Source organism: Salinimonas profundi (assembly GCF_014750655.1).
Lineage (GTDB): Bacteria > Pseudomonadota > Gammaproteobacteria > Enterobacterales > Alteromonadaceae > Alteromonas > Alteromonas profundi_A.
Window position 1 is genome coordinate 1 of sequence record NZ_JABBXD010000008.1, and the last position, 55,980, is coordinate 55,980.

Below are 55,980 nucleotides of genomic sequence, written 5' to 3' on the forward strand. Positions count from 1 at the left end.
TTTACCCATGATTTACCTCTTATGGTTTAAGTTACATTTTTACCATAAAAAGTGTCGAGAAATCTCAGGCCTTACCAATCAGCAACGTTCATTACATGACGCGAGCAAAATCTAAATGCCTTTGGCCAAGCGAGCGTAATCAGGAACGAAAGAATGTTTAAAATAAAACCTCAACTACATCTGGTGACCTTAAACCGGCTTTTGCCCATCTTTGCAGGCGCGATTGCACTTGCCGGCTTTACCTATTTTATTGGTGTGAGCGACGCCTTTTTTTATGGAACGTTACTTACCCTGATACTGTTAGCAGCGCTATCTTCACTACTGGCTCTGTTTGAACCCTTCTTGTCGCAGGTAAGCATTTGTAAGGACAACATCTCTTATATCACCTCATACGGCGGAGAAATTGAAGTAAAGCTTGATCACATTGATTATGAGAGGTCGGTCTGGGATAAAAAGGGGCTACTTATTGTGGATTCTCTTGGAAATAATGTTTTCCTCAGCTATGCGTTATTCTCAAAGCCGGATGTCGAAAAGGTCTATGCGTTTATTTCTGAAAACAGTGAATAAACGCTGACGCCTTACCACAAGTCGCAAAAAAATGGCTCACCAACAGCGCCGCGAAAATAAAAACAAAAAGGACGTTTCATGAGGTTTTTAATCATATTACTTGCGCTGCTCGTTACCACTTCAGTACGAGCGGAAGATGGTCTGTTCACCCGTTTGTTTTTTGCAAAGCAAAAGGCAGACAGCAACGTAGTACAGCGCTATAACACAGGGTTTTTAGCAGCGTTTAACAGCGCGAACACCGTCGATATTGCCAAGTTGTATAACTTGCACATAATGAATAAAAAACGCGAAGACGGGACGGTAAATATATTCTTCTCATTAAAGGATATTTCCACCGGCAAACCCTATAATATTGGCGCGAATGCCGAAGATTTTATTATTGGTGAACGAAAGTCGTTCAGCTTCCAAAACAATGGCTATCACTACAGCATCAGCATCGACACGTCGTTAAACGCGCTACCTGGAAGCTGACGCGGGTTGCGATGACTGTTGTTGTAAGGTTAATGATACCGGCTGGCAAAAGCGCGGTTACTCAGCAGGCATTTACAGATTAATGAGAACGTTACCCGGACTGATATGAAGTTAATAGGTAAAATTATCGGCGCTGCGGTGCTTACCCTGGTAGCCCTTTACTATGGCACTTTTCTGATAATGCCCAGCATAACCGTGAGTAACGACAGCGGCGCAACAATTCAGTCTGTAAATGTCACCCTGCCTGATTCGACCTTGGATTTTGGAAGCCTGGAACGCCAGCAGCAAAATACCATTCACTATGCCCTGCACCAAAATAACGGCGATTATCAATACCGCATTGTAGACTCAGATGGCGCTATACGAACAGGCCGATGCGGCTCGGTAATGGACTATGAAGTTCATAAACGCGTTCAGATACAAGTTAACAAACACGATGTGATTTGCAGCGATTGAAAACCAGGCATTTATAGATAGACGAATGCCTCCCGGTTTCGTATTTTAAATGACTCGGACACTCAAAAGCTCAGCGCTAAAAAAGGATTAAAATGGACTTTAAGAATATGCCGAAGCAAAAAAGCCACTTTCTGGCAGGTGTTGCCGCTGGCATTGCGGAGTACCAGGGCATTAGCAAATTCACAGTAAGAAGCTTCTTTTTAATTACCGCTATTGTCACAGGGGGACTGGGTATTCTTTTATATTCTGTTCTTGCGCTACTCATGCCACCTCCAGAGCAATAGGGCGAATGCGGGAAACATCTTGCGACGTTCTTATCCATAGCCGGCTGAAAAAGCATTCGTGATGCATTTGTATACGTAAGTACGACAATGGCAAAGATAGGCGGAAAAGTGGCTATATCACTATTTTTTAGTCAAAAATTAAATGCTAATCACCTTGCGTCAGCACGCACGCCCTATATTTAGAGGCATAGAGCACCTGGCCCGTAAGTTGCTGATTGAGAATGCTAATTTATTAAAGGAATAAAAAAATGAAAAAATTGTTCACCGCGTCTTTGCTAATTGCTTTTCTTGTAGTCGTTTACTCGCAGTTCACTGAACTGGCTTACAAACTTGGTTTTGCTGAACTTAAAATGGTTGCTGTTCTGGAGAATTCTGAAAAGATGAAGGTTAAGTGTGACGCTTATGCCTTAGGTTACTTTGACGAAATAAAACTTCAGAACAAGTTTCAAAAATGTATCAACGACTATGAAGCTGATGGCTATGAAGTTATCAGCAGAAGCGAAACATGATCAATAGTTGATTGCGTGGGCATTTTCACGCAATCTTTCGATACCACTTATTAGTAAACTTAAAAAATAAAAAGGACTTTGAATGTTTAAATACGTTTGCGCAGCGTTAGTTGTTCTGAGCACGTTTTACTGCAGTGTCACTCACGCCAGTCAGGAAGCACAGCAATTTGGCACCTGCTTGACCGACTCAATGACCGGTAAAGAAAGAAAAAATTTGGCGAAGTGGATTTTTCTTGGGATCTCCACCCACAGCACAATCAAACCCTATGCGAATGTAACAGAAAGCGATATTGACGACGTGAACAAATATGTCGGCACCTTAATTACGCGCTTGGTCACTGAAGATTGCCCGGAGCAAGCGAAAGCGGCAGCAGGCGTAATGGGCTCAGCCGCGTTCGAGCAAGCGTTCAAGATTGTTGGTGAAGTTGCTATGCAGGAGTTGATGACAGAGCCCAGCGTTGGCAAGTCATTAGGTGCTTTTGAAAAGTATCTTGATCAGGAAAAGTTTAATGATGTTTTTCAGTAGCCCAGCTTGTAGTTGCGCTCGAAGGGCTTGCCAAATTGCTTAACCGGCTGGAAAGCGCAAATTAAAGACATCCTGTTATTGGAAAACCGATGCTTCTCAGATCTTTTACTATAGATGATGCGCCACGCCTGGCGCTGCTGCTGAACGACAGGGATATGTCGAAATGGACAGCGCATATTCCTTTTCCATACACGGTAGGAGATGCTGTGGCATGGCTAGCCTCTCACCCTACCTCACCGCGCAAGGCATTGGCTATCGAACTGGATGGTTTGCTAGCTGGTTGCATTTCCTATTGGCCAACAGATTCAGGCGAAACTGAAATCGGCTACTGGGTCGCGAAAGCCTGGTGGGGACAGGGGGTGGCTACCCAGGCCATAAGCGCACTGCTTGATGCTTACTTACCAAGCCAGACTGATGTAATCGCTACGGTGGCAGAGCAAAATATTGCGTCGCAGCGTGCGTTAATGAAGTGTGGATTCACATGTAGTGGCCAGTGCCATATTACGCGTAATGGTGATGCGCTTAACGCCTTATGTTTTGTAAAGTACAAGACCTGATTCGTATCTTCCAGAGGGCTCATTATGAAAAAGCAGTTTATCTGGGCGTGTGCCATTTCCTTCATATTACTCTTTGAACATTTGAACCATCTTCTTGTGCTAATTATCTTGACTGATTTCGCGCCTGTAGAAGCTATCTCCAAAGCGTTCGCCCATACCTCGATAACATCTGTGCTGTTTATAGGCGCGTTTCGCATTATCCCATTCGTACCGCTTGTGCTTTGCGCGGCGTTCACCAACCTTCTGAGCTCGCTCAGAGGTAGAGTCGCATTGTGGCTGAGTCTGGCGGTGACAATAGTTATTATTTTCACAGGATACTGGGAGATCATGCGCCCCTTATATACAGATGAGCATGCTTCCTCTACGGCCGCCCTTGGCTATATTTTTGTGCCGGTCGCAGCACTGAGTTGTGCCGTTGCTGCAGGTTTCGGTACGTACTTTACGCTGTATATTGCTGAGTTTATTGTGAAGCGCCATTAGTATTCAGAAGCTTTATCAGGTAAGTTTATTTATTCGCCGCGCCGGCAATTTTTATTGGGTGTCGCAGGTTTGTCTGGCAGATGACGCCGATGTGTCGTAACTGTAAAAAGGACTGTTCCTGTATCGTTCGTATCGAACTTACAAAGGAACATTAAAATGGATATGAAAATAGATTCTAAACTGATCGTTCAATACAGACATCAGCGAGCATGGAGTCAGCAGCACTTGTCCGTTGTCTCTGGTGTCAGTCTGCGAACCATTCAGCGCGTTGAAAATGAGGGTAATGCCTCGTATGAAACGCTTAAAGCTATTGCTGCGGCCTTTGATACTGATGTGACAAGCATTGCTCAAACAACCCCACACCTAAAAACGGTTTACGGCAAGCTTTCTGCCTCTGCGATACTCGTGGTCAGTATCCTGATTAGCCTGTTTATAACTTCATCGACAACCGCCGCCACCGGGGTAGAAATTCAGGCAACCTCTGTTTCCCAATCGCAGGACAGAACCGTTACTCATTTTACCGGCGAAGTCAGCATGACTATTCCGCACCAGGTGCCGTTTAACATAACAACATGTAAGCATAGTGCGCTGTCCTCCGGTACACCTTATCAGCTTACTATCACTGCGGATAACGCGACATTTTTAGTTCAGGATGCCAACATTACAATGTCTGAAGAAGGGATAAAAATTGCAGCAGTGCGCATCACAGCACGAAGCAGTGGCGTGCCAGAGTAATTAGCAACAATGCGTGCTGTTTGTATGTTTATATAGCGCGTGAAAGCAGCGCGCTAATTTTCTGCATAAGCCACAAGGACGGGTAAACACAAGATGGAAGACAAAGAATTATACAGGGGTAAGACCTGGATTGCAGGCGGAGTCTGCGCAGGACTTGCTGATCACTACAATATCAGAAAAGGCGCCATTCAGGCTGTATTTGTTTTAGGTACTGTGGTTTATCTGGTTCCGGTATTTATCTACATCGTGTTGTGGCTTTTAATCCCGAAACGCACCGGCTAACGCCCCCCTGTTAACCGGAAGGTAAAAAAGTGTGATTATAAAAATTGATGACCTGCGCGGCGAAGAGATAGCATTGCTTTTGGCAGAACATCTGGCAGATATGCATAACACCTCACCGGCAGAAAGCGTTCACGCCCTCGATGTGCAGGCATTGAAAGCCTCGGACATAACATTTTTCAGTGGGTGGATAGACGACCAATTAGCCGGGTGTATTGCGATTAAAATGTTGAGTGACACCAGCGCAGAGCTTAAATCGATGCGTACAGCACATAGATTTCGTGGACAGGGGGTTGCTGCTGGCTTGCTGCGACACTGTCTTGATGTTGCAAAAACACGGGGTGTCTCGACTGTCTACCTGGAGACCGGCACGCAGCCTTATTTTGAAGCAGCCCATCGTCTTTATAAAAAGCACGGTTTTAAAGATTGTGAGCCGTTTGGCAATTACATCATCGATGCCAATAGCCGCTTTATGCTATTTGAGTTATAGCCTGCAAGGAGGCTGGATGAAAGCGACTTTACACGTTGGCGCATTCGACGTGGATTTACTCAACGCCAGTTTACACTTGGCAAAGTACACATCGCATACGACAGCGATTAACACCTTCTTCTCCTCTGATGCATCAGCGCGTTAACCGCAATAACACCTCTTGTGAAAGAGGTACGCGCATCCAATGCAAGGCTGCTTAACCATGCTCACATTCAAATGACTGCCAAAATGCAGCGGCCGGTCATGTTTCGAGTAATGCGTTTTACTCTCGTCATTCCACTTTTCTTTGTGCTGTCTGTGCTTATTCACGAGTCCGGGCACGCCATAGCCGGCAAACTTGCGGGACTTGGCGTTCCTGTTGTTCAGATATGGCCCGGCGTAGAACTTTCCCCAATATTTACAGTGACGCCCTTTTCGGAGCATTGGCCAGCCAATCGCGTGGCATCAGTCGGCTTTGCACGCCATGAGCGCGCTGCTGTTCAATTTGAAACTGGCAGGGGATCTCAGTATGCGCTGCCTACACCGGCATTCGTCAATAAGCCTTTTTATACCGACAGTAACAGCATGTGGGCCACGTCTGTGGTGGGCGTTATGGGCAGCGGACTGACCTATCTGATATCGGTTATTTGCCTTTTGAGCCTGTGGCTTTTCAAGCCCGAAGGCACGATGCGACTATTGCTGTTTGCCGGCTCGCTGCTTTTTTACGATATATTATTTTATGCTGTTTTCCCTACTTTTTTCGGATTGCCTCATATCATAGTGTTTGGCAGCACAGAACCTGAACCTGTGGTTCACCTGGCGCAAATGGGCGTGAAGCCGTGGCTCTCTGTTACAACCATCATCATGCTCAGTGCAATGCACAGTGTTGTTCTGGTCACGCTGCTGAAAGAAACCAGAACGGGAAAAAAGGATGAAAAATCCGTGTTCAGTGTACCGGCATCAAGTGATACTATGGCTAAAGGACGACCACATCAGCAGTTAAATGGATTTTTTATGCTCAGAAAACTCAGTTACTTCGTTTTTTTCTCAATCGCGTTATTTACAGCACACGCCGCCGAATTCAGTCAGGGCGATGATTACCTTGTGCTTGATGTAAAGGCCACATCAGACAAAGAAATTACCGAGTATTTTTCTTTTTACTGTCCCGCCTGCTATCGGCAGGAACCTTTCATGAATGCGTTAAAAGACGCACTACCGGAAGGCGCTACATTTAAAAAGAATCATGTAGATGGAATGCCAGACAGAAATCCGAAGTCAGAGCATCTGCTCACAAAAGCACTTATCACGGCACAACATCTACAAGCCGAAGATGAAGTGGTCCCTGCAATATTCAGTTATATTCACGAAAATAACGCTAACATTGATAACGAAAACGATCTTCGAAACCTCTTTATCGTTAACGGCATTGATAAAGTGGCGTTTGATAAAGCCTTCTCCTCTTTCGCTGTTAATACGCAAGCGAAAAAAATGCAAAAAAACACAGCTTTTATTCGTAGTCAGGGGTTTACCGGTGTGCCCACATTAATTGTTAACGGAAAATATAAACCGCTGACTACCAATATAAAATCTATGAAGGACTATCAGGAACTGATACTTTTTCTTTTAAATAAATCAGCCTGATGACATCGCCCTCTTCGAATGTTTCCTCGTGGTAATAAAGGAAGTCTATGAACAAGCAACGCGCGCTTCTTGATCTTGCAAGAAAGCGTCAGGCCACGCGATATGATGGCTATACCGCAATAGGTGATTATGATGATGGCGTCTGGGAATGTGATTATATTTCGCCATTCAGCCTGTCATCACACAATGCTGATGCAGACATTCTTATCATATTGCAGGACTGGTGCTCTGAACAAAGCTTCGATTTTCCGGTGTGTCAGGAGACGCTATCGCTGGGCCACACGCCCTCGGTGCGCACCAATATAAATTTGAAACGTTTGCTGCAGCAGCATTTTGGTAAAGCGCTTGAGGATGTATACGCGACAAACCTGTTTCCCTTTGTTAAACCCGGCCCGATGAACGCGCCGATTCGCGCCAGGGACCTTTCGCGTGCTGCCACTGAGTTTACCCTGCCACTGATTGATATAGTGCAGCCCAAAATAGCGGTGTGTCTGGGTATTGCATCGTTCAACGCCCTTCGTAAGGCATGTCACTTATCAAGCGTAGCGAATGTTGAAGAGGCTGTTAATTCAAGCTTTATGCACAACGATACCCGAATATGTTGTCAGGCTCATACCGGCCAGTTGGGCCAGAATAACCGAAACCGCGGCGGTGTTAATCGTGTCGAGCGTGATTGGGCAGCGATGAAGCAACTATTTGAGGATAAACAGGCGCCCGCCTGATCGCCTCGCTGTTCATTGCCATCCCCGCTCAAACTTTGAACTATTTCATCATTTAAAAAGGAACTTTTATGAAACCTATATCCTTGCTATTACTGGCTATTTTTCTGACTACAATAGCGTGCAATGCGGTTGCCGCACGTCATTATGATGCACTTTTGAAACAGATTGAAAATCTGGCGCAGCAAGCCGACCGGTGTAAAGCGACCAAAGATGCAAATAGTGAAGCTTGTATGCAGTTTGCCACTGCCCTGAATCAGGGGGGCATGAGTAATATTGAATTATTTAAGAATAAAATGTCAGCGATTATTGAACAGGATGCCGATGCGGGGATAGAAGCCAGTAAGCACATGCTACGCATAGGCCAGGCCGCGGTAGTACTGACCAAAGGCCGGTAATGCGATGAAACGATTTGGTAAAATCTGGCTGACTCCGGCGCGCTTGCTGAGCGTACTGTTCATTATTGTCAGCAGCGTCAGCCTGGCGAACGAGCCTTACAAGGTTTTACGAAGTCAGGTCATAACACTGAAGGAGCCGGATACCGGGCGCGTTTACCCACTGTATATAAAACTTCCCCGCTCCTACTCAAAAGAGCCTGAGAAGCGGTATCCGGTTATTTATCTGTTGGATGCCCCCTACAGCTTTCCTATCGCCTCCGGTGCTACTCGCTATCCAATGAACAGCGGCAACATGCAAGAGGCAATTTTAGTGGGTATAGCCTACGAAAAAGGTGCCAAGGGCGCTTCTGGCAGAGTGCGGGACTTTACCCCTGTCCGGGCGCCAGACTGGAAACTACAAACCGGCAACGCCGCAGGCCATGCCGCCTTCATTCAAAATACAATATTTCCGTATATTGAAAGAACTTACCGAACTGACAATAAAACTCGCACCTTTGTTGGCAACTCGCTAGGCGGACTGTTTGGCGCGTACATTTTGTTTTCTCAGCCCGAAATGTTTACCAGCTATATTCTGGGAAGCCCGTCTGTGTGGTTTAACGATGAATATCTACTATCGCTTTCGGCCACAGCCACTGATGCGCCTGTGAAGGTATTTATTGGCGTAGGTAGTCTGGAAACCCACGCTGCTGGTGAGAAGCAGGAAATGGTTGCCGGGGCCAAACAATTAGTCAATAAAATACGAGAAATACCCGGCGCCAATATGACGGTGAAACTGCACATTATTGAAGGCGCAAGGCATTCAACTGCCTTCCCCACTACCCTGATCCAGGGACTGGACTGGATTTATAGCCAGTCCCGATAATCAGGCGTATTGCGTATCATCGTCATCTTCAGGCACAAGATTCACATTCAGATTAAAGAATTTTTTAAACGGAAAAACACAAAATGAAATCATGGAACGATTTATCACTACTGCAAAAAGCAATCATCGGCCTGGCTTTGACTGTCGGCGCTGCGTTTCTTCCTGAAATTGCGCTGCTGGTCAATTGGGGCGGCATGGAAATCGCCTTTGCGATGATTCTGGCATCACTTTCACCCTTTATCCGCTGGCTGACAACAAGGCTTAACCGTCTGCGCGAGGCGATACAACTTGCTGTAAACGCTTATAAGCAAAGCGCTTCTGCCCGCCCCGGTATATATATGTTACAGACCGTATTTTTCGGTACGGCTTTTCTCATGACCGGTTCTGCCTTTGCCATCACATTCATGCTACCTGGCATGATGTTCAATTCATTGCTGGTGTAGGTGTGGCTATGCAGCGAGTTTTCCAATTTAAGGCCAGAGGCTTCTGGTCAAGTGAAGTAGATATCAACAAGCTTAACGACAAAATCACCCGGTTTAACAATAGCGGTTGGCAGGTGGTATCAATGACGACCAATACGACACTTTTTGGTGCCGTTGTTTCGTATTCTTTACTGCTTGAAGCTGAGCCTCCGGCTAAAGAGTAGGCAATTTTTAGTTTCTGACCTACTGTTATCAGACTAACTGACTGGAGAACAATGATGTCTTATATTGATGGCTTTGTGGCTGCGGTACCTACCGCGAATAAACAGCAGTATTTTGAACATGCAGAAAAAGCCTCAGAGGTTTTTAAAGAATTCGGGGCATTGAAGGTTGTTGAAACGTGGGGTGATGAGGTGCCCGATGGCGATGTCACCTCGTTCCCGATGGCGGTTAAAGCAAAAAGCGACGAGAGTGTAGTCTTCTCCTGGGTAATCTGGCCTTCTAAAGCGGTACGCGATGAAGCATGGCAAAAAGTGATGGAAGATAGCCGCATGCAACCGGAGAATAACCCCATGCCCTTTGACGGAAAACGCTTGATTTACGGCGGTTTTAATTTACTGTTAGAACGCTGACAACGGGTATGTGTCTGTCAGGCACACTTTGCAACAACACCAAAAATCGCCGGTGACCTTACGCCGACAGATAATTTATTTTGCCTCAGGGAAGCGGCATGATACTTCGAATACTACTGATTATAGTTAGTCTGGCGCATTGGCATGCTCAGGCTGCAACACCAGTCACGTCGGTTACCGCCCACAAAAACAGCATTGTGTATTACGGTGACATTTCTGATGCTGCCAATGAAGCGGTACTTGAATTGTTAAACGCGCATCCGAAGACATTTACCACACTCGCCATCACCAGCCCGGGTGGTGAAGTTAATGCAGGGATGGACCTGGGCGACATGGTCTTTTCTCATCAGCTACGTGTGAATATTGATGACTATTGTTTGTCGTCATGCGCGAACTATGTGTTTACCGCGGCCCCACATCACCACATATCTAACCGTGCAGTGATCGGCTTTCATGGTGGCGTCACCGGCATGGAGGACTCATTTGATACCGTCGTCCTGACGATGCCTGAATCTCAACGAGCTGCGGCTAAAGCGACGTTTGCGAACTACATTCAAAACGCTATCGAACGCCAACACCGATTTTTTAAAAAAGTCGGCGTTGATCCCACCATTACCACCCTTGGCCAGGCGCCTGTCTACAATCAGCACGAAGCGTCTGAAGCCTATGTGGGCTGGTATTACTCAATAGACGATTTACATAGGTTGGGTGTTAAGCATATTGAGGTCATCAACCCGCCCTGGAAACAAAGAGACCTCTCGCAAACAGTGAAATTTTTTAAAGTCAGCGTTCCCGCCGATAGATATCATGAAGACAGCGCAGCGCTCGCTCCCAAAGAATCCCACCTGAAATAAGTTAAGCATCAATCTAGCAGGAAAATGATAATGGAAGATGTGGCAAGTGAAATCAGTAATGGCTTTTTTCGTGCGCTCGGGTTTTTGCTCGCCGAGGTGTTTTTCTGGACAATCTGTTACTGGTTGGGTTGGCCGGTGTGTAAAGTGCTCTCATTAGGGAAGTACCCTAAAGAAACGGCTTTCTTTATCCTTGGAAATCATGATGACAAAGGATTCTGGTGCGCCTTTACCGGCCTTATCGTCTTGGTATTGCTGGCTTTAGTCTTTCTGGGTGTGTTCGGTTAAAGGGCGCAGCCATTACCTGTAGTCGCTGTAAAACATTGCTAGACAGCAACCCACGGTCAGTGGCACATTATCGATTCGTTATTTAAAAACACTTACAAAGGATGGTAAGTCTCTTGCCCCTTCAATCATGGACGAAAGAATGAAATTTCAACACACGCTCTTTGCATTAATCCCTTCTGTTTTGCTTTTCGGCTGCAACTCAGACAGTAACGACTCTGAAGAAGTCTGCACAACCGAGGCTGTGCCTGCTATATCTGTTTCAGTTATTGATGAGCAAACCGGTGACTTAATGTCCTGTGGTGCGACGCTGGAGATTCAGGATACCAGTTTTGAAGAAACGGTGACCAACCAGGATAGTGACACCTGCGATGACAGTGTGCCTCTTGAAGGCGCGTTTGAGCGGCCGGGCTTTTACAACCTGACCGTTTATAAAGAGGGCTATGAATATTGGTATGAGTACAACGTTGAAGTGCCTGAGGGTGAATGTCACGTCGAAACCGTTGACCTGGAAGCACGTCTGATAAGCGCTGAGTAGCGTTTACAGGTGACAACATTTTTAAATCAGGTGAGCAGATAAGAACCGTTGTGACCTTGCTTTGCGCATCGATGTTTCAGAGCTGGGCTGTTCGCTGCGTGCCATAAAAAATACTGATCAGACAAGTTTAGCGGTGAAGTTGAGGGCGACTTGCCGGCTTGACGCCTGCGCAGATTGTGCCCTCGCTGCTCCCTTCCTCTGGCCAAACAGGACATACTGAGTGCCTCGTGCTCATGCCCGACACCCAATGGCATTCAGTATGGTCAGGTCAGCCGATAGAAGAACCGTTCATATTTGCCATGGCGCATAAGGATAAAAAAGGATTAATGCTATGATGTCGATAAATGCAACCCTGCTGGGACAGATCGTTGCGGTGCTGATGATTGTGATGGCAGTCGCCGGTTACTATCTGGGAAAAAGAAAAACCCAAACTCCTGTTCTGACAACGGTCATTGCTATTGTTTCATCACTTATACCGCCACTTGCGCTGCTTTTTCTGATGGCCCTTGTGCTTAAAAACGATGTGAACGTACAAGCTGGCAATGTATAAGAATGCGCATGAATTTTAGTAAGATGAACCAAAACTGATTACCCATCTTACAGTGTCGGTACAGGCATTATCAGGCTGGTACCGCCCCTCTTACCGGGCGCTGGCCCCCTCTTATTGAGCCCGCATTTTGCTGCGATGTACTGGCTTATTCACCATTTCTCTTTTGGCGGGTTTAGCAGCGAAGCCGTACAATCACTCAAAGCGTGTCGAATACCGCTTTCTGACTGGCCGGTTTATTCGTCATCGCCAGCTATTATTAACAGTATAAGGAGGCCCAGTGAAGTATAAGGGCAAAATTGTACAGTGGAACGATGAAAAAGGTTTTGGCTTCGTCCAGCCGATGATTGACTCACAGCGCGTATTTTTTCATATCAGCGCATTGACGCAACGCGGGCGTCGTCCGGCCAACGGTGATATTGTGATCTACACAATAGAAAGCGACAAACAAAATAAAATGCGCATTAAGCATATGAACTTCTCGGGAAAGCAAGCGCGTAAAACTGCAGGCTCACGGGTCAGACTTTTACCCGTCATGATTGCGATAGGGGTTATCGGCGGGCTGCTTGCGATGGCTGCTACCAATGATGTGCCAATCGTCGTGCCTGCCCTGTATGGCGTTGCCAGCCTGCCTGCATTTGCTTTTTATGCCAAGGACAAATCCGCCGCCAAGCGGGGAAAATGGCGCACACCTGAAAGCCATCTTCACCTGATAAATCTTGTCGGCGGCTGGCCCGGGGGCCTGATTGCGCAGACGCATCTGCGGCACAAGTCCAGTAAAACATCGTTCCTTGTGACCTTTTGGGCAACCGTACTGGTAAACATGCTTATCCTTGCCTGTTACCTGGAGCCTTCGATTCTTCAAACGGTTCTTCAGTCAGATATCAATGTTTACAGATAAGTCCATCGCAGCGGTAACAGCTTGTTACATTATACCGCGTGTTCCCCGCTGAACTTTCTTCTATTGTGCCAGCCTTATCTGGGTGATTCATTGTGCTTTAATTACGATAAAAGCATCTTTTTTCAAATATAAGGATATATTGCGATGAAAAATCTTCATCTTTTCACCATGGTTTTAGCCACTTCATTTTCCTGCACCGCGCTTGCGCAAATTCCCGCCGCCGATGAGCAGGAAACGGCTTCGCGAATCTCGGTAGGGATCGGAGGTGGCGCTATGTTCAGCGGCCTGGGAGCCAATGTTGCCTGGACCTCACCCACCGATCTTAAATATGTTTCAGCAGGCTGTACCGCGCAAAAAGAATGTGGTTTGGGTATTGGCTGGATAAAAACCGACTTATTTGACAGCACCTCCAACAAACATGGGATGGCATTTATCTGAGCAAAGTCGACGAAGAGTGGCAACGGAAGGTGAACAATCTAAATAGCCAGCCAGTGTATGATTTCGAAGAAAAAGATGTTTATGGGCTGGGCGTAAGCTACACGTATTTTATGAACGGTATAAATAAATCCGGGACCACCGCCGGTGTGTCTTTTCATGCCACGAATAGCGACTATGATAATAAAGAGATCTGGCTGCAGCTTGGCTATCAGTTCTGATTAAATAAGAATGTTATAAGCAGGCCTCACTACTGAAAGGATTATGATGATATGAAAATTGTATTTCGCATCGTACTTGGATTTGTCTTACTGGCAGCCGCGATTACTGCCTATAGCTATGGGCAGACTACCGGTATGTTCCTGTTTATTCTGGCCGGCTTTGCACTGGAAACAGTGTTCTGGTTTAACCTTTTCCCTGTCAGAAGAAAAGCGCCGCACTAGTTGAACGTTTAAAGTGTGACAGCAGCATTTGTGCGCGGCGGCATAAGCCACCAGCATCACAACAATGTATATTCTAAGGGGCCAGAATGACAGTACAACATCACTGGCCCGTTATTGTCGGTCTGATTGCCACGGGTATCGGTGTCGTGACATTTTCGGCACACTGGCACCTTTGGGCGTATTTTGAGGGACCGCTGCCGGGTTACGAAATACTGCTGCTTCCCGGCAACATGATGCTGCGCTATGTCTGGCATCCTTTGCTGACAGAAGAGTTGTCGTTAACTGTTAAACTGGTATTGCTCTTCACGAGCCAGTTTTTTGTTGTCACCCTCATGTGCTACGTACTGAGCGTAGTTAACAGATTGAAAGAGCGATGTTCGCGGCGCTAGACATTTGTCTTGATAACGGATGCAGGCGGTCTTGTAGCGTATCTAGAAATTTAACTTTTCACCGTCGGTTAGCCAATGCTACAAATAGCGTAACAAGGATTTATCCATAAACTTCATAAGGATGTGATGATGCGGTATGCCTCTTTTTTCTTTTGCGCAATTATGCTCGCCGGATGTGCGTCCGGCCCGCCGACAGCAGAGCCGGGTGAACAATTTAGGCAAAAAGGCGCCGTTGTTTCAGCGCCCTCTGACAGTGGCTGGCTAGTGCTGGAACATACTAACGAGAGCGTTGCGCTCGCTCACTCTTATCCTGACCTGGCATCCGTTGTATTAAATACCTATTACTTCTGGATTGGCGAGACGCCCAGTGACGAAGAATTTTTTGCAAGGCTTATCGAAGGCAGAAAACAGGTGGGTAACGAGCAACGTTTCCACCAGCTTGATGTCAGTTACCAGCCAACTACGTTTAAGGACCAACCCTGCCTGAGGTATGAGGGTGTTGCAGAATACCAGCAGGATACAGACGCATTGCCGTCTGGCACAGCTTATTTTAAAAATCATGGCTATATTTGCCGCTCTAAACTGGATAACGCCAGCGCAATATTAATGGAAATATCTTTGCGGTCCGCCTCTCGTGAAATGCCTGACTATGCAGTTACATTGGGCGGAACATTTTTTGCCAACGTTCGCTTAACCGATACGCCATAGCGATGTCAGGAGTCCGCCCGTGCCTTATTTTTTAAAAAGTAAACGAGTCATGCGCTATCTGATGCTGCCAGTGGCCATGTGTTGCCTGAGCGCGTCAGCATTTGCACAGCAGAACACGGCACTTTCTCAAATGCTACTTGCCATGAAATATCAGGATCAGGCAGTGCGTGAGGTTGTAAAGCAGTCTGGTGGGGACCTGACTGCTGCTCAGGTAAAACATATCCAAAAGACGGACAATAAGCACACCAGACAACTTAAAGCGATAGTCGACAAACACGGCTGGCCGTCACTTTCTTTAGTTGGTGAAGACGGCGTTCAGGCTGCCTTTTTGCTGGTGCAGCATTCGCCTGACTTTACCTTCCAGCAAGCCATGTTGCCGCATATTCATCGTGCATATCAAAATGATGAGGGAATTTCTGGTCAGGAAGTAGCTCTACTGACTGACAGAATTCTGATCAAAAAAGGGCAGCCACAAAAATATGGTACACAAGCAGATATCGCAGCCAACACGGTTACATTTTTGCCGATTGAGGATGCTGACAATGTTGATGAACGCCGCGCACAAATGGGGTTGCCACCTTTAGCTGAATACAAAAATATGCTGGAGCATTTCTATGCGAAGTAGCGCTTCAATGTGTTGTAACATCGTTTGGGCAGAATCAAATTGATGGCGAAAACACGGCCCGTTCAACATGTAACCTTGCGCCAGTATGTCAAAAGGCGAACCGGTGTAGCACTGGGGGCGAGTGGTTCAATGCGCAATATGCTTCGCCGCTCATTGGGCGCCCCTACATTTTCCGGCTTCTGGCAGCACTGGAACCCGGTGTGGGGATATTATCTTAGCCGTTATATTGCCGGCCCGGTAGGAAACATAACTGGCGCCTCGCTTGCTACCATCGTGACATTTGCTGTCAGTGGTGCATTACATGATCTTGCTGTCAGTGCAGTAAAGACAAAGATTATTGTCTTTTTTACCCCCTGGTTCGTCTTTATGGGCATGATGGTTGTCATAACCAGTCAAAAAGGTATTTCGCTCAGACGGCAGCGCTGGGGCATCCGCGCCCTTTTTAATCTGGGGTTAATTATTGCTGGTTTTGCGATGGCACAAGTCGTAGAAAATCAGCTACAACTTCATGCGTGGTATGGCTAAATAAGCGAAGCATTGAAAAGGATATTTCATGTTATTGGCACAATCCAGAACTCAGCATCTGTTTAATCTGCTTGTTACCTATTGCTTTACCATGCTAATCCTGGCGATGGTCACGCTCGTGACCCACCCGCTCAGCGAATTTATTGATGAAATGCTTTCTACTGCACTACAGTGGTTTTGCATTTTAAGTGTAATTTTTCTGTGGCTGGCAATATTTAACTCTGGCTGGTCAAAACTTACTGAGCGCGGCGTGACTCTGGACGATCATGGTATCGGTTATGTTTACTGGGGGCGGGAAGTAAAAGTATTGTGGCATGAGATAACGGGCTGGAATGTGAAAAAAGGTGTCTTTGGCCATTTTTCTGTCAATGGCAACGACAATAAACGTCTACAGTTTGGTTACTACACCTTTTCCTCCTGGCAGCGGGAGAAGATCTATCAGGCGCTGGTGACTCACTGCCCGCACAAACAGAACGCCTCAACGGATTAAGTCTGAGCTAAATTAAGGAAAAAATATGAAAGCCATTATTGTTGTTATCAGTCTGATGCTTTGCTGCTCATGTGCCACTATGCGCACCATTGATCCGCCGGGGGATCATGTAAACATCTCCTACTTTGGTTACGACAGCTACTGTAAGGATATTCCCCGGGTATACAGCGGCGTGTCACATAACTTTTGTGTCTTGTATGGCAAACCCAATGGGTACACCTCCAACTTTCAAAAAGCGCATTTCACTTACTTACTGGTAGACTCTGTTGCTTCAGCCGCTGCCGACACGCTGATGCTGCCTTACACACTGACCACTCAGGCAAGTAAAGGCAATATCAAAGTAAATTAGACAAAACGATCAGGATACATTTATGGAGTTTTTAGTCGATGTCTTGCTCAGAGTGATTGGTACAGCCCTCAAATTTTTTGAGCTTCATACACTGACACAGTTTTTCAAAGGTAACAAAACGCTCCCTGAGAAATACGCTGAAAGGTTAGCGCGAAAAAAACTGTCTACTCCGGTTGATGATAAAACGTCATCTAACCGCGCCCCCAGGGCTAACTCTATATGAAGCCAGACTATAGCACTGGTTGATAATTGTACACGGACTGTGCGATAGTAATTTTTGTACAATGAGAGACCCTACAAGGACAGTTATGAGACCTCACCACAACACACACTTTACAGCCCCCCTTTTAGCGGCACTCTTTATGCTGCTGATAACCTTTCCCGTTACCGCTGCGAAGCACTATGCTGATGTCCTGGTAACATCAATGAATAATGAACCAACGGTATGGGCTCGCGCCTCTGAGCATACGCCTAAATATCCTCTGGCACTGGCAAAAGAAGGTAAGCGCGGCTGCGCCGTCATGCGTTTTTCAGTCTCCGAACAAGGCAAAGCTACAGACATCTCCGTGGTCGAATCTGTTCCTGATGGGGCACTGGGCCGCGAAGCGATGCAGCTGATCCGTAGTTGGGAATGGACCCATGGTGATAAAACGCCGGCAGAAGAAGCGCAAACGCTGCGTCTGGATTTTTGCATGGGGGGCAGCTCTGTGGCCGAAGCGCATCAGCGCTGCATAAAACAGGCAGAATATCGTTGCAGTCAGTGACTTTTTCCAACACATGGCATGCCTACGGCGCAGTGTCGCCCGTCGTTAACATACCTGCTTACAGTTTATTGCGCCGACAAGCTCAATAATGCGATATGGTTAGCAGACGACTAACGGGTGAAATCTGTGAAACATGCGAATAAAAAACCAAGCATTCGGCTGGCTCGCCGCTGTGACAGCAACCTTATTAGTGGTACCGGTTGTAGCAACAGCTGTTTCAGATTCTGTGAACTGGAGCTGGGCTGATTTTATCGTAGCTGCAGTAATGGTGCTCCTTGCCGGTACCGCCTTTATCCTTGTAGGCCAGTATATCAAGCCCGCGCGCAAAGGCTGGCTGATGGCAATCCTGGTGCTGTTGACGCTTCTGCTATGGGCCGAGCTTGCGGTAGGTTTATTTTTTCAGCCAGGCATATAGCCGCATTCTCGTGCATGAAACAGCTATGATTTTTTATGTTTTTAGATCGTCACAGATGCACCAAATGCGCAGACGCTTCGTAAAACCAACATATTGTTTACATTTGCCGCTTTTTCGGAATATTCCGGTCATAGGTTCCGGCGCGATTAACTTATGGTGAATACATGTTAAACGTCATTGTCACTGATATCTTCGGCAAAACGCCAGCGCTAAACCGTATTATCGCGCGCTTGTCCGGCGACGTAAAAATTGTCGACCCATACCAAGGCACGTTCAACCGGTTCCGGGATGAGGCAGAGGCTTACAACGGCTTTTGCACCCAGGGAGGCCTGCAAAGTTATACACACGCTTTGTGCAATTCAGTCAAATATATCGAACAGCCTCAGTATTACATCGGCTTTGGTATAGGCGCTGCAGCATTATGGCGGGCGTCCGCGCATCCCGCGCTATCCCGTGCACGGGCCGGCATCGCATTTTACGGTGCCCAGATCCGGCACTTTGCACAAATCTCGCCACGATTTCCTATGACACTGGTGCTGCCTGACTATGACACCAGCTATTCTGTCGCCCAAATGGTTGATAAAGTCTCAAGACACAGTTTTGTTACTGTCAAACGCACCGCGATGGGTGAAGGTTTTATGAACATTCAGTCGGCGAATTACAGTAGTTTCGGTTTTGAAAAATACTGCCGGGCGCTTGCCAGACAATCGTTATATTATGCAAATACAGCAGCAACCGTGTCTGCAAAAAGCTTTCAGGAATGCATCCGACAGGGATAAAATCACCCAGTATGTCAGGGAAAAGACTGAACACATTTTTACTGATTCAGCATAGCCATATCGTTGATGATCTTGATATCGATATCAGGTATCACCGCCTGACCGGCAGAGTGGTTGTAAAGGTTAATCAGCAGAAAGTCCTTTCACGGCTGACCTGGCTGTCGCCGTTTATTAACCATACGTTCCATATAAATTCGATTCGCTACCGACTACGTATTATCTCTTTGATTACCTGGTCGGCAACGCTTTTTCGGGATGCTGAATGCTGTATCAACGAGCTGTTACCTGCCCGGCGAAAGCGTGTGCTGGTCAGATGGACCTCCGGCAGTATCCTTTTTCTTACCCGACTCCTGGCGAAAGTTTTATAGTTTTCTTTCAATAACTTAAAAAACACTACTCATCGAATCAAAAGTGTCCTATGTTAAATAAGAAAGCGGCAACAGACCGCTCACAACGACATTAACTGGAGCAAAGGAATGTCCGGCATTCATCAAGACAGTACTCACAGATCACCCCAACCCCACGATATACCGATTCGTGACTCAGCACTGACCGAAACACAACAGGAAGCTAAAACTCACGCCATCGTATCTTATGTGTTTATGGTACTGGGGTTAATTACCGGCATTTTCTGGCTTGTAGGGGCTATCTGGGCAATGGTAAAAAAATCAGATGCCCGGGGAACGCCGTTCGAGGATCATTACTCGAATATTATCAAAACATTCTGGGTGGGTCTGGTGGTAACGATAATCAGTATACCTCTTGCGGTGGCTCTGATTGGCTATCTGACCCTTCTGACTGTCTGGATTTGGTCTATCTATCGCATTGTAAAAGGGGTGGCCCGCCTTAGCGCCAATCAGCCCTATTACAGATAGCATTTAAGGCAGCTACCTAATCGCTGACGTATTGGCGAAGCCGGTTTTCGTAGACTAAGGTTAGATCAGTGGCCGATTTTTATAATCATCCTCCTTTGCCTTGAGTAGATTAAGACGCGCAGCGATATTGAGACTTTTTCCAGGGAAAAATACAAATGGAAGCCGTAACCGGAATAGGTGGGTTCTTTTTTCGTTCGAAAAACCCTAAAAAACTGGCCGAATGGTATGAGACAAACCTCGGCGTGATGCCGGTCCCCGACAGCTATGATAAAGCGGGCTGGCAACAGCAGGCAGGCACCACCGTGTTTGCGCCGTTTAAAAACAATACTGATTATTTCGGAGACGATAAAAAAGGCTGGATGATTAATTTTCGGGTGAGTAATCTCGATGCAATGGTATCGCAGCTTGAAAATGCAGGTATTACCGTTTCTGTCGATTCCACGGTTTACCCAAACGGTAGATTTGCAAGGTTATGTGATCCTGAAGGGAACCCTATCGAACTGTGGGAGCCTAACTCAGCATAATATAAATAAATCATTCCTCCAAAGGAGCCTTAGATGGAACATCCACTTTCTTGCGAATGTCACACCGTCCAGGGCCATGTTCTTCCCGGCGCCACCGCCAGCAGAGTGTTGTGCTACTGTAAGGATTGTCAGGCTTTCGCCCGTTACCTGAATGCTCAGGATACCGTGTTGAACGTTCAGGGCGGCACTCACATAGTTCAGCTTGCTGCCTCCCGGGTGGTCATTACTAAGGGAATGTCGCATATTGCGGCCGTTCGGTTGTCACCTCGCGGGTTAATACGCTGGTACGCCAGTTGCTGCAATACCCCTATCGGAAATACGCTACCTACTAATCAGCTCCCATTTATCGGGCTGGTCGACAATATTCTGAATCAGGCTGCTATTCCAAAAGATTTTCCCGGCAAAATTGCGGTTGTGCACACACAATCAGCGATTGGTCACCCTAAGCCTTCTGCACATGGCTTACCCGGCACGATGTGGCGTTTTTTGCGTATTGTCGCCAAGGCCCGGATGTCTGGCGCCTACAAGCAATCTCCTTTTTTTGATGAAAATGGTAAGCCAGTGGTGGAACCGGTTGTCCTGAGTGATGAGGAGCGTAAAAAGCTTAACTTTGCCGGCCAGACTTAACATACCCGAACTTATAATGGCTCTCTGAGGAGATACGCCGCGCTTACCGAATGCTCACCCTGGTGCTGAAGCGTCGGCTAGTACAAAAATCATTTTGATGTTTACACTAAAGTTCAGTGTTAGAATACGTATTCCTGCGCTACTTTTACTCTATCGGTAGCGCGATGCACGGGTTGTACCGCATCACCACAGGGAAAAGTTTATGTTTCACACTCGTCAGGTCTGCCTGGTTATACTAAAAACGCTGGCTCGCCCTCGCGTTGTTCAGGCTCTTTTTCTTTCTCTGTGCGCTATCCTGCTAGGGTTCTCGCTTTCGTGGCAATTTCTGTGGCTACTATTCCCGCTACTCCTAATCAGCGAAATCGTGTTACTTGTCGGAAGTAAATCGAATGCATTGCCATTTTCCAGTGAGGAAATCAGCCCGTGGAAATCCCTTCGTGTTGCCGATGGCTTTCTTTATGTTGGGCGCACGGCGCTGCCAATATCCTCAGTGCCGGTGGCAATACTTGCGCATCAGAATGATTATGTGACGCTGCAATTGCCGCAAAATACCATCAGCGGGAAAATTCCTGTGGTCAGATTCAGCCCGGTATATTTTCCCGCCGTCAAAGCGTTTATACGTCTTCGTTTGCCTGATACCACAATGCATATACTGGCAGCAGAGGGACCGTCTGCACCGGCAATTAAAAAGGCCTCTTAACACGTTAACCTTTTCACGGGCTATGGCGCAGCAGCTAACATGCCATTAAAACATGTTCATAATTTAAACTACCCTAGCCCGAGACCACGCCGGACGAGGGCTATACATAACCACTTTATGACGTTTTTACGACAATTAGATGAAACAATTCTAGGAAGACACCCTTAATTTGTATATAATTTGTAAACGCGTGTGTGTTATACGTAGTGCTGGCGCAGTTGTAGACTTACAAAGGCGCAGGTTTTCCTGATGAAAGAAGAGGACAAGCCTATGTCTATCTATCTTTGTATTAGCGGTATCGTTTTTAGTGTTTATCTTATTGCCAATCTGTGGGCAATGAGCTCAAACAGGCTAAATCAGCCAGGGTATGTACTTACTGATCTGGACGGTTTAGTTGGCGTTCGTCATAACAGCCTTTCCAGGTTATTTTCCGGTTTTACTACGCTCGTTGCTAAACAGCATATTCGCAGGATCCAGGTTTCTTCAGAATGCCTGACGTTATTTACCGATGCGGATGACTGTGTCAATATCTGGCTGTCTGACAGGTATTTGCCCATTAACGCGAATTATGCCAAAGTTCTTTTTCCTCAGGCTGAGTTTGTCGACAGCCCTTTTCTGCCATAATAGTTACGCTTTCCCGCTGAATTTACAAAGATAAAACAGCGTATTAACCGAAATTATATAACTCGTAAAGCTACCCTACCACTGTCCACTATTGCACCAATATGGACATCGCCTCAATACGTCGAGAATACCCTGTAGGCGCGTATAATCCTCACCGATTTTCATACCGCATAGCATTCATCGCTTTACAGGAAAATTAGTCACATGCAGAAAACACAACACGGTTTTATTGAAGACCTTTTTGCGCTGGTCTGCGCAGGGCTATTTGTCGCGTTCGGCGTTTATTTATTTCAGTCGCAGGATTTAATGGTTGGCGGTGCGGCCGGGCTGGCGCTGCTTGGTACTCATGCGTTGCCCATGGATTTTGGTCTGCTGTTCTTTCTTATCAACTTGCCTTTTTATGCGCTGGCGTGGACGCAAATAGGTAAACGCTTTACGGTAAACACGTTTATTTCTGTTACTACGGTGTCGGTACTATCCGAACAGATCCCGAAATTTGTCGATATCTCTAACGCTAATCCGCTGTTTGCAGCAATTTTCGGTGGCATGCTGATTGGTGTCGGCATGCTGATTATGTTCCGCCACACCTCAAGTTTGGGCGGCGTAGGTATTCTTGCCTTCTTCCTGCAAGGCAAATACGGCATTCGTGCCGGTACATTTCAGTTAAGCGTAGACACTGTGATATTACTCAGCGCGTTGATGTTTATCGAATGGCCACTGGTTGTCGTATCGGTTCTGGCTGCCTTCTGTTTGAATATGGTGCTATCACTCAACCATCGTCCAGAACGCTACGAGGCGGCCCCACAGGCACGCCAAATGGACGTTGAGCATGGTGCGCAGCCTCAGGGCAGTTAACAATTAAGAGATAATAAAAGGTCGCTGATGCGGCCTTTTTTTCGCTCAAATAAAAAAACCCGGCAGAAGCCGGGCAAGGAATATGAGGATTACTTCGCTGCTTTTTTCGAATTGGACTATTCACGAAAATATCGTTTAAGCCTTCTTTAATTGTTATGACTGCGTCCGTACAACAAAAAAGGCATCCGAAGGTTGCGCAACACCTTTACTATATCCCGATGATGAGTATATCGCCCTTATTCTTTGGACTAAATTTTACAAAGATGTATCCAGTAGCATCATCAGTATAAAGCCGCCTAGCAAAGTAAATGTCGCCAGGTTCTGGTTACCATTATTATGGGTCTCGGGTATGATCTCATCACTGATAATAAACAGCATCGCACCGGCAGCAAAAGCCAACGCCCAAGGCATCAGCGATTCCAGCGTGGCTACCGCCATCGCCCCCAGCAAGCCGCCCACTGGTTCAACCAAGCCCGATGCAATACCGATAAGTGCAGAACGAAGCGGTGTATAACCAACCGACAGCAACGCAACAGCCACCGCCAGCCCTTCTGGTATATTCTGTAATCCTATGCCTATAGCCAGGGTAAGACCATTTTTCACCTCTCCACCGGCAAAGCCAACGCCTACCGCCAGTCCTTCCGGAAAGTTATGTAAGGTAATTGCGGTAACAAACAGCCAGATACGACTCAGCTTGTATGCATCGCTGCCTTCCCGCCCCCGGGAAAAGTGTTCGTGGGGCACATATTGATGGATAAGAAATAATACAGCCGCGCCAAGAAATGTCCCCCCTGCGACTGAGAGTGGTCCGTAAAGCCTGTGGTCATAGTGTTGTGAACCATATTCAAGCGCGGGTAATAACAGTGAAAAAAAGGTTGCCGCTAACATAATACCGGCTGCCAGACTCAGCAAACCGTCTTCCATACGTCGCGACAGGCGTTTTATAGTAAAAACGCCCAGTGAGCCCAATGCAGTACCTGCGCTGGCACATAAGCTGGCAACAAAGCCCATAACAACTACACTACCGGGATCCATACTCTGCTTTTTCGTTGGTGATGCATTACCGATGTCTTGTTTTATCGGTAGCGAACAACTCGTGGTACGCGTGGCGATACGCGGGTCATGAGCTCATAAGAAATTGTGCCGGCACAGGCGGCTATTTCATCAATACGCAGGTTTTCGCCCCAAAGCTCAACAAAATCACCGATTTGCACCTTACCTGCATGGGTAACATCTACGGTCAGCATGTCCATAGACACACGTCCGGCCAGCGGTGCCCGCTGGCCATTAACCAGCACCGGTGTGCCATTCGGACAGTGGCGTGGATAACCATCAGCATAACCGATGCCAATCGTAGCGATAACACTGTCTGTTTGTGCCTGCCATGCCTGCCCGTAGCCTACATACTCACCGGCTTTAACAGTACGTAGTGCAATCACAGAAGCGCGTAATGTCATCGCGGGCTGAACACAGGACAAATAAGCATCATCACGCATTGGGTTGCTGCCAAAAACGCCCAGCCCGACCCGGTTCCAGTCGCCATGTGACGCAGGCCAGCCAAGTGTGGCCGGTGAATTGGCAATACTGACGGCAAGCCCGGTTTGCGCCACCAGCCTGGCAAATGCATCCAGTTGATGAGCCGTTGCCGGGTTATCGGTATCATCAGCGCTGGCCATGTGTGTCACCAGTACACAATCATCACCAATAATCTGACGATACTGTGTCAATGCGCGCTGTGCATCTTCAGGTGTCATCCCAAGCCGGTGCATGCCAGTATCTACTTTCAGCCAGATCCCCGGAGGATCTGTCGGGGTTTGTTTCTTCACCCACTCCAGCTGTGTCGTGTCGTGAACAACGATGGTCAGATTTTCATCGCGGGCCTGCAAGCATTCCTTTTCCTGGTGCGGCCCTTCCAGAACAACAATCGGGGCATCAATACCGGCTTCACGAAGCTTAATGGCTTCTTCGGTAATTGCCACAGCAAACGCGGGCGCCTTATTTCTTAGAATGCGTGCAACATTGATTGCGCCGTGTCCGTAAGCATCGGCTTTAATGACCACCATGGTCCGACTTTGCGGGGCAAGTCTGCACATGTAGTCAAAGTTGTGAATAATCGCATCGGCGTGAATGATGGCCTGGGTTTGTCTGCTCAACGTACTGTTACTGATTGCGTTAACGGATGGCCAGCATACTAGCATGAAAACACCTATGGATTGGAAGCCACCATCGCCGCCGCGTGCATTTTTAACGGTCGCTGACAAATTTGTTGTGCAGTCAGCTTGCAAGCCGTTTTCATCAGGCCGATACTGCCCGATATCGTCATTTTCTATACAGGTACTTTATGGCAGGCTCTCAGGAAACACTGCTGGCACAGCTTGATACGCTCATTTCCGAAGGCAGAAATCCGGCAACCTTGCATATCGATGAAGGCACTGCGCTGGATATCGTGCGTATGATTAACCGCGAGGATCATCTCGTGGCGCCGGCTATCGAAAAGATACTGCCCGACATTGCAAAGGCTGTGGATTGCATTGTAGACGGACTCAGCCGCAAGGGTCGGCTCTTCTACATTGGCGCCGGTACCAGTGGAAGGCTGGGCATTCTGGACGCGGTGGAGTGCCGCCCCACGTTTTCTGTCGAAGATACCCTGGTAAATGGCATTATTGCCGGTGGCGAGCGCGCCATCACTCATGCGGTAGAAGGGGCTGAGGATGACGATATGCAAGGTCAGAAAGATTTAGACGGTCATGCTATTACACGTCATGACGTTATCGTAGGCCTGTCAGCCAGCGGCCGGACACCTTATGTCTGCGGCGCACTGCGTAAGGCCCGCGAACGGGGTTGTATAACCATAGGCATCGCCTGTACCCCTAAGTCACCCGTTTTAACATTTTCTGATATCGCATTGTGCCCGGTGGTGGGCCCGGAGGCGCTTACCGGATCGACCCGCATGAAGTCAGGCACCGCGCAAAAGTTGATTTTGAATATGTTGTCCACCGCGTCGATGATCCGGTTGGGCAAAACCTATCAGAACCTTATGGTAGATGTGAATGCGTCTAATGAGAAGTTGCGAGCCAGGGCTATCCGCATTGTGATGCAGGCTACCGGCTGCGAGGCGCCCACTGCAAAACAGGCGTTGAGTGACGCCGGACAGAACACCAAGGTCGCCATTCTGATCATTCTGTGTGATGTCGACGCTGCAACAGCCCGCCGGATGCTTGAAAACAGTGATGGCTTTTTACGCCGCGCAGTGCAGGAGCAATCATGAAAGCACGCCAGGCGCTTATTCTGCTACTCGCAGTCATCGCGATCCCCGCACAGGCTATTCGGGTTGCTGCCGAGCAGCCTGCCAAATACTTACCTTTGCTTAAAAACAAACGTGTCGCGGCGGTAGTCAATCAAACCAGTCAGGCCACCGACGGTCACCTGGTGGACTTTCTGCTCAGTGAAAATATCAATCTGATTAAGGTGATGGCACCGGAACACGGCTTTCGTGGTAAGCAGGCTGCCGGTGAAACCGTCATTGACAATATTGATACTCAAACCGGACTACCGGTCGTATCACTTTACGGCAAGAATAAAAAGCCCTCCCCGGATATGCTCAGTGATGTCGATATTTTGGTATTTGACGTACAGGATGTCGGTACCCGCTTTTACACCTATATCAGCACGCTGCATTATGTGATGGAGGCCGCGGCAGAAAACGATGTTGCCGTGGTCGTGTTAGACCGCCCCAATCCTAACGGCGCCTTTGTCGACGGGCCGGTAAGACAGCCCGGCTTTGTGTCTTTTGTTGGCGTTGACCCGCTGCCGCTCTTACACGGTATGACGGTCGCCGAACTGGCGCTTATGATTAAAGGCGAAGAATGGATAAATCAGGCTGATAAGTTAACACTATATACCGTGGCTGTTGAGGACTACGCACGTACCATGGCAGTTACCTTGCCGGTCCCCCCCAGCCCGAACCTGCCTAACACGACGTCTGTTCGCCTTTATCCCTCCCTGTGTTTATTTGAAGGCACCACGGTAAGTGTCGGGCGCGGTACGCCCTATCCATTTCAGATTATCGGCCATGACAAGGTAAGACTGGGCGACCTGACTATCACGCCTGAAGCCAGTCGCGCGGCCCCGTCACCGAAACTGGCAGGCGCTGAGCTTATAGCATTGGATCTGCGTCAAAGTACGATAAAAGGTTTCGATATCAGTTTGCTGATAAATACCTATCAGCAATTTGTAAGCGCAGGCGAAACATTTTTCAGTCACCCAGACTTCTTTGACAAACTGGCAGGCACAGATGCGCTGAGAAAGGCCATGCTCAAAGGGCAGGATGCAGCGACGATCAGACAACAGTGGCAACCTGAACTTGAGGCGTTTAAAAAGCGACGTACACCTTATCTGCTTTACCGATAAAACAAACGGGTTGATACCAGGACGTTTATCCCCTTAAATGGGGTTTTTACTGTATGTTCAGGATGAGTCACCGGTGCCCGACAACGCGATTTATTCAGTTAAAAACCACTGGCAGGCCTTTGTCACACAGTTAGAAGGTCTACTGCGGCCTGAACAGCTTATTCGTGATGTGAGCCGGCGCACCGCTTATAGTACAGACGCCAGTTTTTACCATCTGACACCCCGCTTGGTGTTAAAACTGGACGATATTACGCAAATCCAACGTGTTCTGAAGCTCGCCTGTCGCTGGCTGGTGCCGGTGACATTTCGCGCCGCCGGGACCAGTTTATCGGGACAGGCAATCAGCGACTCCGTATTAATTCTGTTATCCACGCACTGGCGACAGGCCGATGTGCTGGACGATGGCGCGCGCATCCGTTTACAGCCTGGCGTTGTCGGCGCTTATGCCAATCAGGTACTGGCCCCTTTTAACCGTAAAATTGGTCCTGACCCGGCCTCTATCGCCACCTGCAAGATTGGTGGAATCGCTGCGAATAATGCATCAGGCATGTGCTGCGGTGTAAAACATAACAGTTACCACACCATGGAGCATATGACGTTCGTGCTGGCTGACGGCACCCGGGTGGATACCTCTGACCCGCGGTCTGTTAAGCAATTTTACCGGAAGCACGACCGGCTCATTAATGATATCAGACGGCTACGCGCCGAGGTCTGTGCTGACGAGATATTAACAGAGCGTATTCGTCATCAGTATCGATTTAAAAATACGCTGGGGTATGGCCTGAATGCTTTGCTGGATTTTGAGAACCCGGTGGACATTATATCCCACCTGATGATTGGCTCAGAAGGGACCCTGGGCTTTATCGCGGATATCACTTACCGCACCATAAAACTTCCTGCCTTTAAAGCTGCCGGCCTGTATCTGTTTGAATCTGCCGATGATGCCTGCGATATGATTGAGACCCTTGCCAGGGCTGGTGCCGATGCCGTAGAGCTGATGGATGCTCGGGCATTGCGCTCGGTAGCCGATTTGCTGGCGCCCTTTTCTACCCGGCCAGTATCTTCAGACAACGTGGCGCTGCTTATTGAGCTTACCGCTGACCAGCAGGATGCGCTGGATGACGCGCTTGACGCTGTCACAGCATGCTTTCATGCCGGGCAATCGATACACGCCCTGCAACCTTTTACCCGCGATACCGCGGTGATCACCACATTGTGGAGTATTCGCAAAGGCTTGTTTCCTGCGGTAGGGGCTATCAGACAACCTGGAACGACGGTTATCATCGAGGATGTGGCGTTTGATCAGCATAAGCTGGCGCAAGGCATTGCGTTATTGCAGCAGTTGTTTGAGAAATACGGGTATGACGAGGCTATCATTTTCGGGCATGCCCTGGATGGCAATGTGCATTTTGTTTTCACCCAGCGGTTTGACCGTGCTGAAGAAAAAGCCCGCTATCGCGATTTTATGCAGGATGTCAGTACGCTGGTTACTGACAAACTCCACGGTACACTGAAAGCTGAACATGGCACCGGCCGCAATATGGCACCTTTCATCCGACAGCAGTGGGGAGGCCGGGCACTGGATGTAATGAAACGGCTCAAACATGTTCTGGATCCGGCGGACATACTGAATCCTGGCGTGATCATAAACGATGATCCCCAGGCGCATCTAAAAGATCTTAAGCAGCTGCCTCCGATCGATGAGGAAATAGATAGCTGTATAGAGTGTGGTTTCTGTGAACCACAATGTCCCTCAGCGTCACTGACATTGTCTCCCCGACAACGCATTGCGCTGATGCGCCGGGCTGCGCTGTTACCGGCCGCAGATCAGGCAGAAATTGAACAGGACTTTGCCTATTTAGGTGACAAAACCTGCGCCGCTACCGGATTGTGCGCCACCGCCTGTCCGGTCGGCATCAATACCGGCACCTGGATTAAAAAACAACGGCATGCAAGGTCACCGGACAGCCTGCACTTCATGGCGGAACATCTGCCTCTGTCACATTCGCTGGCGCGCGGTGCGCTCAGGCTGAGTGCTGGTGCTGCCGCGGTCACGTCAAAAAAAACGCTGCAAAAAATAACCCGTACAGCACACACTCTTAGCGAGCGAATTCCGGTTTTTGCGTCAACAACACCACCGGCAGCATCTACCAAATACGCCACCGGGCAGTCATTTTCAGAGCAAGTTGTCTATATTCCGGCCTGCCCGAACCGGGTATTTGGCGGCAAAGACAAACATCAGAATCTGAATAAAACGGTGGTCGAGCTTCTCAATAAAGCTAAAATAGCGGTGCGGTATCCCGACGCGCTGACCTCCCTGTGCTGCGGCCAGCCATTTGAAAGCCATGGTAATATGCAGGCTGCTCAGCAATATCGGGAACGATTTGTCAACGCCCTTCAAACGGCAAGCGAAAATGGTCGCTATCCTATCATTACCGACAACAGTACCTGCGCGCTGAGCAGCTTGTCAGCACCGGAAATAAAGGTCACCGAGTTGACTCAGTACCTCAATGAGGTCGTGGCACCGCGATTACTAATTACTCCTGTGAAGGCCCCGGTGGCATTACATGTATCGTGCAGCAGTCAGCACCTTGATGGAGCCGCTGGCCTTCGCGCTCTGGCTGATAAACTGTGCGACGAGATCTTCCGACCCAGCCACATTTCCTGCTGCGGCTTTGCCGGCGATAAAGGTTTTACTACACCTGAGCTGAATCAGGCAGCATTGTCACCACTGCGTGAGCAATTGCCCGCAAATTGTCATCGGGGTATCAGTAACAGCCGAACCTGCGAAATCGGTTTATCCCAGGCCAGCGGCATTCCTTATGAGCACATAGCGTACCTAATGAACGAGGTAAGTGAGCCCTTACATTTTCAAGGAGTTAATGAATGAAAGCGTTCATGAATGCTGTGAGTCACTATTTTGATGAGCTGCACTGGCCCTCACTACATCAGTCGCATCTCACACTCGATGATATTCAGCCGATTTTGAAAACGTTATCCAGCGATACCGCTATCGATGTTTCTCTGGTGGGGCATTCGTATCATGGCAGACCTATCCATCGGATCTGCATGGGAAACGGAGAAAAGCGTATTATGGGCTGGACGCAGATGCACGGCGATGAGCCTACTGCTACCGCCGCTGTTCTGGACTGGTTTAACCTACTGGCCAGTGTGCCGGAGCATATCGCTGAGTCGACACTTTTTTCACAGTGCAGGCTGTGCTTTATTGTGATGTTAAACCCCGATGGCGCGCAGGCCAGAGAACGCAGAAACGCCCAGTCCATTGATATCAATCGCGATGCCCGCGTATTACAAAGCCCCGAAGGCATGTTATTAATGCAGGAGGTCAAACGCTTCGCTCCGGATATTGCATTTAATCTGCACGATCAGAATCCGTATTATCTGGCCGGTGATAACCATGTGCATAAACGTGCCTCGACAATGGCTTTTTTTGCGCCGCCCTTTGATGCTCAGCGCACGACCGATATAAAGCGGCAGCGCGCCAAACAACTCATTGCCGACATTCAACAAATGCTGACAAGCTACTTTGATGTAGCTATAGCCCGCTATGTAGATGGCTTCTCGGCACGATGTTTCGGCGACACCATCGCTGGCATGTGCAGTACGATTTTAATCGAAAGCGGAGCTCGGCATGACGATCCCTGCCGCCACACTGCCAGAAAAATGAACGTGATGGCGCTGCACTACGCGACCCTTGCCGTTGTCATGAACAAGCCGCTGGCTGCCGTCAGCGGTTATTACGATATTCCGGAAAATATTGAGGATGGAATGTGCGATGTCCTGTTAAGGCATGTCAAACTGGGTAAGCCGGAGCACCATTACTTTGCGGATATCAGTATCAATATCCTTCAGGAAGGTGCATGCATTACCGATATCGGTGATTTGGCAGCACATGCCGGCTTTACTGAGAAAGCCTGCGACGGCTGGCGCCTGTTGCCTGATAACCCTTACCGTGTGAGCCAGTCCCTGACTCTCACCACATCCCGTTACCGCGCGCTTTTACTACAGGGTTACAACAGGTTTATTGATAGTGACCACAAACTGACTATTCAGACCTCACTGCCGGTTGTAGTCGATACGTGGAGCAATACAGGCATTTATTCTCCGGCTGTGGTGGGTAGCCGCCCGGCCCTGCTACTGACGCAGGACCAGGCCCCCGGTCTGGCCATCATCGACGGCGTTTTTATCGACCTGTAAACCTTAATCGGCTGACGGTACCGGCAGCGTTACCGGCGATTTTCCCGATGGCGTATGGCGCCCCAGCAGTGTTTTTGCCAGCGTGTTAAATACCGCACCTCTGGCATCGCCGCCACGGGTCACCTCAACGTTATAACCAAAGGTTGCTAGCTGCACGTCGCTGATGTGATCAAATGCTGCAGTATTATAAGGTGCCCGCATACTGACAAACACATTCGTGGCGCCACCTTTACCGGCTGTCTCCATCAGCGTTTGCAAAAACGCATGCCGCTCAGCCAGCCCACTGCGATGTTTTATCAGTCCATCAGGGTCCAGCCCGCCCATTTCAGCCACAGTATGCGCAGGCGTTATATCCCCTACAATCAGCACGTCGCTCTTGTTCCATTGTTGCCATGGTAACGCAGAGGGTAGTTTGACCAGAGAGCGACACGCCACAACTATCTGGCTTTCCAATGCTTGTATCGCGTTGACCATCGCTTTACAGCGGGCGGCATCCGGCATGATCATTCGCCAGCGTCCTTTCTGAGTAACCGGCAGTCTCTGATTACCCTTAATCAGCGTAATCGCCGCATCAGCCAGTGACTGCTCGGTGCGTATCGCCTCTTCACCAGGCAATTGTCCGGTCGCTGTCTTTATCCTTTCATTTAACGTTTGCTGGATAAACCGGCCGACATTGAACCGTGATTTAGTATCAGCAATGCGCTGCGCAGATTCAGTTAGCTGTTGTTTGTCCAACTCACCCGCGTCCAGCTGTTCCAGCAGGTAATGACGCAGCGCGTAAAATGACTCTATGTCCTGCTCATTTCGTATTGCAACTGGCATCAGCGCAATATCTGCCCCGGCATTGAATGTTTTAACCAGCGCATCACGGGGTGAAAAATAATGCGCAATCCCCGCCATATCCATCGCGTCGGTGACAATCAGCCCTTTAAACCCTAGCTCTTTACGCAAAATATTCGTCAGAATCGGTTTTGATAAGGTCGCCGGAACTATCCGCTTTTCACCATCACGGGTTTTGACCTGGGTGGCATCCAAATGCGGATACTGAATATGGGCTGTCATCACCATTGCCGGTGACTGGTTATCGATAATGGTTTTAAATGGCAACAGGTCGACTGCATCAACCCTGTCTCTGGTGTGCGTGACTTTAGGCAATCCGGTGTGGCTGTCGACATGGGTATCTCCGTGTCCCGGAAAGTGTTTAAGGGCGCTGAGAATATCCTGCTGCTCAAAGGCACTGACTGTGATCTGCCCAAGACGTGCCACCTGCTCGGCTGATTCACCATAACTGCGCACGTTAATCACAGGGTTTTGCGGATTGACGTTTACATCAACAGACGGCGCAAAATTCACATTAAAGCCTAACAATCTCATCGATGTAGCTAATTTTTCTGCCACAGCTTGCGCATAGCGGGCATCATCATCACCGGTGGCACCTATCGCCATATTCCCGACAAACCGCGTGGCGATGCTATCCGGGATGCGGGCAACCCGGCCGCCCTCCTGGTCGATGGCAATAAACAGAGGCGGCAAGTCATGTTCAGCCATCAGGGTTTGTAACTGATAGTTCAGCCTGACCAGTTGTTCAGTGCTCTGAATATTTTCTGAAAATAAAATCACCCCGCCTATGCGCCCTTCTGTCAGCAGAGACTGCACTGAGGCAGGCACAGTGGTCATGGGTTTGCGGCAGGCAGCTGATGGCGTCTCGTCCTCGCAAAAATACCGAAAATCCAACATTAGCTTCTGTCCCAGCGCCGTTGTCAGTTCATCACGGCTTGCAGGCTCGGCCTGGCTGGCAAAAAGAGAAAAAATGGGGAGAATACAAAAAAGTACAGCGTTGCGCATAATTACCCGGGTAAAAGCGTTGGTGACCTGCATATTACTTCAGCGCCTGCTTAAATTAAATGGCTACCGGTTAAGGCATCGCATCTAACGTGTTCAACAGGTATCATGTAATCAGGCAAAGAAGAACGCGGGCTGAAGGCGATAATTCCACTGGCTTTCATCTTAGACCGGCGCAACCAAGAATCATAAGAATACAGGATTAATTACATGGACTGGCTGTCTATTGTCCCACCCCTTGTGGCCATTGTGGTCGTTTTCTGGAAAAAAGAAGTCATTATGGCGCTGCTGCTTGCCGTGCTGACGGCAGAAGCGCTTATTCTGCTGCAATCAGCTGGTCAGAGTGTGCTGCTTTCGCCTATTACATCGGTAGAGCGTGTTATTGAGGTTGCAGCCAGTCCTGGCAATACCCGCATATTGCTGTTTTCGGTGTTAGTGGGTGCCTTGCTGGCTTATATACGGGATTCCGGTGGCGTTGCCGCCATGGTCAACTGGCTGACGGGTAAAGGCGTAGCCAAAAGCCGTCGTCAGGTAGGCGGGCTTACCATGGCCACAGGCATTGCCGTATTTATTGAGTCGAACCTTAGTGTGCTGACATCGGGCATCTTTGCCCGTGGCCTGTTCGACAAGTTTAAGATGAGCCGTGCGCGCCTGGCTTACATTATTGACAGTACCAGCGCGCCCGTGTGTATTTTAATTTTGTTAAATGGCTGGGGTGCCTTTGTACTTGGTATGCTGGAAACCTACGAACTGCCCGCATCGGCAGTGAGCGTTCTGTGGGGCACCGTGCCGTTAAATTTTTATGCGTTATTTACCCTGCTCATCGTCATTTACACTATCGTGACCGACAAAGTGCACGGGCCGATGGCGCATGAAGAACAACAACAGCACCTGCAGGAAACGCCATTGGAAAGTGAGCCTGCGACCAAAGCCCGGTTTATGACCGTTCCGCTGGCAGTGATGGTATTCAGTATGGTGGGGTTTATGTTCTGGACCGGCAATGGCGTACTGGCTGAGGGTAGCGGGAGTAAATCGGTGTTATATGCCACTGTACTGGCTACCGCGGTCGCGTACTTGTTGTTGCTGACTCATAAGCGATTCACCCACCAGGAGGCGGTTAAAGTGGGCTTTAAAGGCATGGGTGAGCTGTTACCGCTGGTGACCATTGTTCTGCTCTCCCTAACGCTGGGAAGCAGCCTTAAAGTACTGGGAACCGGTGTGTTTGTATCTGGTATTGTGGGCGAGTACCTGCCACTGGTACTTATTGTTCCGATGTTGTTTCTGGCTGGCGCTATCATGAGTTTTACCACAGGAACATCGTGGGGCACGTTTGCTATCTTAATTCCTATCGGAGTGCCGCTTATTCAGACACTCGGCTTGCCTCCTTCGCTGGTTATCGCGGCCATTCTGGGCGGCGGGATCTTTGGCGACCACTGTTCACCCATCTCAGATACCTCGGCAGTCTCATCTATTGCAGCAGGCTGTGACTTACTGACCCACGTCAGAACACAATTACCCTACGCCCTGCTGGCCGGAGGAATGACACTGGTGGCCTATTTCCTTGCCAGTGTCATGCTGATTGGCTGAGATCAGGTAGCAAAAAGCTGATCCGGTGAGGCGAACGCTTTGAATTCCAGCGCGTTACCCGCCGGATCTTTAAAAAACATGGTAGCCTGCTCACCCGGCTGACCTTTGAATCGCACATACGGCGAAATAATGAAGTCTATCTGAGCGGTCTCCAGTCTGTCGGCTAATGCCTGCCACTCGGACATACTCAGTACAACGCCAAAATGGGGGACTGGCACGGCATGGTCGTCAACGGCATTCTCGCCAGCCAGACCTGGCATGGTTTGCACTTCATGTGTAACCAACTGGTGCCCGAAAAAATTCCAGTCTATCCACTGCTTATCGCTACGGCCCTGTTCACAGCCCAGCGTATGGCCATAGAATGTTTTTGCTTTGTTTAAGTCATCCACCGGAATCGCAAGATGAAACGGTTGTGGCATGCTTTTCTCCTATAACAACTTTTTTAACGCGGCCAGCTTCCAGTTCGAAAATGGCGCGTATCGCACTTTGATATCCATCCAGAACTTACGGGACATAACCGCTTTAAGATGACTCAGCTCATCAAACCCTGCCTTACCATGATAACGTCCCATGCCACTGGCACCGACACCGCCAAAAGGAAGGTCAGGATTGGTCATAAACATCATCGTGTCATTGATACAGACGCTCCCTGCACTGACCTGCCGGACGATCCGCTGCTCTACCGATTTGCTGGTGGTAAATAAATACAACGCCAGCGGCTTGGGTTGCGCCTTGATGACAGGGAGCATATCGGAAAGCTGGGTGGTGGTAATAATAGGCAGAATGGGGCCAAAAATTTCCTCGCGCATGATCGCTGAATCTGCTGCGGGGTTCTCGACTAGCGTAGGAGCCATGGTGCAGTTTTCATGATCTACCTGACCGCCACTGATAACAGTAACCCCTTCAAGATAGCTTTCCAATCGCTGAAGATGACGCGTATTGATGATTTTGCCGTAGTCCTCACTGCTTGCAGGCGACTTACCATACTGCTCACGGATCTCGGCTTTGATCGCTTGTACCAGTGCGTCTTTCACACAGGCTTCCACCACTACATAATCTGGCGCAACGCAGGTCTGCCCGCAGTTCATCCACTTACCCCAGACAATCCGGCGCGCAGTGACCGCGATATCCGCAGAGCGCTCCACCAGACAAGGGCTCTTCCCGCCGAGTTCAAGCGTAACGGAACTAAGATGTTGCGCCGCAGCCTGCATGACGATTTTCCCGACGGTTTCACCGCCGGTATAAAAAATATGATCCCAGGAAAGCGCCAGCAGATCGGTGGTGATCGCCTTCCCCCCTTCGATCACAGCGATCGCGCTGTTGTCAAGGTACCTGGGGATAAGTTTTTGGATAAGGGCTGAGGTTGCCGGTGCCAGCTCGGACGGTTTAAGCAATACACAGTTACCCGCAGCAATGGCTGCAACGCAGGGAGCAAGCACCAGTTGCAGCGGATAATTCCATGCGCCAATCACCAGAACCGTGCCTAAGGGCTCGGCGATGATGTAGCTCTTACCCGGTTGGGCAGCCAGTGGCGTCGATACTTTTCTTGGTTTAACCCAGCTTTTTAAATGTTTTACCGTGTGTTTAATGTCGTTAAGCAGAAAGCCTATTTCAGAGACCCAGCTTTCTGTTTTACACTTACCCAAGTCCTTGTATAACGCGTCTTGCAGAGATTCAGACTCATTTTCAAGTAATCGTTTGAGTGCATCCAGCTGACTTTTTCGCCAGCTTAAATCGAAGGTTTTTCCGGTATCAAAACTGGATTTGAGCTGCTCGTAAACGGCTGCGCATTGCCCGGCATTTTCCTGAAGGTGTTCACCGGATGAAGTAGAAGACTCGGACATACACATATCACTGCTGATTGAGATTTATGCAGTATACCAGAGCATCGTGGACTTAAAAGCGATAGGGGTATAGCAAAGGTTTTTAAGCACACAGCCTGCCGGTGCAGGCTGTGGATAACTTTATGGATAAAGTGTGATCACGCGTCGTAAGGATGACGTAAAACGATCGTTTCGTTGCGATCCGGGCCAGTAGAAACAATGTCTACCGGCACCCCGGTGATCTGCTCCAGTCGGGTAATATAATCTTTTGCTGCCTGAGGCAGTTCGTCATAAGACTGTACGCCGAACGTAGTTTCAGACCAGCCTGGCATTTCTTCGTAAACGGGCGTGATTTGCTCGTAATCATCAGCCGCCATAGGCGGAACATCTTTCACGTTACCCTGCGCGTCTTTATAACCCACACAAATCTGCAGGGATTCAAGACCGTCCAGAACATCCAGCTTGGTCAGGCATAATCCGGTAATTGAATTAATTTGCACCGCACGCTTCATGGCAACCGCATCGAACCAGCCAGTGCGGCGTTTACGCCCGGTAGTAGCACCAAACTCATGACCTTTCTCACCCAGGTGCTGACCCACATCGCAATCCAGTTCGGTCGGGAACGGACCAGAGCCAACGCGGGTGGTATACGCTTTAACAATACCCAGAACATAGTCGAGGTTCAGCGGGCCAAAGCCTGCGCCGGTTGCCACGCCGCCAACAGTGGTATTTGAAGAGGTGACGTAAGGATAAGTACCGTGGTCGATATCCAGCAATGTGCCCTGCGCGCCTTCAAACATGATAGGTACACCGGCATGATGTGCTTTATCCAGCGTATCGGTGACATCCACTACCATGGATTTCAGAATATCAGCCACTGCCATTGCTTCTTCGTAGACTTTATCAAAGTCTACGGCGTCTTCTTTGTAGTACTGGGTCAGCGTGAAGTTATGCACATCCAGTACTTCTTTAAGCTTGGATTTGAAATCTTCAGCGTTAAATAAGTCGCCTACGCGCAAACCACGGCGGGAAACTTTATCTTCGTAAGCAGGACCGATACCACGACCAGTCGTACCGATAGCGCGTGCGCCACGGGCTTTTTCACGCGCCACATCCAGGGCAATGTGATAAGGCAGAATAAGCGGGCAGGCTTCGCTGATTTTCAGGCGGTCACGGACCGGTACACCGCGGTCTTCCAGCATTTTTATTTCGGTCATCAGGGCTTCAGGGCTTAACACCACGCCATTACCGATAATACAGGTGACATTGTCGCGAAGAATACCTGATGGAATTAAGTGAAGAACGGTCTTCTCACCGTTGATTACCAGTGTGTGACCCGCATTATGTCCGCCCTGATAACGAACCACATATTTTGCACGGTCAGTTAGAAGATCTACTACTTTACCTTTACCCTCGTCACCCCACTGGGTGCCAAGTACCACTACGTTCTTAGCCATGAATCGAATGCGTAAAAAAATTAGGCGGGGATTCTACCAGAGATCAACCTCAGTGATCATCTGTTTTTATGCGCAATTAATACACAAATCCCATTACGTAGCCATGCAATAGTTTTGAGCAATTACAACCTCACCGATCGTTCACAAATACTGATGCATCACCGTAGTAGAAAAAACAATGCCACCAAACCGGCGATGACCAGAAAGGCGCCGGTCTGTCGTAATTCACCACCGGGCAATTGACTCAGCTTTTGCATAAGCCGTTGCCAGCGGTTGGGGAACAGAAGCGGACCCAAACCTTCAAGTACCAGCACCAGGGCCAGCGCTATCCATACGCTATCGCCAATATCATTCATGTTTCAGGCACGCCAGATCAATATCCTGCACATCGTGATATAAACCAAATCCAAAGCGCAAACGATTGCCCCGGAAATCTGTTTGAATGTTGTTGTTGCGAAGAAACTGAGAGAGCATTTCTGTCACTTCACCATCAGGCAGACTAAAGGTCAGAAAGTGCCCCCTTTCACTTTCATCGTCAATCATCAGAGTTTCCCGGTTCAGCAATGGATGATGTTGCGCATCCAGTAAGTGCAGAAAATGCTGCTGCAGCGTTTTTACGTGCTTATCGATAGTAGCAACGTCTATCGACTGCTCGTCAAACAGACGTAACACTGCGCGCAACCGATATAGCGCGCAAAAATCCATGGTCGCGCCGGCAAACCGCATGGCATTGTTGGCATAGTTCACTCTGTCTGAGCGCGGCTCATGCAATTCACCAAACTCTGCGAACCAGCCGGTATAAACCGGCCGTAATGTGCACCCCGGCGGCACGTGAGCAAAACATGCACCCTCGCCTGCCTGGGCATACTTATACCCGCCCCCTAAGTAAAAAATGCGATCCGCTATGGGAGCAAGGTCTGTGGGCAATGCCATGAAACCATGATAACCATCAATCACAATGATCGTCTCGGAATCGGCCACCGCGTCCACAATCTCCTGTAAGTGTTTGACCACGTACCCAGAGTTGAAAAACACCTGGCTGAGAAAAATCATGTCCCATTTCTGCTCTAATATCGCGGTAATAAAACGCGCTTCAAAATCTGTAAATGGCAGGGTCGACATCTGATGCAGCGATATCGCGCCGGTCTCATTAAGGCGACTTATCTGGCGGTTAAAGCTGTGAAACTCGCTGTCTGTCGATAAGATAGCAGGGGGTGATGTGTAATCCAGACAGCTTAGTAAGCGAGCAACCAGTTCATGAGTATTGGGGGCAAATACAATTTGTCCGGGCATCCCGGTATTGAGAATATTGCTGATATAAGACTGTACCTGCGGCACGGCATTTGAAAAAAAATACGTCCACTTTTCGTCTACATATTTTGCGCTGTCTTCCCAGTATTCCAGCATGGCTTCGCGTGTAACATCCGGCCAGTAATAGTGGCTGTGGCAACTGTAATGTTGCACGTCAGCGTTGGCGGTTAAAAAACGCCGATAAAATTGCTTGTACATGGCAGCTCAACTCGTAAAGATTTTGTAAACTTTAACAAAAAAATATTATGCAAGGTAGTTATCTAATCAGCGAGGGATTCGTATACAATACAGATTAGCAAGTACTTACTTGTATCTGAATGCAGCACCAAGAGCAGGCTTAATTATGCGATTTCCCAGCTATGGCCAGTACTCACTGGATAAATCCGGCAATATGCTGGAAGTCTATGCCACTGGCGCATGGACGATGCCAACGACTCGCGCATTTGTCGAAGAGCTGCATTTTCTGGCTACCTCGTTTGATGATCAGCCCTGGGCGGCGCTGCTTGACGGCAGGCGCTGGGTTCTTACCACGCCGGAGTGTCAGAAGGTTCTGGCGGATGCGATTGTCATGTGCATAGAAAATGGGTTGCAACGCTCTGGTTATGTGCTGGATTCAGGAATGGTTAAGCGCGCCCAAATAGAACGCACTCATCCAAACCTGCACGATACCAGTCTGTATCCGCATTACACCCGGCACTATTTTGATGGGTACTTTGCTGCACTTAAATGGCTGAAAGCGGAAGGGTACTCTCCATAAAGCACCCTGCCACAAAAAAGCCCGCTGCTGCGGGCCTGGTTGTAACGCACTATTTCTAGTAAAGCAGGCTATAAACCTTGCGACGATACAGCGACTTTTGCGGATCGCCATCGGCCAGTGCATTAATCATATCCAGCATGACTTTTTTCGCTTCCCCAAAGTTCAGGTCAGTAAGCAGCACCTCATGCAATAAAGGTAACGCTTCATCCACTTTATGCGCCTGCTGTAACTGAATAGCCAGATCAATTTTCAGTTGTAAATCATCCGGATTCTTTTCTACTGCAGCCTGCAGTTCTCTCAGCTCGGGGGAATCCGCCGCCTGTTCAGCCAATTCGACCTTTCCGGTCAGCGTCTGATATCGCTGGTCCTGATCAACCAGACGAATCGTCTCCAGCTCTGCTTTAGCCTGCGCTATCGAGCCTGTTTCAATAAGACAGTCAATGTACAGATATTTGGCATCACTGTTATCAGCGTTCAAATCTACAGCCTGTTTAGCCAAAGGGAACGCACTTTGATAATCGCCCTGCTGAACAAACTGAGCAGCCTGCTGCAACTCTGCATCACCAGGCTGAGGCAGGTATTTTGCCAGCATCTCCCGGATCTGGCTTTCTGACTGCATGCCAGCGAAGCCATCTACTGGCTGACCGGCCTGCACAACCATCACGGTGGGCAGGTTGCGAATACCAAACTGGGCAGCGATTTCCTGCTGCGCTTCGCAATCGACACGTGCCAGAATCATGTCGTTCTTATATTCAGATGCAATTTTTTCCAGCATTGGCATAAGATCTTTGCAGGGTTCACACCACTGCGCCCAGAAGTCCACCAATACCAGCTTTTCCTGCGATTGCTGCAGAATTACCTGCTGGAAGTTCTCAGGCGTAATATCTACCACATTGTTTTCGACTAGGTTGTCCATCGTTATTTGCCCGTGATTTTACAATTTGCCTGATGATATGGGGCAAGGCGCTGAAAAAACAAGCCACCTGGTGTTTGCAATGGCGTGGATGCAGCCGTACAGTTAACATTACTATTACATCAGGGCAGTCGCCATGTCTGAACATAAAGAATATCAAAGGTTTAAAGATTTTTATCCTTACTATCTCTCTGAACATGAAGATGCCACCTGCCGCCTGCTGCATTTTGTCGGCTCCTGGCTGGTTCTTGCGGTCATTGCGCTGGCGATTGTCACATCGCAGTGGTGGTACCTGGCACTGCTACCGGTTATCGGCTACGGCTTTGCCTGGGTGGGCCATTTCTTTTTTGAAAAAAACCGTCCCGCGACATTCTCGTATCCACTTTATAGTCTGATGGGCGACTGGGTCATGTTTAAGGATATCCTGATGGGTCGGGTATCACTAAAAGGTCGCGCACATGATGACCTGAACACATCCCACTCGCATAAACACTAACAAAAAAGGAACCTCTATGGGGATCAAACGAACCTGGCTGGGATTTAGCGCAGCGCTGCTTTCTACCCTGACTTATGGGCAATCTAAAGACACTGCACTGCCCGATACACTCCAATATAACGATGTCTTTAATATTGAATATGCCTCATCACCGTTTTTCGGCAAGGAAGATGACACACTGTACTATGTACGACGTAGTATGGATATTATGTCTGATCGAACCCTGTCTTCGCTTTGGCAAATCGATCTGGACGGTAAGGCACATCGTCCGTTTCTTACTGATAAAGGTAACATTTATCAGCCGGCTTTATCCCCTGACGGTACCAAACTGGCGTTTGTGAGCGACCACAGCGGCAGCGCGCAGTTGTATGTTCACTATATGGACAGTGGCTTGCAGGCGAAGCTGACCAACCTGCAGGAAGCCCCTTCAAATATAGTCTGGTCGCCGGACAGTGAGCAACTGGCATTTACCGCATTTACACCGGCTCAGCCAGAAACGTTATTTAAAGGAATGCCCGGCAAACCGGAAGGTGCGAAATGGGCCGAGCCAGCCAAGTATATCGAACGTACAGAATACCGTTCTGATGGTGCCGGGTATCTGCGTGACGGTCATAGCCAAATCTATGTACTACCGGTAGCCGGTGGTACAGCACGCCAGCTGACCACCGGCGATTATCCAAACAGCGGTAACCTGAGCTTCTCCAGTGATGGAAAGTGGATTTATTTTGCTGGCGATCGTACAGAAAATTACGCGCTTCATCCGCTGCGCTCAGATGTGTTCAGGGTGAACACCACCAGCCGCAAGGTTGAACAGGTCACCACCATCGAAGGGCCAGAAGGCAATCCCAAGGTGAGTCCGGACGGCAAATACCTGGCATTCACCCAATTAAACGATCGCAAAAAATCTTACCAGAACAGTGATTTAGTTATCATGAAGTTGCCGTCCGGCGACATGACGCGATTGACCAGTGATTTGGATCGTGCCATTGGTGCGTTTGAATGGGCAGATGACAGTCGCTCACTGGTATTTGCGTATCAGGATAAAGGTCAGACCCGCCTGGCCCGCACCAGTTTAAAAGGTAAGTTCAGTAAGCTGGATGTCACCATTGGTGGGCAGTCGCTGGGCAGACCGTATACTTCTGGCGAGTTTGCCGTAGCCAGTGATGACAGTGTTGCGTACACCACAGATGACCCACTGCGTCCTGCCGATCTCGCTATCGCCGGTAAAAATGGCAAAAGCACCGTGCTCACCCAACTTAATGAGGACGCTTTCGGACATTTAAACCTGGCCAGGGTCGAAAGCCTGCCGGTTAAGGCGTCGGTGGATGATCGTGATATCGATGCCTGGATTGCCTATCCACCGAATTACGATAAGAATAAATCCTACCCGATGATTCTTGAGATCCACGGTGGCCCCCATGCGGCATACGGCCCGCATTTTTCTATGGAAATTCAGCTGATGGCTGCCAACGGGTATGTGGTGGTTTGGTCGAACCCGCGCGGCAGCTCTTCTTACGGTGAGGAGTTCGGTAATCTTATCCACCATAATTATCCTTCTGATGATTATCAGGATTTAATGGATGTGGTGGACGCTGCGATAGCCAAGGCCAATATCAGCAAAGAAAACCTGTTTATTACCGGCGGTTCCGGTGGCGGTGTGCTGACCGCCTGGTCCATCGGTAAAACGGATCGCTTTGCAGCCGCAGTGGTTGCCAAACCGGTTATTAACTGGATGAGCTTTGCGCTTACGGCTGATGCTTATCCTTACTTTTCACAGTACTGGATGCCGGGCAAACCCTGGGAAGTTGCTGATCACCTGTGGGAACACTCTCCGCTGTCATTAGTGGGTAACGTAAAAACCCCTACATTGCTGTTAACGGGTGAATCTGACTATCGCACCCCGATCAGCGAATCAGAGCAGTTCTATCAGGCGCTTCGCCTGCAGGGTGTTGAGTCCGCGATGGTGAGGATCCCCGGCGCGTCGCACGGTATTGCGGCTAAGCCATCAAGACTGATTCAAAAGGTTGGTAATATTCTGGCGTGGTTTGAGCGTTATCGTTCAGATAAACGCGCGGAAAAGTCTGAATAATCCTAAGGCTCAAAAAGCGGGCTTACAGCCCGCTTTTTTATTTGTGTTGGCAAGTGCGTTATTTAATAACGCCGCAAAGCGCTCGCGCACCGCCACCACCAAGCTTTTCAGGTGAGTCCGAATAGTTGTCACCTCCGGCATGGACCATCAGAGCACGCCCTTCCACATCGCTCATTGAAAGGCGTGTGGCGATTACAGGGTGTTTAGCCTCGCCGTCTTCCCCGACGTAAAGCAGCGGTAAATCGCCCATATGGCTGTTATCCGACCACGGATAGCCGTGCGAATCTGTTTTTTCCGGGTCGTAATGACTGCCCGCTGCACCGGCGGGCGTTTCCTCACCGTTTTTCATTGCGCTTTCACACGACGGATTTTCATGAACATGGAAACCATGTCCACCTGGCTCCAGGCCGGTTAAAGACGGTGTAAAGACCAGCCCATCGTCATGCTCCTCAATCATGACAGTACCCATTTTCTCACCGGATTCGGGGTCCATCATGTCGACGGTTTTTGCATCTGACATTGCCTGTGCACTTAATGCAGCCAATGTAAAAGGAAGTGCGGTTAAAAATCTTTTCATCATAAGAGTACCCATGTTGCAAGAGAAATTGGCCCGACTGCAGAAACGGGTGTGAAGAGAGACAAACTCTGCCTATTGGTACAAGCCCGGGTGGGCGAAAAGATCATTGCGTGCTGGTTCACATTTATCATTCACGGCGATTGATGAGCGACAGACAACCGTCTTACCTGCCAGTCTTTTTTGTCGCCGCTGGCACCCGATATTCATCGCCATTGGCAGTATTCAAGTCAGAATAATAGCTCCGATACCGGCAGTAAGACGAAGCAGAGTGTATAAATGTGACTAACGAATAATGACACTGATGTGCGTTGTCATAATGCGAAGCCAGATACCGATATACTGCTTTATTCCGGCACGGCCTTCGTATCAATCAATGCAGTCGGGTTACACATAGTGTGACCCGACTATAAAGAGCATCAACGGGCAGGATTCATTGCTTGGCCAATAGCATCCAAGGCTTCTGCATTTTCATAATATTGTGGCGTCAGTCTGCGTTGCGATACCTGCTCGTACGCGTATGCGTAAGAAAGCACATTAGCATCCTGAAGGTTGCTGCCAATAAATGACAACCCTACTGGCAAAGCCTGAACACCGCCCATAGGCACCGTGGCATGCGGATAACCTGCTCGTGCAGCGGCAGAGCCATACCCCGGCCAGCCACCTGGCCATACATCACCGTTAATCGGATCCACCCGCGGCGCAATAACGCCTGTCGGTGCTACCAGAACATCAACATTTTGGTTAGCCAGCAACGTATCTATATTTCTACGACTGACTTGTTGTACCTGTCTGGCACTGTCCCGGTAATCATCACTGTCCAGCGAGTCCATCTCCTGAGATGCCACGAAAATGCTTTGGTCGAATAACGCCAGCTCCTCATCGCTGTGGGTTTGATTGTACGCAATCAGGTCTTCCAGCGAGCGGGGCTCAACCTGCTCGGCCGCGGTGGATGCAAGGTAATCATTAATGCCTGATTTAAACTCGTATTTAAGCAGGTCATACGCCATTTTCCCGAAATTGTCCGGCGTTTCCGGCTCTGCATTTATCTCCACCAAAACAGCCCCAGCGGCTTCCAAATCCTTCAAAGCGCGCTCGAAAAGAGCCTGAATACGCGCATCCGAACCGGTGGCAAAGCGCAACACACCAACCCGCACGCCCTCTAGCGCGTCATCCTGTAAGCGATGCGTAAAATCTGTCCCGGGAGCTTCAGTCGCCATTGCGTTCATCATCATCGCAGCGCCGGTGACCGTTTTGGTCATCGGCCCGGCCGTATCCTGCGAATGGGAGATAGGCACAATAAATTCCTGCGGTATGATGCCAACACTGGGCTTAAAGCCCACAATGCCGTTGACTGTGGACGGGCAGGTAATCGAACCATTGGTTTCTGTGCCCACCGTGGCTGCGGCCAGTGATGCTGCCATCGCTGCACCAGAGCCTGAACTTGACCCGCATGGATTTCTGTCCAACATATGTGGATTTTTCACCTGGCCGCCCAGCGCAGACCAACCACTCATTGAGTGTTCTGAGCGAAAGTTAGCCCACTGACTAAGATTGGTTTTGCCTAAAATAATGGCGCCCTGAGCGCGTAAACCGGCGACCAACGGACTGTCCCGGCCGGTCATATTATTTTGCAGCGCCAGTGCCCCTGCGGTGGTTGGCATCGCATCTTTGGATTCAATGTTATCCTTGAGTAATACAGGTACACCATGCAAAGGCCCCAGAATCTGACCCGCTTCGCGTTGCGCGTCCAGCGCTCTGGCAATCTCCAGCGCGTCGGGATTAAGCGTCAGCACTGCATTGAGGCCGGGACCACGACTATCTATCGCTTCAATCCTTGCAAGATACTGAGCGACCAACTCTTGTGATGTAATGATTCCATCTGCCAGCGCTTTGGATATCTCTGGCAGTGTCATGGCCACAACACCGTCGGGCTGATAGTCCGCGGCTACTGGATCAGCAGAGACTGATTCTGCTGAGCGGTTTGATGAGGCACAACCGCTGAGTATAGCGACGGTGAGTGCTGCAACAGTTAACGCGCGCGTTTTTATTTTTGCCTTCATGATGTCTCCCTGTTTTTGTTATAACTTAAGAAATGCCTGGTCAAATAGCAAACATCGGATCGGCGAGGTTCGTACCCCGGGTTTATTGTCAGGCAAAAAAAGCCAGCAATCGCTGGCTTTGAATTAGTTGGCAGGCGAAAGCTGAAGCAGCTTGCCTTTTGTCGCATCAGTAAGCACATAGATACTCCCCAGAGCCAACCTCAAAGCCATGGCGCGCAAGTGACAGAAATAGTTTTTACTTCTATTACCTGCTCTTCCTCTGCAGTCAGAAGAAGTATTTGCTTTCTGATTTTTGATTCATCCGCCATTTTCAATTACGGCAGAGTAATCAGCGCGTCATCTTACTGACATGAAACATTCACGCCTTCCAATGCGGCATACCCCCCAGATAAACGGACTCGGGAAAGCTAAATCCCTTTCTTGATCAATCGGGTGCAATCAGTACAAATAAAGATCGCCGAGGCAACAAACATGTGTCGACAAATAACGTCATGCTAAAACGACCTCTAATGCTTAACGGTATTAAAAATACTGATTGGCAATTGCTTCGATATTTTCCTGCAGAATCGGTTTATCAATGAAGCCACAGACATATTTGTAGCCAGCGGCTCGCTCTTTATCAGAATCAAACACCGACGATGAGTGCATGAATATATGGGTCTGTTCGCTACCCATAAACTGCTTCGCTTCGAAGGCATCAAGAAAGTCCCAGCCATTCATTGCTGGCATATTAATATCTAATATGATCACATTTGGCAGCTCATCCAGCTGACTTAAATATTCCAGCGCCGCTTCCGCACTGGTGTGAAATACCAACTGACCGTCATACTGATAATCATTAAATGCTTCCTGAGTTAAAAAGTTATACTCATCATCATCATCAATACACAAAACTGTTTGTAACTTACTTCTTTTCATTAGTTTTTCTTTTCATATCAGGAAGAGACAGTACAAACTCAGTCCCTTCTTCCGGAGAGCTCGTAAAATCAATATTACCGCCACATACTTCAACCTGAGACTTAGTGATATAAAGCCCCATGCCTTTACCCGTGCCATCGCTACTCAACCTTTGAAAAAGACCGAAAACCTTTTCTTTTTGATGCGGCTCCATACCCATGCCGTTGTCGCGGATATATAAGTAAACGGTATTTCCCTGCACCTCAGTACGCACAGTCACCACTGGCCGTCTTTTAGGGTGGCGATATTTGATTGCGTTGGTAAGCAAATTTTGCAGAATGCTTTTTAAAAAGCGGTGTATGTAATGGATTGTTGGAGCCTGAGTAAAATCAGCAGTGATCTGCCCATCGTTGTCTTTAATCTGAATTTCAAGATCTTCAATAGTTTCATCAAAAACTTTCTGAAAACTCAATGGGAAAATTTCGTCAGCCAGTGCTTCTTTCGCTGTTACGACTTCAATAAGGTCATGAAGTGTATTTTTAACGCGCGAGACCGAATGCTCGATACGATGAAAAATCTCCTCATTCTCTGAATTCACATAGCCACGCTTCTCGAAGATCTTTACCATCCCATCTAAGTTAATAATGGGAGCTCTGAGGTCATGTGTGGCAACATACGCAAACTGCTCAAGATTCTGTGTATGTCTTAATAGCTCACCTTTTTGCTCTTCAAGCTTTCGTTGCGCTTGTTGGGCCAATTCCTTGGCTACATTCGCTTCTTCAAGACGATCCAGCGCTTCCCGTTCTGCCTGCTTAAGCTTTTCATTCTTGAGTTTAAGTTCGCTCAGAATCTTTTCATATTCCTTTTGTTTCTCAAACAAATTGGAACGGATGAAGGTTTTGACTTTAGACAGCAGAATTTCTTCGTTGATGGGTTTGATGATGTAGTCAATTGCCCCAACCTTATAACCTTGCAGTACATCAATATCATCCTGGTCGTAGGCAGTCAGAAAGATTATTGGGATGTTTTCAGTAATTGGATTAGTCCGTATATAGCGGGCTGTTTCGATGCCATCCATTATTGGCATTTTTATATCCAACAAAATTAGCGTGTATTCATCACGGATAAGTTGGTGCAGGGCAGCTTGACCAGAATCTACCGAATGCACTTCAACATCGAGCTTGGAAAGCAGTTTATGCAAAATTTCCCGCTCTGCCTGGCGATCATCAACCACCAGCACTTTGGGTTTTGTTTTAAAAGTGAAAATATCGTCCTGAGTCATTTTAATATGCTATCTTTTTATATATTTTTTGTTCTGAATCTATAAGTTCAAACTGATCGAGTATCGGTGATAAAAGCAATGACTCGTGTTTTCCCAAACAGAGAAACCCATTTCGACACAAGCTGTCGGTGAATAATTTTAAAACGCGATGTTGGAGATGCTGATCAAAGTAAATGAGCACATTTTTACAGACGATAAGCTGCATTTCTGCGAATATGCCGTCAGTAACAAGATTGTGATTAGAAAACACTATATTGTTTTTTAATCGTTGATTCATTTTCGCAGAGCCATACCGGCAGTGGTAATACTCGGTTAATGAATGCTGTCCACCTGCCTCATGATAATACTTTTGTCCGTCTCTCAACTCCGTAATCGGATAAATCCCTTTCTTGCACGTTTCCAATGATCTGTCGTTGATATCTGTGGCGTAGATTTGGGTTCTTGGTAACAAACCCGCTTCTTCAAGCATTATTGCCATTGAGTAGGCTTCTTCACCTGTGGCACAGCCAGCGTGCCAGACGTTCAGATATGGATACGTATTGAGTGTTGGAAACACTTTTTCGCTTAGCGCTCGAATAGATACTGGATCGCGAAACATACAGGTCACTGATATGGATATATCAAAGAGTAACCTTTTAAATTTCATATGGTTGTAAAGAATTTCAGGTATAAGCTCTGCGATAGATGCGTAGTTATATGCCTCTGCATGCTTCTCAATTCGATGCATAAGCGAGGAAATCCGGTATTGGCGGAAATCGTATCCCCAACGACAATAAATTGCCTCAACCAATAGCCGGCATTCCAACTCGCGAATATCGTCTTTTTTCTCCATTTGCAGGCTTACTTATATAACCAAACCCGCATTATGTTCAGCAGCTTTTCAACATCCACAGGCTTAGTCAGATAGTCGTTAGCGCCAGCATCAAGACATTTACTACGGTCCTCTGCCATCGCTTTTGCAGTAAGAGCGATAATAGGCAAATCTTTGTGCTCTCGAAGCTGTCTGATCTTACGTGTCGCTTCATAGCCGTCCATTACAGGCATCATGACGTCCATCAGAATTATCGAAATATCAGGCTCCTGCTTAATCTTTTCTAATGCCATCATACCGTTGTCAGCCAATACTACCTGCATCTCTGCATCGGCAAGGACTTTGGACAGTGCGTAAGTATTTCTAACATCATCATCAACTAAGAGTACTTTCTGTCCTGCCAGAAGTTTCTCAGGATCATGAAGTTTAGTCAGAATCGCTCGCTGTTGGTCTGAGTACTGGCTTTCAACACTATGAATAAATAGTGAGACCTCATCCAGCAAACGTTCTGGTGATGAAACACCTTTGATAACGATGCTATCGGTGTATTTTCTTAATTCCCGTACTTCTTCTTTGGTAAGTTCCTGCCCTGTGTAAATAATAATAGGAACATCATTAATCAGACCTACAGCATTGAGATTTGTAAGTAAGTCGAAGCCAGTAGTATCAGGAAGATTCAGATCCAGAATAATACAGTCCGGTCGGGTGGTTTTTAATAACCTTTGTGCTTCTGCCCCTGTGGGTGCGGTAATAATCTCGATTTGGCGATTGGTAAGAATGCGTTTCAGACTATCAATGCTGGCCTGGTTATCTTCAACCAAAAGAATTTTCTTCACCGGTGATTGCCCAATATCAGTGATTTTTTTAATCACATCATTGATATTGCTTAGTGACGCCGGCTTAGACAAAAATCCAATAGCTCCTTTATTCAGAGCCTGCGTGCTTTTATCTTCAACGGAAATGATGTGCACCGGTATATGACGAGTTTTAAGGTTAAACTTAAGTTGATCAAGTACCCGGATACCATCTAAATCGGGAAGCCGGATATCCAGAAAAATGCCTTTAGGTTGATATTGTGCTGCCAGCTCAAGCCCTTCCCGACCTTCTCTGGCAACCAACACGTGATAATTTTGCGCTTTCACTTCACGCTTAAGAATTTCCGCAAAGTTCTGATCATCCTCAATAATTAATAAGGCATTATCCTTTGCGGATAGCTCATTGCGATCATCTTTCACAAATGGGCGAGTTGGCTCGCTTTTTTCAGAAGATGTCTGCTTTGCCGGAGTATTGTCTGATAACTGGTATTGCGAGTATTCAATTATTGAGGATGTTTCTTTATCATCCATCGCAACTTCTGCTTTGGTTAAGTCAGTGGGCACATATACTGTAAACTTGCTGCCTTCATCGGGCTCACTCCAAATATGAATTTCTCCGCCCAGTAATCGTGATAACTCTCTTGAAATGGTAAGGCCCAATCCGGTGCCGCCATATTGACGGCTGGTGCCGCCCTCTGCCTGCTGGAACGCTTCGAAAATTTGCGTGAATTTATTCTTGCTGATACCTATTCCCGTATCAGCTACTGAGATGGCCACTACATTTTTATGCTCAAGCGCAGTGTTTCTGAACTTCACATTTTCACTCGGTCGCTCAGCAGATAAGACAACCTCACCTTTTTCAGTAAACTTAAAGGCATTGGAAAGCAGGTTTTTAAGAATTTGCTGTAAACGCTGATCGTCGGTATACAGACTTTTTGGCAAGTCGTCGGCAAGCTCGATTGAAAAAGCAATGCCTTTGTCTTTGGCAATTGGATTAAATTTGTTTTCGAGCCCAGTAAGTAATGTTTTGACACCGATAGTCTGGGGATGCACCTGCAGCTTTCCGGCTTCAACTTTCGACAGATCAAGGATATCGTTGATCAGGTTAAGCAGATCGTTTCCGCCATCATAAATGATTTTAGCATCTTTTATCTGCTCTCCGTCCAGGTTACCTTTTTCGTTTTTAGTCAGCTCTTTCGCCAAAATTAGCAGGCTGTTAAGCGGGGTGCGTAACTCATGGGACATATTGGCAAGAAACTCTGACTTATACTTACTGGCCAGTTCAAGCTCTTGTGCTTTTTGTTCCACTTCAATACGACTAGTTTGAATATCTTCCTTCTGGCGCTCAAGATCGCGCGTCTTTATTTCCAGATCTTCATTGGCTACCTGCAGTTCTTCTGATTGATTACGCAGTTTTTGCTGCTGATCAAGCAACTCTTCTGACTTGCGCTGAGATTCCTGCAGAAGAAGCTCCATTTTTGCCCTGTCTTGCGCAGAATTTATTGAAATTGCGATGTTTTCAGCTACAACTCGCACAAGCTCAAGCTGGTTATCGGTAAACTCATTGAACGAGCCAATCTCAATAATGCCCTTTACTTCGCTACCAATTAAGCAGGGCTGAACCAGAAGGTTACGTGGCTGAGACTGACCCAGTGATGATGAGATAACCACATAATCCTGAGGCACACTGGTCACCACAATTGCTTCTCTTTCCAGTGCTGCCTGTCCGACCAGAGACTCACCAATCTTGAATTCGTTAACCGCATTTCTGCGCTTGGTATAAGCATAGGTTGATACAAGTTTGAGAACTTCGCCGTCTTTTCCGGTTTCAGATAAATACAGCGCGCCTATCTGTGCCTTAAGATATTTAGTCAGGTAGGTGATGATATTTTTAGATAGCGCATTGAGGTCCAGCTCACCACGCATTTTATCGTTCAGATTCGCCTGACCGTTCTTGATCCACGCTTCGTTTTCGTTTTCTTCTGAGATACGTTTCAGGTTCCGGGTCATCGAGTTAAGCGCGATACTCAACTGATCGGCGTCGCTTCGAAGCGGCATTTCCAGCGCAAAGTCACCCTCGGCAATAGAGTTTGCGGCGCGAACGATGGTGATAAACGAGTCAACCATCGCGTTAATATTGTTTTTAAGTTCCTGAACTTCACCGCGCACGTGAACTTCGATTTTCTTCGAAAAGTCACCACGGGCTAGCGCCGTGGATACGCTCGCGATTTCCCGTACCTGCGAGGTCAGATTGCTCGCCATGGTATTTACGTTATCGGTCAGCGCCTTCCAGGCACCGGCAACGTTAGGCACTTCAGCCTGCCCGCCAAGAATACCTTCAGTACCTACCTCGCGGGCAACGTTGGTTACCTCGTCAGCAAAAATGTTGAGCGCGTCAACCATTCGGTTAATGGTTGTGGAGAGCTCAAGTACCTCACCCTCTTTTGCCTCTTCGGAGATTTTTTGTGACAAGTCGCCGTTTGCCACAGCGGTAGTTACCGAGGCGATTTCCCGTACCTGGGTAGTCAGGTTACTCGCCATGGTGTTTACGTTGTCGGTCAAATCTTTCCAGGTCCCGGCGACATTCGGCACGATGGCCTGACCGCCCAGCTTACTTTCGGTACCTACCTCACGGGCAACCCGCGTTACCTCGGCGGCAAAGATGTTCAGTGAGTCAACCATCTGGTTGATGATATCCCGCAGGTCGGCGATTTCACCCCGTGCGTCGATGGAAATTTTACGGCTAAGGTCACCGTTTGCTACCGATGCCGCCACTCCGGCGATTTCCCGTACCTGTGCGGTCAGGTTGCTCGCCATGGTATTTACGTTGTTCGACAGGTCGAGCCAGGCGCCGGCAACGTTAGGCACATCCGCCTGACCGCCGAGAACCCCTTCAGTACCTACCTCTCGAGCAACCCGCGTTACCTCGTTGGATAGTGTTTGCAGTGAGTCAACCATCCGGTTAATAGTGATAGAGAGTTCAAGTACCTCGCCACCTTTTGCTTCTTCGGTGATTTTCTGCGAAAGGTCACCGTTCGCAACCGCTTTTGTAACGGAGGCGATTTCTCGTACCTGTGTGGTCAGATTACTCGCCATGGTATTTACGTTTTTGGTCAGTTCTGACCAGGCTCCGGCCACGTTAGGTACTAATGCCTGACCGCCCAGACGACCTTCCGTTCCTACTTCACGGGCAACCCGGGTTACCTCGTCAGAGAAGATGTTCAGTGAGTCAACCATCTGGTTGATGGTTTCTTTCAGTTCAGCAATCTCGCCTTCGGCGTCGATGGTGACTTTTCGTGTCAGATCACCCTTTGCTACCGCGGTCGCAACGTTAGCGATTTCCCGTACCTGGGTAGTCAGGTTACTCGCCATGAAGTTTACGTTTTCTGTCAGGTTCTTCCAGGTACCTGCTACATCCGGTACGGCGGCCTGGCCGCCCAGTTTACCTTCTGTTCCTACCTCGCGGGCAACCCGCGTTACTTCGTCAGAGAAGATGTTCAGTGAGTCCACCATCTGGTTGATGGTTTCTTTCAGATCGGCAATCTCGCCTTTAACATTGATTTTGATTTTTTGTGACAGGTCGCCGTCGGCTACGGCAGTGGCCACATTGGCGATTTCCCGTACCTGTGTGGTCAGGTTACTCGCCATGGTATTTACGTTGTCGGTTAGGTTCTTCCAGGTACCCGCTGCGCCGGGAACCACTGCCTGGCCGCCCAGCGTCCCTTCAGTACCTACCTCGCGGGCAACCCGCGTTACTTCGGCTGAGAACAGTGTGAGCGAATCAACCATGTTGTTGATGGTGTTTGACAGTACCAGTACCTCGCCGCCCTTACCTTGTTCGGTGATTTTCTGCGACAGATCACCCTGCGCCACCGCCGTGGTTACTGACGCGATTTCCCTTACCTGGGTAGTCAGGTTACTCGCCATGGTGTTTACGTTGTCGGTGAGGTTCTTCCAGGTACCGGCGACGTTGGGTACTGTCGCCTGCCCGCCCAGCTTACCTTCGGTACCTACTTCCCGGGCAACCCGGGTTACCTCGTCAGAGAAGATGTTGAGTGAGTCCACCATCTGGTTAATGGTTTCTTTAAGCTCGGCTATCTCACCTTTTACATTGATATTGATTTTCTGTGACAGATCCCCGCCCGCTACCGCGGTTGCAACGTTAGCGATATCCCGTACCTGCGCGGTTACGTTGGACGCCAGCATGTTTACGTTGTCTGTCAGGGCCTTCCAGGTGCCGGCGACGTCAGGTACGACGGCCTGCCCACCCAGCTTACCTTCCACGCCCACATCACGGGCTACGTTGGTTACCTCGGCAGCAAAGATGTTCAGCGAGTCAACCATCCGGTTGATCGTACTGGACAATACCAGTACCTCGCCGCCCTTACCTTGTTCGGTGATTTTCTGCGTGAGGTCGCCCTGGGCTACAGCGGTTGTAACGGATGCGATTTCCCGTACCTGTGCGGTAATGTTACTTGCCATCTGGTTTACATTATCAGTAAGGTCTTTCCACGTCCCCGACACATTCGGTACCGACGCCTGGCCACCAAGCTTACCCTCGACCCCTACTTCCCTTGCCACCTGCGTTACCTGCTCGGCAAATGTATTCAGTGAATGCTGTGTGCGGTTGATAACATCCGCCATGGCCCGAAAATCACCGGTAACGGTCAGACTGAATTTATCCTGCAAATTACCTGATGCAATGCTATTCAGAATGCGGCTAACTTCCAGTACCGGATTTGAAATCGCCTCAATAAGAATGTTGATATTATCGATTAGCTCTTTCCAAACCCCACTAGCAGCTTTAAAGTCTGCCCGGGCTTCTAAGTTACCCTCTATTCCGCCTACCCGTGAGATGCGCGAAACTTCGGTACTTACCCCACCGATCATTTCAACCATCGTATTATAGGCTTCCGCCAAATCTGCAAACTTGTCATTACGCTCTTTAGATAAACGGACTGACACATCCCCTTCCCGGAACGACTCTAGCGCGAAGATCAGTCTGTCGATTTGGTCGTGCACGTAGTCGGTGTCTTTGAACATGTCATCGTGAGAAACGCGGCGCGATTTTCTTGCCAAATTGCCACGGGATGTTTTTGATTGAGCACGCTTGCCGGTGCGTGATGAAGAGTCGGAATTATCGTTATTACCGGTGTCTCGGGGTGTCGAAGATGTCATGCGGAGATCTCTGTATTCGCCGCCAGGGCGAGGCTGGCTATATAAGTAATAATTATTAGCCGACCATTTTACCACCACTTTTATAATTTAGACTATAGTATTAGATGCATATAGCATAGGAATTTCAGGGGACGTGTAAAAAGACCTGAACGAGAATGCCGGGCGTTCAGGTCTTCTGAAAAGATATTATCGATTTTTACG

The 55,980-nt window shown here is 48.4% G+C and carries 67 protein-coding genes; 52 read left to right on the forward strand and 15 right to left on the reverse strand.

What is annotated here, in order from left to right; all coding sequences use genetic code 11:
* The first annotated feature begins 153 nt into the window (after positions 1–153).
* The 44 genes from HHX48_RS13200 to HHX48_RS13410 all read left to right on the forward strand — a co-directional run bounded on the left by HHX48_RS13200 (position 154) and on the right by HHX48_RS13410 (position 23,256).
* On the forward strand, positions 154–567 hold the full coding sequence (locus tag HHX48_RS13200) for a hypothetical protein (RefSeq protein ID WP_191025879.1): 414 nt from the start codon (positions 154–156) through the stop codon (positions 565–567).
* 78 nt (positions 568–645) lie between these two features.
* Positions 646–1,038 carry a hypothetical protein gene (locus HHX48_RS13205; protein WP_191025880.1) on the forward strand — a complete coding sequence of 131 codons (393 nt, stop codon included), beginning with the start codon at positions 646–648 and terminating at the stop codon, positions 1,036–1,038.
* A 105-nt stretch (positions 1,039–1,143) separates the two neighbouring features.
* Positions 1,144–1,494 carry a hypothetical protein gene (locus tag HHX48_RS13210; RefSeq protein ID WP_191025882.1) on the forward strand — a complete coding sequence of 117 codons (351 nt, stop codon included), beginning with the start codon at positions 1,144–1,146 and terminating at the stop codon, positions 1,492–1,494.
* Between the two features lie 92 nt (positions 1,495–1,586).
* Positions 1,587–1,778 carry a PspC domain-containing protein gene (locus HHX48_RS13215; RefSeq protein ID WP_191025884.1) on the forward strand — a complete coding sequence of 64 codons (192 nt, stop codon included), beginning with the start codon at positions 1,587–1,589 and terminating at the stop codon, positions 1,776–1,778.
* 248 nt (positions 1,779–2,026) lie between these two features.
* On the forward strand, positions 2,027–2,287 hold the full coding sequence (locus HHX48_RS13220) for a hypothetical protein (protein ID WP_191025886.1): 261 nt from the start codon (positions 2,027–2,029) through the stop codon (positions 2,285–2,287).
* 82 nt (positions 2,288–2,369) lie between these two features.
* A complete protein-coding gene (locus HHX48_RS13225) occupies positions 2,370–2,813 on the forward strand; it encodes a hypothetical protein (RefSeq protein ID WP_191025888.1) in 444 nt (147 codons plus the stop codon).
* 89 nt (positions 2,814–2,902) lie between these two features.
* A complete protein-coding gene (locus tag HHX48_RS13230) occupies positions 2,903–3,370 on the forward strand; it encodes a GNAT family N-acetyltransferase (protein ID WP_191025889.1) in 468 nt (155 codons plus the stop codon).
* A gap of 24 nt (positions 3,371–3,394) precedes the next feature.
* Positions 3,395–3,850, forward strand: a complete 456-nt coding sequence (locus tag HHX48_RS13235) for a hypothetical protein (protein ID WP_191025891.1) — start codon at positions 3,395–3,397, stop codon at positions 3,848–3,850.
* 156 nt (positions 3,851–4,006) lie between these two features.
* A complete protein-coding gene (locus HHX48_RS13240) occupies positions 4,007–4,585 on the forward strand; it encodes a helix-turn-helix transcriptional regulator (protein WP_191025893.1) in 579 nt (192 codons plus the stop codon).
* A gap of 93 nt (positions 4,586–4,678) precedes the next feature.
* Positions 4,679–4,867, forward strand: coding sequence for a PspC domain-containing protein (locus tag HHX48_RS13245; RefSeq protein WP_191025895.1), 189 nt, complete (start codon positions 4,679–4,681; stop codon positions 4,865–4,867).
* Positions 4,868–4,898: 31 nt separating this feature from the next.
* Positions 4,899–5,354, forward strand: coding sequence for a GNAT family N-acetyltransferase (locus HHX48_RS13250; protein ID WP_191025897.1), 456 nt, complete (start codon positions 4,899–4,901; stop codon positions 5,352–5,354).
* 16 nt (positions 5,355–5,370) lie between these two features.
* The gene (locus HHX48_RS18970; protein ID WP_263406957.1) at positions 5,371–5,499 is read left to right on the forward strand and encodes a hypothetical protein; all 129 of its coding nucleotides are present in this window, start codon (positions 5,371–5,373) and stop codon (positions 5,497–5,499) included.
* Positions 5,500–5,597: 98 nt separating this feature from the next.
* Complete coding sequence (locus tag HHX48_RS13255) at positions 5,598–6,974, forward strand: thiol:disulfide interchange protein DsbA/DsbL (protein ID WP_191025899.1); 1,377 nt, start codon at positions 5,598–5,600, stop codon at positions 6,972–6,974.
* A gap of 47 nt (positions 6,975–7,021) precedes the next feature.
* On the forward strand, positions 7,022–7,696 hold the full coding sequence (locus tag HHX48_RS13260; RefSeq protein WP_191025901.1) for a hypothetical protein: 675 nt from the start codon (positions 7,022–7,024) through the stop codon (positions 7,694–7,696).
* 68 nt (positions 7,697–7,764) lie between these two features.
* A complete protein-coding gene (locus HHX48_RS13265) occupies positions 7,765–8,091 on the forward strand; it encodes a hypothetical protein (RefSeq protein WP_191025903.1) in 327 nt (108 codons plus the stop codon).
* Positions 8,092–8,095: 4 nt separating this feature from the next.
* Positions 8,096–8,953, forward strand: coding sequence for an alpha/beta hydrolase (locus HHX48_RS13270; protein ID WP_191025905.1), 858 nt, complete (start codon positions 8,096–8,098; stop codon positions 8,951–8,953).
* Between the two features lie 83 nt (positions 8,954–9,036).
* On the forward strand, positions 9,037–9,396 hold the full coding sequence (locus HHX48_RS13275) for a hypothetical protein (protein WP_191025906.1): 360 nt from the start codon (positions 9,037–9,039) through the stop codon (positions 9,394–9,396).
* An 8-nt stretch (positions 9,397–9,404) separates the two neighbouring features.
* The gene (locus HHX48_RS13280) at positions 9,405–9,599 is read left to right on the forward strand and encodes a hypothetical protein (RefSeq protein WP_191025909.1); all 195 of its coding nucleotides are present in this window, start codon (positions 9,405–9,407) and stop codon (positions 9,597–9,599) included.
* A 54-nt stretch (positions 9,600–9,653) separates the two neighbouring features.
* Positions 9,654–10,007: a DUF1428 domain-containing protein gene (locus HHX48_RS13285; RefSeq protein WP_191026072.1), complete on the forward strand. Its 354-nt coding sequence runs from the start codon at positions 9,654–9,656 to the stop codon at positions 10,005–10,007.
* A 98-nt stretch (positions 10,008–10,105) separates the two neighbouring features.
* A complete protein-coding gene (locus HHX48_RS13290; RefSeq protein WP_191025911.1) occupies positions 10,106–10,861 on the forward strand; it encodes a Clp protease/crotonase-like domain-containing protein in 756 nt (251 codons plus the stop codon).
* A gap of 30 nt (positions 10,862–10,891) precedes the next feature.
* Positions 10,892–11,146, forward strand: a complete 255-nt coding sequence (locus HHX48_RS13295) for a hypothetical protein (protein ID WP_191025912.1) — start codon at positions 10,892–10,894, stop codon at positions 11,144–11,146.
* Positions 11,147–11,285: 139 nt separating this feature from the next.
* Positions 11,286–11,681: a peptidase associated/transthyretin-like domain-containing protein gene (locus HHX48_RS13300; protein WP_191025914.1), complete on the forward strand. Its 396-nt coding sequence runs from the start codon at positions 11,286–11,288 to the stop codon at positions 11,679–11,681.
* A gap of 331 nt (positions 11,682–12,012) precedes the next feature.
* Complete coding sequence (locus tag HHX48_RS13305; protein WP_317983505.1) at positions 12,013–12,231, forward strand: hypothetical protein; 219 nt, start codon at positions 12,013–12,015, stop codon at positions 12,229–12,231.
* A gap of 277 nt (positions 12,232–12,508) precedes the next feature.
* Positions 12,509–13,129: a DUF1294 domain-containing protein gene (locus HHX48_RS19090; RefSeq protein WP_191025916.1), complete on the forward strand. Its 621-nt coding sequence runs from the start codon at positions 12,509–12,511 to the stop codon at positions 13,127–13,129.
* A gap of 144 nt (positions 13,130–13,273) precedes the next feature.
* A complete protein-coding gene (locus HHX48_RS13315) occupies positions 13,274–13,567 on the forward strand; it encodes a hypothetical protein (RefSeq protein ID WP_191025918.1) in 294 nt (97 codons plus the stop codon).
* 29 nt (positions 13,568–13,596) lie between these two features.
* Complete coding sequence (locus HHX48_RS13320; RefSeq protein ID WP_191025920.1) at positions 13,597–13,785, forward strand: hypothetical protein; 189 nt, start codon at positions 13,597–13,599, stop codon at positions 13,783–13,785.
* Positions 13,786–13,836: 51 nt separating this feature from the next.
* Complete coding sequence (locus HHX48_RS13325) at positions 13,837–14,007, forward strand: hypothetical protein (protein WP_191025922.1); 171 nt, start codon at positions 13,837–13,839, stop codon at positions 14,005–14,007.
* 86 nt (positions 14,008–14,093) lie between these two features.
* Positions 14,094–14,396 (forward strand): ferredoxin reductase domain-containing protein, encoded by a 303-nt coding sequence (locus HHX48_RS13330; RefSeq protein WP_191025924.1) that lies wholly within the window; start codon positions 14,094–14,096, stop codon positions 14,394–14,396.
* A 126-nt stretch (positions 14,397–14,522) separates the two neighbouring features.
* Complete coding sequence (locus HHX48_RS13335) at positions 14,523–15,104, forward strand: hypothetical protein (protein ID WP_191025925.1); 582 nt, start codon at positions 14,523–14,525, stop codon at positions 15,102–15,104.
* Between the two features lie 19 nt (positions 15,105–15,123).
* The gene (locus HHX48_RS13340; protein WP_191025926.1) at positions 15,124–15,729 is read left to right on the forward strand and encodes a DUF6624 domain-containing protein; all 606 of its coding nucleotides are present in this window, start codon (positions 15,124–15,126) and stop codon (positions 15,727–15,729) included.
* 42 nt (positions 15,730–15,771) lie between these two features.
* Positions 15,772–16,254, forward strand: coding sequence for an MBOAT family O-acyltransferase (locus HHX48_RS13345; protein ID WP_191025928.1), 483 nt, complete (start codon positions 15,772–15,774; stop codon positions 16,252–16,254).
* A 28-nt stretch (positions 16,255–16,282) separates the two neighbouring features.
* Positions 16,283–16,744 carry a hypothetical protein gene (locus HHX48_RS13350; protein WP_191025930.1) on the forward strand — a complete coding sequence of 154 codons (462 nt, stop codon included), beginning with the start codon at positions 16,283–16,285 and terminating at the stop codon, positions 16,742–16,744.
* Between the two features lie 25 nt (positions 16,745–16,769).
* Positions 16,770–17,093, forward strand: coding sequence for a YceK/YidQ family lipoprotein (locus HHX48_RS13355; RefSeq protein ID WP_191025932.1), 324 nt, complete (start codon positions 16,770–16,772; stop codon positions 17,091–17,093).
* Positions 17,094–17,115: 22 nt separating this feature from the next.
* On the forward strand, positions 17,116–17,316 hold the full coding sequence (locus HHX48_RS13360) for a hypothetical protein (RefSeq protein ID WP_191025933.1): 201 nt from the start codon (positions 17,116–17,118) through the stop codon (positions 17,314–17,316).
* A gap of 85 nt (positions 17,317–17,401) precedes the next feature.
* Complete coding sequence (locus HHX48_RS13365; RefSeq protein ID WP_191025935.1) at positions 17,402–17,857, forward strand: energy transducer TonB; 456 nt, start codon at positions 17,402–17,404, stop codon at positions 17,855–17,857.
* A 133-nt stretch (positions 17,858–17,990) separates the two neighbouring features.
* Complete coding sequence (locus HHX48_RS13370; protein WP_191025937.1) at positions 17,991–18,272, forward strand: hypothetical protein; 282 nt, start codon at positions 17,991–17,993, stop codon at positions 18,270–18,272.
* 164 nt (positions 18,273–18,436) lie between these two features.
* On the forward strand, positions 18,437–19,051 hold the full coding sequence (locus HHX48_RS13375) for a hypothetical protein (protein ID WP_191025939.1): 615 nt from the start codon (positions 18,437–18,439) through the stop codon (positions 19,049–19,051).
* An 11-nt stretch (positions 19,052–19,062) separates the two neighbouring features.
* The gene (locus HHX48_RS13380) at positions 19,063–19,419 is read left to right on the forward strand and encodes a hypothetical protein (protein ID WP_191025941.1); all 357 of its coding nucleotides are present in this window, start codon (positions 19,063–19,065) and stop codon (positions 19,417–19,419) included.
* A 108-nt stretch (positions 19,420–19,527) separates the two neighbouring features.
* Positions 19,528–19,926: a DUF4870 family protein gene (locus HHX48_RS13385; RefSeq protein ID WP_223858370.1), complete on the forward strand. Its 399-nt coding sequence runs from the start codon at positions 19,528–19,530 to the stop codon at positions 19,924–19,926.
* A gap of 155 nt (positions 19,927–20,081) precedes the next feature.
* Positions 20,082–20,450, forward strand: coding sequence for a VOC family protein (locus HHX48_RS13390; RefSeq protein ID WP_191025942.1), 369 nt, complete (start codon positions 20,082–20,084; stop codon positions 20,448–20,450).
* 33 nt (positions 20,451–20,483) lie between these two features.
* A complete protein-coding gene (locus HHX48_RS13395; RefSeq protein ID WP_191025943.1) occupies positions 20,484–21,077 on the forward strand; it encodes a DUF6151 family protein in 594 nt (197 codons plus the stop codon).
* Between the two features lie 202 nt (positions 21,078–21,279).
* Positions 21,280–21,777 carry a hypothetical protein gene (locus HHX48_RS13400; RefSeq protein WP_191025944.1) on the forward strand — a complete coding sequence of 166 codons (498 nt, stop codon included), beginning with the start codon at positions 21,280–21,282 and terminating at the stop codon, positions 21,775–21,777.
* Positions 21,778–22,026: 249 nt separating this feature from the next.
* Positions 22,027–22,401, forward strand: a complete 375-nt coding sequence (locus tag HHX48_RS13405) for a hypothetical protein (protein WP_191025945.1) — start codon at positions 22,027–22,029, stop codon at positions 22,399–22,401.
* Between the two features lie 204 nt (positions 22,402–22,605).
* Positions 22,606–23,256, forward strand: coding sequence for a YitT family protein (locus HHX48_RS13410; RefSeq protein WP_191025946.1), 651 nt, complete (start codon positions 22,606–22,608; stop codon positions 23,254–23,256).
* Positions 23,257–23,511: 255 nt separating this feature from the next.
* Here the strand turns inward: HHX48_RS13410 and HHX48_RS13415 are convergent, their stop codons facing one another.
* Positions 23,512–24,291 carry a ZIP family metal transporter gene (locus tag HHX48_RS13415; protein ID WP_191025947.1) on the reverse strand — a complete coding sequence of 260 codons (780 nt, stop codon included), beginning with the start codon at positions 24,289–24,291 and terminating at the stop codon, positions 23,512–23,514.
* Between the two features lie 41 nt (positions 24,292–24,332).
* Positions 24,333–25,454 (reverse strand): alanine racemase, encoded by a 1,122-nt coding sequence (alr, locus tag HHX48_RS13420; protein ID WP_223858372.1) that lies wholly within the window; start codon positions 25,452–25,454, stop codon positions 24,333–24,335.
* Positions 25,455–25,597: 143 nt separating this feature from the next.
* Here alr and murQ point away from each other — a divergent pair, with 143 nt between their 5' ends.
* The 4 genes from murQ to HHX48_RS13440 are packed head-to-tail and all read left to right on the forward strand — an operon-like array spanning position 25,598 to position 31,884.
* Complete coding sequence (gene murQ, locus HHX48_RS13425) at positions 25,598–26,524, forward strand: N-acetylmuramic acid 6-phosphate etherase (protein ID WP_191025948.1); 927 nt, start codon at positions 25,598–25,600, stop codon at positions 26,522–26,524.
* Entirely contained in the window at positions 26,521–27,666 is a 1,146-nt protein-coding gene (locus tag HHX48_RS13430; protein WP_191025949.1) for an exo-beta-N-acetylmuramidase NamZ family protein, read from the forward strand. Before murQ ends, HHX48_RS13430 begins: the two co-directional genes overlap by 4 nt.
* Positions 27,667–27,703: 37 nt before the next feature.
* Positions 27,704–30,556, forward strand: a complete 2,853-nt coding sequence (locus HHX48_RS13435; protein ID WP_191025950.1) for an FAD-binding and (Fe-S)-binding domain-containing protein — start codon at positions 27,704–27,706, stop codon at positions 30,554–30,556.
* Entirely contained in the window at positions 30,553–31,884 is a 1,332-nt protein-coding gene (locus tag HHX48_RS13440) for a M14 family zinc carboxypeptidase (RefSeq protein ID WP_191025951.1), read from the forward strand. The genes HHX48_RS13435 and HHX48_RS13440 overlap by 4 nt, the downstream gene beginning before the upstream one ends.
* Positions 31,885–31,887: 3 nt before the next feature.
* Here HHX48_RS13440 and HHX48_RS13445 read toward each other — a convergent pair whose 3' ends face one another.
* On the reverse strand, positions 31,888–33,762 hold the full coding sequence (locus HHX48_RS13445) for a glycoside hydrolase family 3 N-terminal domain-containing protein (protein ID WP_191025952.1): 1,875 nt from the start codon (positions 33,760–33,762) through the stop codon (positions 31,888–31,890).
* Positions 33,763–33,936: 174 nt separating this feature from the next.
* Between HHX48_RS13445 and HHX48_RS13450 the strand changes: the two genes are divergently transcribed.
* On the forward strand, positions 33,937–35,313 hold the full coding sequence (locus HHX48_RS13450) for a Na+/H+ antiporter NhaC family protein (RefSeq protein WP_191025953.1): 1,377 nt from the start codon (positions 33,937–33,939) through the stop codon (positions 35,311–35,313).
* A 2-nt stretch (positions 35,314–35,315) separates the two neighbouring features.
* Here the strand turns inward: HHX48_RS13450 and HHX48_RS13455 are convergent, their stop codons facing one another.
* The 5 genes from HHX48_RS13455 to HHX48_RS13475 form a co-directional block, all read right to left on the reverse strand.
* Complete coding sequence (locus HHX48_RS13455; protein ID WP_191025954.1) at positions 35,316–35,732, reverse strand: VOC family protein; 417 nt, start codon at positions 35,730–35,732, stop codon at positions 35,316–35,318.
* Between the two features lie 9 nt (positions 35,733–35,741).
* A complete protein-coding gene (locus HHX48_RS13460; protein ID WP_191025955.1) occupies positions 35,742–37,157 on the reverse strand; it encodes an aldehyde dehydrogenase family protein in 1,416 nt (471 codons plus the stop codon).
* A gap of 137 nt (positions 37,158–37,294) precedes the next feature.
* Positions 37,295–38,593 carry an adenylosuccinate synthase gene (locus HHX48_RS13465; RefSeq protein ID WP_191025956.1) on the reverse strand — a complete coding sequence of 433 codons (1,299 nt, stop codon included), beginning with the start codon at positions 38,591–38,593 and terminating at the stop codon, positions 37,295–37,297.
* A 158-nt stretch (positions 38,594–38,751) separates the two neighbouring features.
* On the reverse strand, positions 38,752–38,949 hold the full coding sequence (locus tag HHX48_RS13470) for a DUF2065 domain-containing protein (RefSeq protein WP_223858374.1): 198 nt from the start codon (positions 38,947–38,949) through the stop codon (positions 38,752–38,754).
* The gene (locus HHX48_RS13475) at positions 38,942–40,102 is read right to left on the reverse strand and encodes an aminotransferase class V-fold PLP-dependent enzyme (protein ID WP_191025957.1); all 1,161 of its coding nucleotides are present in this window, start codon (positions 40,100–40,102) and stop codon (positions 38,942–38,944) included. The genes HHX48_RS13470 and HHX48_RS13475 overlap by 8 nt, the downstream gene beginning before the upstream one ends.
* Positions 40,103–40,247: 145 nt before the next feature.
* On the opposite strand from HHX48_RS13475, the gene HHX48_RS13480 reads away from it, so the two are divergent.
* On the forward strand, positions 40,248–40,661 hold the full coding sequence (locus tag HHX48_RS13480) for a hypothetical protein (RefSeq protein ID WP_191025958.1): 414 nt from the start codon (positions 40,248–40,250) through the stop codon (positions 40,659–40,661).
* Positions 40,662–40,716: 55 nt separating this feature from the next.
* On the opposite strand, the gene trxA is transcribed toward HHX48_RS13480, so the two are convergent.
* A complete protein-coding gene (trxA, locus tag HHX48_RS13485; protein WP_191025959.1) occupies positions 40,717–41,577 on the reverse strand; it encodes a thioredoxin in 861 nt (286 codons plus the stop codon).
* Between the two features lie 133 nt (positions 41,578–41,710).
* Here trxA and HHX48_RS13490 point away from each other — a divergent pair, with 133 nt between their 5' ends.
* Together HHX48_RS13490 and HHX48_RS13495 are read left to right on the forward strand one after the other, a co-directional pair.
* Positions 41,711–42,070: a DUF962 domain-containing protein gene (locus HHX48_RS13490; protein ID WP_191025960.1), complete on the forward strand. Its 360-nt coding sequence runs from the start codon at positions 41,711–41,713 to the stop codon at positions 42,068–42,070.
* A 16-nt stretch (positions 42,071–42,086) separates the two neighbouring features.
* Positions 42,087–44,159 (forward strand): S9 family peptidase, encoded by a 2,073-nt coding sequence (locus tag HHX48_RS13495; protein ID WP_191025961.1) that lies wholly within the window; start codon positions 42,087–42,089, stop codon positions 44,157–44,159.
* Positions 44,160–44,217: 58 nt separating this feature from the next.
* Here HHX48_RS13495 and sodC read toward each other — a convergent pair whose 3' ends face one another.
* The 6 genes from sodC to HHX48_RS13525 all read right to left on the reverse strand — a co-directional run bounded on the left by sodC (position 44,218) and on the right by HHX48_RS13525 (position 55,779).
* Positions 44,218–44,736 (reverse strand): superoxide dismutase family protein, encoded by a 519-nt coding sequence (gene sodC, locus HHX48_RS13500; protein ID WP_191026077.1) that lies wholly within the window; start codon positions 44,734–44,736, stop codon positions 44,218–44,220.
* 416 nt (positions 44,737–45,152) lie between these two features.
* Positions 45,153–46,796, reverse strand: a complete 1,644-nt coding sequence (locus HHX48_RS13505; RefSeq protein ID WP_191025962.1) for an amidase — start codon at positions 46,794–46,796, stop codon at positions 45,153–45,155.
* A 522-nt stretch (positions 46,797–47,318) separates the two neighbouring features.
* Positions 47,319–47,714 carry a response regulator gene (locus tag HHX48_RS13510; RefSeq protein WP_191025963.1) on the reverse strand — a complete coding sequence of 132 codons (396 nt, stop codon included), beginning with the start codon at positions 47,712–47,714 and terminating at the stop codon, positions 47,319–47,321.
* Positions 47,701–48,975, reverse strand: coding sequence for a sensor histidine kinase (locus HHX48_RS13515; RefSeq protein ID WP_191025964.1), 1,275 nt, complete (start codon positions 48,973–48,975; stop codon positions 47,701–47,703). Before HHX48_RS13515 ends, HHX48_RS13510 begins: the two co-directional genes overlap by 14 nt.
* Before the next feature lies 1 nt (position 48,976).
* Complete coding sequence (locus HHX48_RS13520; protein WP_191025965.1) at positions 48,977–49,807, reverse strand: CheR family methyltransferase; 831 nt, start codon at positions 49,805–49,807, stop codon at positions 48,977–48,979.
* An 8-nt stretch (positions 49,808–49,815) separates the two neighbouring features.
* A complete protein-coding gene (locus HHX48_RS13525) occupies positions 49,816–55,779 on the reverse strand; it encodes a HAMP domain-containing protein (protein ID WP_191025966.1) in 5,964 nt (1,987 codons plus the stop codon).
* Positions 55,780–55,980 lie beyond the last annotated feature (201 nt).

Excerpts from the sequence above, each read along its gene's own strand:
- HHX48_RS13200 (WP_191025879.1), top strand. The coding sequence starts at position 154 with ATGTTTAAAATAAAACCTCAACTACATCTGGTGACCTTAAACCGGCTT.
- HHX48_RS13205 (WP_191025880.1), top strand. The coding sequence starts at position 646 with ATGAGGTTTTTAATCATATTACTTGCGCTGCTCGTTACCACTTCAGTA.
- HHX48_RS13210 (WP_191025882.1), top strand. The coding sequence starts at position 1,144 with ATGAAGTTAATAGGTAAAATTATCGGCGCTGCGGTGCTTACCCTGGTA.
- HHX48_RS13215 (WP_191025884.1), top strand. The coding sequence starts at position 1,587 with ATGGACTTTAAGAATATGCCGAAGCAAAAAAGCCACTTTCTGGCAGGT.
- HHX48_RS13220 (WP_191025886.1), top strand. The coding sequence starts at position 2,027 with ATGAAAAAATTGTTCACCGCGTCTTTGCTAATTGCTTTTCTTGTAGTC.
- HHX48_RS13225 (WP_191025888.1), top strand. The coding sequence starts at position 2,370 with ATGTTTAAATACGTTTGCGCAGCGTTAGTTGTTCTGAGCACGTTTTAC.
- HHX48_RS13230 (WP_191025889.1), top strand. The coding sequence starts at position 2,903 with ATGCTTCTCAGATCTTTTACTATAGATGATGCGCCACGCCTGGCGCTG.
- HHX48_RS13235 (WP_191025891.1), top strand. The coding sequence starts at position 3,395 with ATGAAAAAGCAGTTTATCTGGGCGTGTGCCATTTCCTTCATATTACTC.
- HHX48_RS13240 (WP_191025893.1), top strand. The coding sequence starts at position 4,007 with ATGGATATGAAAATAGATTCTAAACTGATCGTTCAATACAGACATCAG.
- HHX48_RS13245 (WP_191025895.1), top strand. The coding sequence starts at position 4,679 with ATGGAAGACAAAGAATTATACAGGGGTAAGACCTGGATTGCAGGCGGA.
- HHX48_RS18970 (WP_263406957.1), top strand. The coding sequence starts at position 5,371 with ATGAAAGCGACTTTACACGTTGGCGCATTCGACGTGGATTTACTCAAC.
- HHX48_RS13255 (WP_191025899.1), top strand. The coding sequence starts at position 5,598 with ATGTTTCGAGTAATGCGTTTTACTCTCGTCATTCCACTTTTCTTTGTG.
- HHX48_RS13260 (WP_191025901.1), top strand. The coding sequence starts at position 7,022 with ATGAACAAGCAACGCGCGCTTCTTGATCTTGCAAGAAAGCGTCAGGCC.
- HHX48_RS13265 (WP_191025903.1), top strand. The coding sequence starts at position 7,765 with ATGAAACCTATATCCTTGCTATTACTGGCTATTTTTCTGACTACAATA.
- HHX48_RS13270 (WP_191025905.1), top strand. The coding sequence starts at position 8,096 with ATGAAACGATTTGGTAAAATCTGGCTGACTCCGGCGCGCTTGCTGAGC.
- HHX48_RS13275 (WP_191025906.1), top strand. The coding sequence starts at position 9,037 with ATGAAATCATGGAACGATTTATCACTACTGCAAAAAGCAATCATCGGC.
- HHX48_RS13280 (WP_191025909.1), top strand. The coding sequence starts at position 9,405 with ATGCAGCGAGTTTTCCAATTTAAGGCCAGAGGCTTCTGGTCAAGTGAA.
- HHX48_RS13285 (WP_191026072.1), top strand. The coding sequence starts at position 9,654 with ATGTCTTATATTGATGGCTTTGTGGCTGCGGTACCTACCGCGAATAAA.
- HHX48_RS13290 (WP_191025911.1), top strand. The coding sequence starts at position 10,106 with ATGATACTTCGAATACTACTGATTATAGTTAGTCTGGCGCATTGGCAT.
- HHX48_RS13295 (WP_191025912.1), top strand. The coding sequence starts at position 10,892 with ATGGAAGATGTGGCAAGTGAAATCAGTAATGGCTTTTTTCGTGCGCTC.
- HHX48_RS13300 (WP_191025914.1), top strand. The coding sequence starts at position 11,286 with ATGAAATTTCAACACACGCTCTTTGCATTAATCCCTTCTGTTTTGCTT.
- HHX48_RS13305 (WP_317983505.1), top strand. The coding sequence starts at position 12,013 with ATGATGTCGATAAATGCAACCCTGCTGGGACAGATCGTTGCGGTGCTG.
- HHX48_RS13315 (WP_191025918.1), top strand. The coding sequence starts at position 13,274 with ATGAAAAATCTTCATCTTTTCACCATGGTTTTAGCCACTTCATTTTCC.
- HHX48_RS13325 (WP_191025922.1), top strand. The coding sequence starts at position 13,837 with ATGAAAATTGTATTTCGCATCGTACTTGGATTTGTCTTACTGGCAGCC.
- HHX48_RS13330 (WP_191025924.1), top strand. The coding sequence starts at position 14,094 with ATGACAGTACAACATCACTGGCCCGTTATTGTCGGTCTGATTGCCACG.
- HHX48_RS13335 (WP_191025925.1), top strand. The coding sequence starts at position 14,523 with ATGATGCGGTATGCCTCTTTTTTCTTTTGCGCAATTATGCTCGCCGGA.
- HHX48_RS13345 (WP_191025928.1), top strand. The coding sequence starts at position 15,772 with ATGGCGAAAACACGGCCCGTTCAACATGTAACCTTGCGCCAGTATGTC.
- HHX48_RS13350 (WP_191025930.1), top strand. The coding sequence starts at position 16,283 with ATGTTATTGGCACAATCCAGAACTCAGCATCTGTTTAATCTGCTTGTT.
- HHX48_RS13355 (WP_191025932.1), top strand. The coding sequence starts at position 16,770 with ATGAAAGCCATTATTGTTGTTATCAGTCTGATGCTTTGCTGCTCATGT.
- HHX48_RS13360 (WP_191025933.1), top strand. The coding sequence starts at position 17,116 with ATGGAGTTTTTAGTCGATGTCTTGCTCAGAGTGATTGGTACAGCCCTC.
- HHX48_RS13365 (WP_191025935.1), top strand. The coding sequence starts at position 17,402 with ATGAGACCTCACCACAACACACACTTTACAGCCCCCCTTTTAGCGGCA.
- HHX48_RS13370 (WP_191025937.1), top strand. The coding sequence starts at position 17,991 with ATGCGAATAAAAAACCAAGCATTCGGCTGGCTCGCCGCTGTGACAGCA.
- HHX48_RS13375 (WP_191025939.1), top strand. The coding sequence starts at position 18,437 with ATGTTAAACGTCATTGTCACTGATATCTTCGGCAAAACGCCAGCGCTA.
- HHX48_RS13380 (WP_191025941.1), top strand. The coding sequence starts at position 19,063 with ATGTCAGGGAAAAGACTGAACACATTTTTACTGATTCAGCATAGCCAT.
- HHX48_RS13385 (WP_223858370.1), top strand. The coding sequence starts at position 19,528 with ATGTCCGGCATTCATCAAGACAGTACTCACAGATCACCCCAACCCCAC.
- HHX48_RS13390 (WP_191025942.1), top strand. The coding sequence starts at position 20,082 with ATGGAAGCCGTAACCGGAATAGGTGGGTTCTTTTTTCGTTCGAAAAAC.
- HHX48_RS13395 (WP_191025943.1), top strand. The coding sequence starts at position 20,484 with ATGGAACATCCACTTTCTTGCGAATGTCACACCGTCCAGGGCCATGTT.
- HHX48_RS13400 (WP_191025944.1), top strand. The coding sequence starts at position 21,280 with ATGTTTCACACTCGTCAGGTCTGCCTGGTTATACTAAAAACGCTGGCT.
- HHX48_RS13405 (WP_191025945.1), top strand. The coding sequence starts at position 22,027 with ATGAAAGAAGAGGACAAGCCTATGTCTATCTATCTTTGTATTAGCGGT.
- HHX48_RS13410 (WP_191025946.1), top strand. The coding sequence starts at position 22,606 with ATGCAGAAAACACAACACGGTTTTATTGAAGACCTTTTTGCGCTGGTC.
- HHX48_RS13415 (WP_191025947.1), bottom strand. The coding sequence starts at position 24,291 with ATGGATCCCGGTAGTGTAGTTGTTATGGGCTTTGTTGCCAGCTTATGT.
- alr (WP_223858372.1), bottom strand. The coding sequence starts at position 25,454 with ATGCTAGTATGCTGGCCATCCGTTAACGCAATCAGTAACAGTACGTTG.
- murQ (WP_191025948.1), top strand. The coding sequence starts at position 25,598 with ATGGCAGGCTCTCAGGAAACACTGCTGGCACAGCTTGATACGCTCATT.
- HHX48_RS13430 (WP_191025949.1), top strand. The coding sequence starts at position 26,521 with ATGAAAGCACGCCAGGCGCTTATTCTGCTACTCGCAGTCATCGCGATC.
- HHX48_RS13435 (WP_191025950.1), top strand. The coding sequence starts at position 27,704 with ATGGGGTTTTTACTGTATGTTCAGGATGAGTCACCGGTGCCCGACAAC.
- HHX48_RS13440 (WP_191025951.1), top strand. The coding sequence starts at position 30,553 with ATGAAAGCGTTCATGAATGCTGTGAGTCACTATTTTGATGAGCTGCAC.
- HHX48_RS13445 (WP_191025952.1), bottom strand. The coding sequence starts at position 33,762 with ATGCAGGTCACCAACGCTTTTACCCGGGTAATTATGCGCAACGCTGTA.
- HHX48_RS13450 (WP_191025953.1), top strand. The coding sequence starts at position 33,937 with ATGGACTGGCTGTCTATTGTCCCACCCCTTGTGGCCATTGTGGTCGTT.
- HHX48_RS13455 (WP_191025954.1), bottom strand. The coding sequence starts at position 35,732 with ATGCCACAACCGTTTCATCTTGCGATTCCGGTGGATGACTTAAACAAA.
- HHX48_RS13460 (WP_191025955.1), bottom strand. The coding sequence starts at position 37,157 with ATGTCCGAGTCTTCTACTTCATCCGGTGAACACCTTCAGGAAAATGCC.
- HHX48_RS13465 (WP_191025956.1), bottom strand. The coding sequence starts at position 38,593 with ATGGCTAAGAACGTAGTGGTACTTGGCACCCAGTGGGGTGACGAGGGT.
- HHX48_RS13470 (WP_223858374.1), bottom strand. The coding sequence starts at position 38,949 with ATGAATGATATTGGCGATAGCGTATGGATAGCGCTGGCCCTGGTGCTG.
- HHX48_RS13475 (WP_191025957.1), bottom strand. The coding sequence starts at position 40,102 with ATGTACAAGCAATTTTATCGGCGTTTTTTAACCGCCAACGCTGACGTG.
- HHX48_RS13480 (WP_191025958.1), top strand. The coding sequence starts at position 40,248 with ATGCGATTTCCCAGCTATGGCCAGTACTCACTGGATAAATCCGGCAAT.
- trxA (WP_191025959.1), bottom strand. The coding sequence starts at position 41,577 with ATGGACAACCTAGTCGAAAACAATGTGGTAGATATTACGCCTGAGAAC.
- HHX48_RS13490 (WP_191025960.1), top strand. The coding sequence starts at position 41,711 with ATGTCTGAACATAAAGAATATCAAAGGTTTAAAGATTTTTATCCTTAC.
- HHX48_RS13495 (WP_191025961.1), top strand. The coding sequence starts at position 42,087 with ATGGGGATCAAACGAACCTGGCTGGGATTTAGCGCAGCGCTGCTTTCT.
- sodC (WP_191026077.1), bottom strand. The coding sequence starts at position 44,736 with ATGAAAAGATTTTTAACCGCACTTCCTTTTACATTGGCTGCATTAAGT.
- HHX48_RS13505 (WP_191025962.1), bottom strand. The coding sequence starts at position 46,796 with ATGAAGGCAAAAATAAAAACGCGCGCGTTAACTGTTGCAGCACTCACC.
- HHX48_RS13510 (WP_191025963.1), bottom strand. The coding sequence starts at position 47,714 with ATGAAAAGAAGTAAGTTACAAACAGTTTTGTGTATTGATGATGATGAT.
- HHX48_RS13515 (WP_191025964.1), bottom strand. The coding sequence starts at position 48,975 with ATGACTCAGGACGATATTTTCACTTTTAAAACAAAACCCAAAGTGCTG.
- HHX48_RS13520 (WP_191025965.1), bottom strand. The coding sequence starts at position 49,807 with ATGGAGAAAAAAGACGATATTCGCGAGTTGGAATGCCGGCTATTGGTT.
- HHX48_RS13525 (WP_191025966.1), bottom strand. The coding sequence starts at position 55,779 with ATGACATCTTCGACACCCCGAGACACCGGTAATAACGATAATTCCGAC.